This is a genomic window from Buchnera aphidicola (Melanaphis sacchari) (genome assembly GCF_003096055.1).
Lineage (GTDB): Bacteria > Pseudomonadota > Gammaproteobacteria > Enterobacterales > Enterobacteriaceae > Buchnera > Buchnera aphidicola_P.
The window spans coordinates 288,358-346,028 of sequence record NZ_CP029161.1; the positions used below are offsets into that span (position 1 = coordinate 288,358).

Sequence of the window (57,671 nt, forward strand, 5' to 3'; positions counted from 1 at the left end):
AGAATTATTAATCTTGGTTTGCATGTTATAGAAGAAAATCTCGATAAAAAAAATACAAAAAAAAATAAATCAAATAAAAAATTAAACGAAGAATCTTTTTCTAATGTGATGACTGAAGCTTTTAAAGCAGCACAAAATACTGAATGATTTTTTTAAAATATTTTATTAAATCTGTTAAATATAAAATGCGTTTATAATGTAAATTTATAATTATAGAGGATTTATGAAAAAATCAGAGTTATTCGAAAGAATTTCTGAAAAAAAAACTCATTTTTCAAAAAAAATAATAAAAGGCGCTATTAAAGAAATATTAAATCAAATGTCTATTTTATTATCACATGGTCATCGTATTGAAATTAGAGGATTTGGCTCTTTTTCCTTGCATTACCGATCTTCTCGAATAGGTAGAAATCCTAAAACTGGAAAAAAAATTACGTTAAATGCAAAATATGTGCCTTATTTTAAACCAGGGAAAAAATTGCGGAATCAAGCAAATATATTTAAGCAATAAATATTAAATTTTAAGTAGAAACTAAGTATTAATAACTTTTTTTATATAAAAACTTAGTTTCTATATATTAGAAAATTTTTAAGAAAATAAGAAAATCTATATGAAAAAAAAAGCAATCATAGCAAATTGGAAATTAAATAGTAATATAAAAAGTATTTCTCATTTTTTTACTAATTTCAAATTAAATGCACCTGTTAATTTAAATAAAAATATTATTGTAATTATTCCACCAGCAGTATATTTAGAGCGAGTATATAAATATATACATGATAAAAATATTTTTCTTGGAGCTCAAAATATGGATCTTAATGTTGAAGGATCATTTACAGGAGATATTTCTGTTGCAATGCTAAAAAATGTTGGTGTAAAATATGTTATTCTCGGTCATTCTGAAAGACGTTTATTGCATAATGAAAACGATTTAGTTATTTCGAAAAAAATTTGTTTAGCCAAAAAATTTAACTTAATACCTATTATATGCATAGGAGAGAACAAAGAAGAAAAAGCTCGTAATAAAACACAAGAAATAATTATAAAACAATTAAGTTATATATTTGAATATTTAGGAAAAAAAGTTTTTAGAAACACTATAATCGCATATGAACCCATATGGGCTATTGGTACCGGTATGTCTGCTGATCCAAATTACGTTCAATTAATACATGAATTTATTAAAAATTACATTCAAAAATATGATTCTCTGGCTTCTCATACTTTGATGGTTCAATATGGCGGTTCTGTTAATGCATTAAATGCAAAAAGTTTTTTAAACAAACCAGATATTGATGGTCTGTTAATTGGAAACGCATCTTTAGATGTTAAAGAATTTTTAAAAATTATTAATATGTGCAATACCAAATAAATTTAATTATTACTTGATAAATAAATTATATATCCACCCTCCTAAGTTAATTCCTATAATAGGAGCTATGGTGGGTACTAAAAAATATGGAAAATAACTATTTTCTTGTCCTAAAAAAGCTGATTTTCCCCATCCTACTAAACTTAAAAATATTCTTGGACCTAAATCTTGCGCTGGATTTAAAACGATATTATTTAAGGCTCCGAAAGACGCATTAATAATAGTTACTAAAATACCTATTAATATAGGATATAAAATATTATAAGATGTAAAAAAAAGATTTTTATTATTTAACTTCATTAATATAATAATAAAAATAACTGTAATAATTATTTCTGTTATAAAATCATGCATAAAATTATTATAATTTTTAGGATAAATGCAAAATATTGAAGCAATATCTAAACTTTTTTGGCTGCCCCTTATAATATTATTATTTTTTTCAAATGAAATTAATATATTGTTATATATATAATATATTAGCATTGTAAAAAAAAAAGAACCAGATATTTGTGACATAATATATGGTACTACTTTTTTTTTGCTAAATTGAGAGGACAACCAAAGAAAAATAGTAATAGCAGGATTAAAATGAGCGCCAGATGTTGAAAAACTAAAATAAATAGCTATGGATACTGATAATCCCCAGATAATACTAATTTCGTATTGACTAAAATGTATATTTGTTAGCTTTGATAAAGCAATACTCCCAATTCCAAAAAATATTATTAAACCTGTACCTAAAAACTCGTAAACACATTGTTTTAGTATATTTTTTTTATTATCAGGATTCATTATTTATACCTATCTCAATTTCATAAATTATTAGTATTTAATTTATATAATTAATGAAATTAAAAATTTAGAGCGCCGGGAAATACCGGCACTAATTTTAAAATTAGTATAGCTTTTTAGCCGTAATTAACCAATCCTTCTTAAAAATACGTTTCATATTTTTTAGTGCGTCTGTAATGTCGTTAAATACCATTTTTTCATTTTGTATTCCTACGCATTTTCCCTTGTATCCCTGAATTAGTAATTCTACTGAATATGCCCCCATTCGTGAAGCCAATATTCGATCATATACTACTGGAGCTCCTCCTCTTTGAATGTGCCCCAAAATAGTAGCTCTTGTTTCTCTATTAGTTTCTTTTTCAATATATTTGGCTAATTTTCCTACATCACAGATGTATTCTGTAATTGCAACTATTGCATGTTTCTTCCCTTTTTTAATACCTTTTTTTATTTCAAAAACTAGTTCCTCTTTTTTGTAATTGATTTCAGGTAACACAATAAACTCACAACCACCAGCAATTGCAGCAGCTAATGTTAAATCGCCGCAATATCGCCCCATGACTTCTACAATAGAAATACGTTGATGAGAAGAAGATGTATCTCGTAATCGATCAATAGCTTCAACGACTGTTTCTAATGCAGTAAAATAACCTATCGTATAATCAGTACCAGCAACATCATTATCAATTGTCCCAGGTATACTAATACATGGAATTCCCATTGTAGTTAATTTTTGCGCGCCAATATAGGATCCATCACCTCCAATGACTACTAAAGCATCGATATTTCTTTCTTGAAGGTTTTTAACTGCAGCCACACGTATTTCATTTTTATAAAAACCAGAAAATCTAGCAGATCCTAAAAATGTCCCTCCTTTATTTATCATATCTGAAACACTATATCTATCTAATTTTACCATACGGTTTTCATATAAACCTAAATATCCATCATAAATTCCAAATACTTCTAATTTTTCACTCAGAGCTGTTCTTACTACTCCTCTAATTGCGGCGTTCATTCCAGGAGCATCCCCACCACTAGTTAATACTCCAATTTTTTTAATCATAATAATCTCGTTATTTACTGTTATAAAAGTTTTTATTTTAAAATAAATATTATTAACAGATTTATCAAATAACTATCTCTACAGTGTATTATTTTTTATATAAAAATATCTTATATATAAATTTTTTATAAAAAATTTAAATATTAAAAAATATTTTTAATTTTTTTAGTTGAAAGTATAAATTTATTTTTTAAAAAATTTAATCTTTTTAAAGATAATTAAAATAGATATTTTTGATGTCTTTTGAGCTTCTATGAAAAGATATTTCAAAAAAATTATTTTAAATAATACCATTTATATGGTAAACATTTTTCATCAAATTCTATAATAATTGGAATTGCGGTTGGGATGTCTAATTCAATAATTTTTTTATTATCAATTTTATTTAAATATTGTATTAATGCGCGTAAAGAATTACCGTGCGCTACAATAATTATTTTTTTCATTTTTTTTAATTGAGGATAAATTATTTCGTTCCAGTAAGGTATTACTCTTTTTGCAGTTAATTCTAAGCTTTCGCCTAAGGGGATTTGGTTTTTTTTTAAACTTGAATAACGTTTATCATTTCCTGGAAATCTTTTATCTAACTCGTTAATCTGCGGTGGTATAGAATCAAAGCTTCTTCTCCATAACATTACTTTTTTAGATCCATACTTTATAACTGTTTCGTCTTTATTTAATCCTTCTAAAGCGCCATAATGTCTTTCATTTAAACGCCAAGATTTTTTTATTGGCAGCCAAACTTGATTTAGTTCTTCTAAAATATACTGCAAAGTATGTATTGCTCTTTTTAACATGGAAGTATGTGAATAGTCAAAAACAAAATTTTCTTTTTTTAGTATTTCTCCGGCTTTTTTAGCTTCTTTTTTTCCTTCTTGACTTAAATCTGCATCGTGCCATCCAGTAAATTTGTTTAATTTATTCCATTTACTTTGTCCATGTCTAATCAAAACTATTTTATTCTTTTTCATTATTTCCTCTGTAATTTATAAAAATATTCATATAAATAGATTATATAAAAAAATATTTTTTATTTTTTTTTCAGTATATCATTATTATTTTTTTAAAAGCATTTTTTATAAAACAGATATTTAATGTTTTTTAAAAAAATAACTTTAAAAAATTTTTAAATAAAAGTACAGTTATATTTTAAATATTGCATCTTTAAACTCAATAAAATACATTTTGTTCATTGCAAACTTTTAAACACTTATTAAAATACGATTAAAATCTTCTAATATGTTCTTAATCATTACTAAAAAACTAACTGATTCTTTTCCGTCTATCAAGCGATGATCATAAGATAGAGATAGATACATCATAGGCATAATTTTTACTTCTCCATCGATTGCCATTGGTCGATCTTTAATAGCATGCATAGCTAAAATAGCGGTTTGAGGTGGATTAATAATAGGTGTGGACATTAAAGAACCAAAAACACCTCCATTGGTAATGGTAAAATTTCCTCCAATTAATTCTTTTAATTGAATTTTATTTTCTGCACCTTTAATAGAAAATTCTTTTATTTTTTTTTCTATTTCCACCATACTCATATTATCAGCATTTCTCAAAACTGGAGTAATTAATCCTCTTGGTGTAGAAACAGCAATACTAATATCAAAATTTTTATAATAAATAATATCTTTTTGATCAATAGAAGCATTAATTTCAGGAAAATTTTTAAGCGCTTCTACCACTGCTTTTACAAAAAAAGACATAAAACCCAAACGAATTTTATATTTCTTTTCAAAAGATTTACTATATTTTTTTCGTAAAAACATTATTGATTGCATATTGACTTCATTAAAAGTAGTCAACATAGCTGTGTTATTTTTAGTTTCTAATAGTCTTTCAGAAATTTTTTGACGCAATTGAGTCATTTTTACTCTTTTTTGAATATTTTCATTATTTTGCTCTCGAAATTTATTTTTTTTATCATCTTTAATAATTTCTTTTTCATGAACTATAAAGTTTGATTTATCAAATTTAATTAAATTTTCATTAATATTTTTTAATCTTATTAATCGCCTCATAGAGGGAGTAAAATTATTTATATTTTTTTTAAAGTTAACATTTTTATTTTCTGAAAAAAAATCGCTTTTTTTATCACAAGGTAATGTAATGCCGTCTGCTTTCTTTTTAAAGGAAGACTTAATATCATTTGATATTTCTTTTTTAATATTTAATTTTACGAGATCGCCCAGTATTTCGTTGGATTTTACTGTCTCTCCTGAATTTTTAAAAATATTATTTAATATTCCATCGCATGGAGAGGAAATTTCCAGCATTACTTTATCTGTTTCAATGTCAACTATATTCTCATTATAATAAATTTTTTCTCCTATTTTTTTATGCCATACTGCAATTACCCCGTCATTAACGGATTCAGGTAAGTCTGGAACAAGAATATTGATTTTGTTCATTGTATAATCCTTTAATTTTTTTGTTTATAATTTTAATGCGTTATGTATTATTTCTTCTTGTTCTTTTTTGTGTTTTATAATATTTCCAACCGCAGGTGATGCAGCAGAAGGACGGCCAATATAAACTAATGACATATAAGATGGCAAAAAATCATGCAAGTAATTTTTTATATATGACCATGCACCTTGATTTTTTGGTTCCTCTTGACACCAAAATATTGTTTTTATATTACAATTAATTTTTAAAATTTCTCTTATTTCTTCTTTTGGAAAAGGATATAATTGCTCGATACGAATTAATTTAATATTATTAGAATTATTTTTAGAGCGATATTCTAAAAGATCATAATATATTTTTCCAGAACAAAAAATAATACGTTGTGTATTTTTTTGAATTTTTTTATTTTCATCTATTACTTTTTTAAAGTGTCCATTTATTATAGAATTTAAAGAAGAACTAGCCATGGAATTTCTTAAAAGAGATTTAGGGGTAACTATAATTAATGGTTTATTGATTTCGTTAAATATTTGTCTTCGTAACAAATGAAATATCTGTGAAGATGTAGTTGGAATACATACTTGCATATTATTTTGAGAACAAAGTTGAAGAAATCGTTCTATCCTACAAGAAGAATGTTCTGGACCTTGACCTTCATAACCATGTGGTAAAAGTATAATTAAATTAGATTTGTTATTCCACTTTTTTTCACCAGAACTAATAAATTGATCAATTACTACTTGCGCGCCATTAATAAAATCCCCAAATTGAGCCTCCCATATTGTCATAGTATTTGATGAAAATAAAGAATATCCATATTCAAATGCTAATGCTGCTTCTTCAGACAAAACAGAATCCCAAATTTCAAATTTTCCTTGTTTATTATGTATATTTTGTAAAGGAATATAAATTGATCCTGTTTTTTGATCATGAATAATAGCATGTCTATGAAAAAACGTTCCTCGGCTTACGTCTTCACCGGAAATACGACATGAAATTCCTTCACTTAATATTGTTGCATAAGCTAATGATTCTGCCGCACCCCAATCAAACAATTTTTCACCATGAGACATATTTAGTCTATCTTGATAAATTTTTTTAACACGATGATGCATTTGAATAGATGCAGGTATTGTATTAATTGATATTATTAAATTTTGAATATTAAAAAAATTTAGTTTTTTAATTTTTCTTTCTTTTTTTGTAAAAAAATCAGTATTTTGATCTTGAAATATAATATTTTTTTCTTTTGAAAACACATATGTTTCATTTTTTAATTTCATTAAATATTTTTCTTTTATTTCCTTAAATTTTTCTCTAGAAATTAAATTTTTAGAAATTAAAAAATCAGAATATATTTTGGTAATGGTAGGATGATTTTGAATTTTTTTGTACATAATAGGTTGTGTAACTGATGGATCGTCTACTTCATTATGACCACGACGCCTATAAGAAACTAAATCTATAAAAACGTCTTTTTTAAATTTTTTTTTAAATTCCAAAGCTAATTGCATAACAAATATAGCTGCTTCTACATCATCAGTATTAACATGAAATATAGGAGATTGAATCATTTTGGCAATATCAGTACAATATTTACTTGATCTGAGATATTTAGGGTTAGAAGTAGTAAATCCAACTTGATTATTAATGACTATATGAATAGTGCCTCCTATTTGATATCCACTTGTTTGAGACATATTTAGCGTTTCTTGAACAACGCCTTGTCCAATAATAGAAGCATCTCCATGAATGTTTAATGATAAAACTTTATTTTCTTTATTATTGACATTGTCAATTAATTTGCGTGATAATCCCGAAATTACTGGATTAATTATTTCTAGGTGTGACGGATTATATCCCAATGTAAAATATATTGTTTTTTCTTTATATTTTATTTTTGCAACCCCCCCCATATGATACTTTACATCTCCGCTATTTTTGTCAGATGAATTGTTACCATAAAATTCATTAAATAGTATTTTGAGATTTTTGTTTAGTACATTTACCAATACATTTAATCGTCCTCTATGTGCCATTCCTAAAATAATATCAGAAATTTGATTTTTTTTTGAATACCTTATTATTTCATGAAGCATAGTAATGAGTGTTTCTGAGCCTTCTAAAGAAAACCTTTTAGAACCAGAAAATTTTTTTCCTAAATATTGTTCTAAGATTTCTGCATAAGTAATTTCTTTTAAAAATTGAATTCTTTCTTTGGTGAGAAATTTATTTTCTTGAAATTTTTCTTCTATGTATTTTGTGATCCATTTTTTTTGTACTTCGTCATCAATGTACATATATTCAAAACCAATAGAACCACAATATTTTGCATTAAATGTATTATATATATCTGTAATTTTTTTTTGATAATCAAAAAAGTTTTGAATATTATTTAAAAATTTTTTATTTTTTTCATTTTCTTTGAGCTGGTAATGTGAAAGTTCTAAATCAGGATATTTTTTTATAGTATTTAATTTTAGAGGGTCGATTAAAGCTTTTTTATATCCCTTTTTTCTAAAAATATCAGTAATTTTATTAATTTTGTCATTTATATTTTTTTGATCATTAATGTCATTTAAACAGTTATTGCTCTCAAGCAAATTTTTTTTATTTTTAGATAAATATAAAAATTTTTCATGCCATGAGATATCAACAGATTTTGGATTTTTTAAAAAATTTTTATATATCTCTTGAATATAACTATAGTTATCTCCACGTAACCATGAAGAATTTAACCATTCTTTTAGGATATGTTTATTCATAATGTTTTTAAGCTTTATCAAATATTTAAAATGTAATTGTGTTATTTAGTATTATGCTGGGTTATAAATATCAAAAAAAATAACGTTTAAATTATATTTATTTTTTAACCATTCACCCAGTGATATAATTCCATCTTTTTCACTCGTATGATGACCAATAGAATAAAAATGTATATCAAATTCTTTGGCAATATGCATTGTTTCTTCTGAAATTTCACCAGTTAAAAAAGCATCAACCCCAAACATGCATGCTTGTTTAATAAAGCTTTGTCCCTTACCACTACACCAAGCTATTTTTTGAATATACGATGAAATATTATTACATAAATGTATAGGTTTTTTTTTAAATTTTTTTTCTATCAATTTTGATAATTCAAATCCAGTTATTTTTCTTTCAAATATGCCCCATGATACATATGGCAATATATTTCCTTTGATTAAAATATTAATTTTTTTAGCGATTTGTGCGTTATTTCCAAGTTTCGGATGTGCATCTAGGGGTAAATGCCAACTGTATAAATTAATATTATTGGAAAGTATAGTTTTCAAACGTTTTCTTTTTATGTTATGAATACGTTGTGATTCTTTTTCCCAAAAATAACCATGATGAACTATTATAGCATTTGCTTTTAATAAAACAGCTTTATCAAGCAATTCTTGACATGCAGTTACACCTGTAATAATTTTAGTAATTTTTTTTTCACCTTCTATTTGTAATCCATTGGGTGCAAAATCTTTATATTGATTACTCAATAGTTTTTCATTAATAATTTTTTCTAATAAAAAATTTTCCATTTTTAATCTTTTTTTGGTTGAATGTTTAATTTAGCCTGCATATATTTGAAAAATGTTTTTTTTCGAGTTGTTTCATAATTTACGATTGGTTTAGGATAATCTATTTTATAGTGGTTTAAATTTGCCCATTCATATGGATTATGGATATATTTATTTGGTATCATTGAAATTTCTGGAATATATTTTTTGATAAACAAACCTAGTTGATCAAATTTTTTTGATTGATGCAATGGATTTAAAATGCGTATATAAGGCACAGAATCAGTACCTATTGATGCAGACCATTGCCATCCTCCATTATTTAAAGCGAAATCACCATCAATTAACTGAGACATAAAATATTTTTCGCCCTCTCTCCAATTAATAAAGAGATTTTTTACTAAAAAATTAGCTACTATCATACGCAATCTATTATGCATCCAGCCAATTTTATTTAATTGCCGCATTCCAGCATCTACTATAGGAAATCCTGTTTTTCCATTTTTCCATGCTACGAAATGATTTTTATTATATTCCCAATTAATGTTTTTTTCCCATTTTGCTAATGCTTTAGATTGACAAAGAAATGGAAATCCAATTAATAAATGATAATAAAATTCTCGCCATATTATCTCATTTATCCATGAGGAATTTAATACAATTTTTAATGGAATATTTTTATATTTTTTTAAAAATATTTTTAAACAATATCTTATTGATATTACTCCTGAGGATAAATAAGGAGATAGCATACTAGTACTATTAAGATAAGGAAAATTTTTGTTGTGAGAATATTTTTCTTCTTTATTAATACAAAAATATTTTAATTTTTTAATAGCTTCATTCGTTCCGATAGGAAAAATATTACTATCAAAATAAATATTATTTTTTTTTAAAGGAAAATTTTTAAAAAAAATTTTTTTATTTAATTTTCTTGGTAAAGGTATAGGTAAACATTTAGGAATTTTTTTGGATAAATTATTTATTACTTTATTTTTAAAGAAAGAAAATATTTTATATGTTTGATTTTTTTGATTTTTAATGATTTTGTGTGAAATTAATAAATTATCGTCAAATCCATGTACTTTAATTCCCATCATAGACAATTTTCTTTTTATTAAATCATCCCGTCTTTTTTCATTTATTTCATATTGATAGTTATAAAATAAGCTATTAATCTTATTTTTTTGGAAAAAATATATTAAATATTCTATAGAACTTAAAAAATCAGTTGTTTTATAATAATGTAAGGCAATATTTAATTTAAATAACTCTTGTCTTAAATTTATTAAGTTTTGATGAACAAAAGAAATTTTTTTAATAGAAACTAAATGATTTTTCCATTGTTTCGGAGTGTCAATAAACAAAGCTACGACTTCATCTTCATAAGACAAGCAAGCATGATATAATGCCATATTATCACGTATACGAAGATCATTACGAAACCAAACTAAATTTTTTTTCATTATTTTTTTACATTTTTTACTTTAAATTTAATATTAATAATATTTGTATAATTGATATAATGCCAACAAAAAATTTTTTGATCCATTATTTTCTTAAGTTATCTTAGTAATGAAATTATTATATAAACAAAAATCAATTAAATCATAATTAATTTATTAAAAATAGGTTTATTTTGTAAATTCGATATTAAATGCAATTTGATTAAATATAAAATTTTTAATATTTATTTAAATAAAATTTTTAGATATATTTTTTAAAGAGGTTGATTTAAATGAAAAAAATAGGTATTTTTTATGGCAGCGATACTGGAAATACAGAAAAAATAGCAAAATTAATTCATACTTATATTGGAAAAAATAATTCTTGTTTGCAAGATATTAGCAATAGTACTAAAGAAGATATTGAAAATTTTAATTATTTAATATTAGGTATTCCTACTTGGTATTACGGTGAAGTACAATGTGATTGGGATGATTTTTTTCCTATTTTAAAAAAAATAAATTTTTTAAATAAAACCGTAGCACTATTCGGATGTGGGGATCAAGAAGATTACGGAGAATATTTTTGTGACGCATTAGGATATGTATATAAAATATTAAAAAAAAATAAAGCAAAAATTATTGGTGAATGGCCTACAAAAGAATACAATTTTGAATCGTCTAAGGCTTTGTTAAATGAAAATTATTTTGTAGGATTAGTTTTAGATGAAGATCGACAAGCCAATCTCACTAAAAAAAGAGTAAAAAAATGGCTAAAAAATATTTTAACTAAATTTAATACATTAAAATAACATGTTTTTAATAATATAGATTATTTTTTTAAAATTTTTGATAAAAATATGAATATAAAAAATTATTTCAATTTATTGAAACCTATTCCAAGAATAAAAAATCGTAAAAATATTAAATTAAATTACATTAATCTTCCATTTAAGGGAAAAGATATTTGGACTTTATATGAATTATCTTGGTTAAATATTTATGGAATACCTCAAGTTGCCGTTGGAAAAATGGAAATTGACGCTAATAGTACAAATATTATAGAATCTAAAAGTCTTAAGTTGTATCTTAATAGCTTCAATCAAGTCATTATTAATGATAATGATTTTTTGAATTTAATAATTTCTGATTTATCTAAATGTGTATGCGGAAAAGTTTCTTTAAAATTATTTAGCTTAGAAGAAATAAAAAATGAAGAGATAGTAAATTTTGATGGCTATTGTATAGATAATTTAAATATTAAAATAAATTCGTATTTTTATGATAAAAAATTATTATCGCCCCCTTTACAAGGGGATATAATTAATGAATCATTATATAGTAATTTATTTAAATCTAATTGTCCTATCACTCAACAACCCGATTGGGCTTCAATATATATTTCTTATACTGGACAAGCTATTAATCATAATGAATTATTATGTTATTTGATTTCTTTTCGTCTTTATAATGAATTTCATGAAGAATGTGTCGAAAGAATTTTTAATGATATTAATAATATTTGTACGCCAAAAAAATTAAGTGTTTATGCTCGATATACTCGAAGAGGTGGAATTGATATTAATCCATGGCGTAGTAATACAAATTTTACGCCATCTATTATTAGATTATCTAGACAATAAAAATTTTTAAATTTTCTTTAAATATAAAAGCAGTATTAAGTATGTTACCTAATACTGCTGTATAAAATATATTTTTTATGCTTTAAAAGTTATTTAATTTAAAGCTACTAATTTGACTAAATCAAGCACTTTTCTGGAATATCCTGTTTCATTATCATACCATGCAATTAATTTAGAAAAATTTTTATTTAAAGACAAACCAGCTTTAGCGTCAAATATAGAAGTTAATTGTATTCCATTAAAGTCTGTAGATACGACTTCGTCTTCAGTATATCCTATAATATTTTTCATCTTATTTTTAGAAGATTCTTTTATTATTTCGCATATATTTTCATATGTAGCTGATTTTTTATAGCGCACAGTTAAATCTACTACCGATACATTCGGGGTTGGTACCCTAAATGCTATGCCTGTTAATTTTCCATTTAAATGTGGTAAGACCCTTCCTACTGCAGCAGCTGCACCTGTAGAAGATGGAATAATATTTTGAAAAGCTCCACGGCCACCCCTCCAATCTTTATTAGAAGCTCCATCAACAATTTTTTGAGTAGCTGTGCTCGCATGTACAGTAGTCATTAATCCTTCAATAATATTTAATTCGTCATCTATAATTTTAGATAGCGGAGCTAAACAATTAGTAGTACAAGAAGCGTTAGATACAATTTTTTCCCCTTGATATTTATCAAAATTAGCGCCTTTAACAAACATCGGAATACTATCTTTAGAAGGTCCTGTGATAACAACTTTCTTTGCACCCGCTAAAATATGTTTATGTGCTTGTTCTTTTGTCAAAAAAAGACCAGTTGATTCAACAACGACATCAACAGACAACTTGTCCCACATTAAGTTTTCAGGATTTTTTATTGAAGTAATTCTAATATCTTTTCCGTTAACTATAAGGTTTTTATTACTTATTTTTATATCTCCTTTAAAAATTCCATGTGTAGAATCATATTTCAACATATAAGCTATATACTCAGAGTCAAGCAAATCATTTATTGCTACTATTTCAATGTCTTTATGTTCTTCGGCAAGTCGAAATAATACTCGTCCAATTCGACCAAATCCATTAATACCTACTTTAATAGTCATTATTTTTATCTCTTTAAAATTAAAAAAACTTTATTTATTAATAAAAATTTTATTTTTTAAAAAATTTAATATTTTATTGCTTTATTAATACTGTTTTAGTATTTTGCTAGGTTCTATTCTTGAAGCGTAATATGCTGGATAGTAATTCATGACAATACCTATAATTAAAGTGCTAATAAAAATAATAATTATATCTAATATATTTATTTCAAGTAGAAAAAAATTTTTAAAATAAATATTATTTAATAATAAATTATTTTTAAAGTGTTTTTCTAGAAAAGAAACAACTTTATTGAAGTTCATAATTAAAATAATACCAGCTAATAAACCTATAATATTTCCTATAATAATAGATCGTATTCCATAGAATAAAAAAATTCTTTGAATTAAAAATTTGTCCGCTCCAATACTTCTTAAAATTGCAATTTCTTTAGTTTTTTTAGCTATTGATATTAAAGAAATAGAAATAATACTAAAACATGAAATTATGATTAATAAAATTAATGTTATATAAATAATTGATTTAATTTTTTTAATATTATGGTAAATATTTTTATAACTTCCAATCCAAGTATACAAAAATAAAGGAACTTTTATTTTTTTAGCTGCATTAAAAATAATTTTTTCTGCTTTTAATGGATTAGACATATATATTTCAATTGCTTTAACTTCATTACTAAAGTGAAATGTTTTTTGAAAAAAAATCCACGGTATCAAAATCATGTCAGAATTTGATATTCCGTTGGATTGAAATATAGCTTTAATTTTAAAAGAAAATTTTTGCATACTATATTTTTGAATATCAGATATTTTTTCTAAAATAATTAAATCAACTAAATCGCCTTCATGTATTGATAAATTATTTGATATTTCCGAAGAAATAATAATTTCGTTTTTATTATAAAAATCAAAATTATATAATTTTTTAGTAAAGTAAAAATATTTTTTTAAGTATTTTGAATGTTTAAAACTTTTAATATGAATTAATTTAATTTGATTATTTTTTAATAAAATACCATTCATTAATAAATAAGGTTCAGAATAAATAATATCAGGCAAGGTATTTAATTTTTTTTCAATATATTTCCAATTTAATGGTGAATTATTTGCTGAAACAATGATTCCATGAGGTATAGAAGATAAAACATTTTTATTAATTAATTTCTGAAACCCATTTAAAGCGCTAAAGCTTATAATTAATGCAAATATGCTAATAGAAATACCTGCTTTTGATAAAAAAGAGATTAATAATGTCATTCTATTATTAGAATTCTGAATGCATAAACGTTTTGCAATGAAAAATGGTAAAAAATTCATTTAATTTTTTCATTAAATAATTGACTATTTTTTATTTGAAATAAAATAGAAGATTGTTTTATATAACAAGAATTATGAGTGACGATTACAAAAGAAGTTTTTAAAGTACTATTTAGCTCAAATATTATATCAAAAATAACATCAGTATTATATTGATCTAAATTACTAGTAGGTTCATCAGCGATAATTAGAGTAGGTTGATGAACTAAAGCTCTAGCTATGGCAACTCGTTGTCTTTCTCCGCCTGATAATTCAGATGGATACTTATTTATTTTTTTTTCTAGATTTACTTTTTTTAATATTTCAAATACTATTTCTTTAGATTCTTTAATGCTTTTATTATTAATAAGTAATGGCATTGCGACATTTTCAAAAACATTAAAATCTAAGAGCAAATGGTGAAATTGATAAATAAAACCTATTTTTGACCTCCTTAATCTTGCCATTTCATTAGATGATATAGAATTTAATGAAATTCCGTTAAATAATACTTCACCAAAATTTGGACAATCTAATCCACTTATAATATGCAATAGAGTGCTTTTACCAGATCCAGATTTTCCTGTAATAATTGCTATATCGCCTTGATTTATTTTAAAAGATATATTTTTTAATATATATACTATTTTCCCCTGACTATAAAAAAACTTAGTTAAATTAATTCCTTGTAAAATAATATTATTCATCAGATAAAACTTTATAAGTTGTACGTTTAATAATATAGCAAGTTGGATATATTATCGATATAATGCTAAAAAAAATAAAGACTATATTAATTAAAAAAATTTGATGCAATTGAATGTTTATTGGTATTTTAACATTGCTAAAAAATAAGTGAATTATAAAATCTAAAATTTTTTTTTGCATAATCAATATAACGCTCATTGTTGTTCCAATGATGCTTCCAATGATTGATGTACTTAATGCTAATATAATAAATATTAATGCAATTTTTTTGTTAGATAATCCTTGAGATTGGAAAATAGCAATAATATTTTTTTTGTCTATTACATTAATAGTAAAAATAATTATTACATTGCATATCACTATTAATAAAATTAAAATCAAAAAAAATAACATCATATAATTTTCAACTTTCATCATTTTAAAAAATTCACCTTTTTCTGTTTTCCAATCTAATAATATTAGATCATTTTTTAAATTTTTTATTTTACTTGAAGAAAATGGATCTTTTAGCCATATTCTCCAACCAGTAACTAAATTTTTAGAATAATGTAAAAAATTTAAAGCATGATTTTTATTGATTAATATTTGATAATAATCAATTTCGTTATTTGTTGAAAATATACCAGTTATTTTAAATGTTTTTGTTTTAAAGGATTTTTCAAACAGTTCTTTTTTATGCGTAGGTAAATATATTAAAGAAATTGTATCATTTATATTTACATGTAAGTTTTTAGCTAATTCTTTTCCTATAATTATATTTTTTTTTTCAAGAAAAAGTGTAGGTAGAACATTTTTAATGTTATAATTATTCAAGAATTCACAATTGTTACTATCAATACCAATCATATCTGCAATATTTATTATATTTTTATTTTTAATAATCACTTTACTATTAATAAAATCAGAAAATTTTTCAATATTTTCTGATTGTAATATATTTTTAGGAAAATTTAATTTATTAATTTTTTGATTTTTATTGGTAATGATTAAATGCGGAATAAAAGATAAAAAATTTTTTTTAAAAGAATATTGACAGCCATTTATTACAGATACTGTCATTATCATTGAAAATATTCCTAGACTAATACTAGAAATAGAAAAAATGGTAATAATTTTTTTAAAAATTGGTAAATGAGAGTTCCATAGGTAACGTAAACCAATAAATATATATATGGGTTTATACATGTATAATTTCTTTTAGTTAACATTTTATTAAATATTATTAAGATAATTATTACCTTCAAGGTTAATATAATTAACTTATAAAATAGTTTTAAGATATATATAAAATTTATATAAGTTATTATACTTCATCTTATATGCTAAAGATATTTTTAGATCAATATATTGATTTTATTTTATATGTAAAAATTTGAATAAGTAAGATATATAACAAAATAACTAAAAAATTTATTTCTAAATTTAGAATATTTTTAAATGCAAATATTTTACTTCATAATAAAATTATTTCTTCTAACATTATTATGTTATATAATTTATTTAATTAAAAAAATGAGTTTTATTTGTTGCAATTTAAATTCTTTTCAGCAGATATTATTTATATAAAATAATTTATGTAATTTTTAATATAAATAATAATTTTTTTAAAATAAGTAAAATTATCTCAACAAGTTAAAAAAATATTTTTTTTAAATTCATTTTTAGAAAAAATAATTGATATAAAAATTTTTATATAAAAAAATAAACTTAGCTTTAAAAAAATATTTTTTTATTGTCAGCATACAAAAAACTATAAAAATAACAAATATAATTTATCAAAAAATTTCAATTCTCTTAATAATTCACATAAAATATTTTAATAAAAATTTTTAAAATTTTTTTAAAATATTATTTATTTAAAATAAAAAATATTAATTCAACATCTATAAGGATAATATGTACATTAAAATGAAAAAATTATCTTTTTAAAAAATGTTTATCTAATATAAATAAAATATTTTTTTATATTCTCAAAAAATTTTATTTTTAAAAAAAATTTTTATTTTCAGAAAAACATTAAAATTTTTACAAAATAAATCAAAATTTTAATTACTTTTAAAATATGGGAAATTTAAATAAAGATCTAATAGATAAAAAACAATTTTTTATTTATTTCAGAAAAAATATTTATCAAAATAAATCAAAAAAATAATAAAATTTTAATGCAAAAAAAATTTTTTCAAAAAAACGACCTTAATACATTAAGTATTAATGATCCGATTGTTCATATTGAACATGGTATTGGAAGATACCAAGGGTTAACTACTATAAAAACTTCTAGTATAGAATCAGAATATCTAATAATTTTATATGCAGAGGAAAATAAATTATATGTTCCTATTTCACATTTGCATTTGATTTCACCTTATTTTAGTGTAAATAAAGAAAATATTATACTTCATAAATTGGGGAGTGATAAGTGGAACAAAGAAAAAAAGAAAATCAGTACTAAATTATATGATCATGCAGTAATTTTATTAGAAATTTACGCAAATAGATTATCTCAACGCGGGTTTGCATTTAAAAAAAACGAAGAACAATACAGAAAATTTTGCAAAAGATTTCCATTTAAAATTACCTTAGATCAAGAAAAAGTAATAAATTCCGTATTGAATGATATGCAAAAATCAATTCCCATGGATCGATTGATTTGCGGAGATGTAGGATTTGGAAAAACAGAAGTAGCAATAAGAGCTTCTTTTATATGTGTCTCTAATAAAAAACAAGTAATAGTTTTAGTTCCAACAACTTTATTAGCTCAGCAACATTTTGAAAATTTTAAAAAACGTTTTTTTAATTTATCTATTCAAATTGGTATATTATCTAGATTTCAAAACGAAAAAGAACAAAATAATATTTTAAAAAACACCCAAAATGGAACTATTGATATTTTAATTGGAACGCATAAAATTTTATTAAAAAATATAATATGGAATGATCTTGGTTTGTTAATTATTGATGAAGAACATCGATTTGGAGTTCATCACAAAGAAGAAATTAAAAAGTTATATTCTAATATTGATATACTAACTTTAACAGCAACTCCTATACCAAGAACTTTGAATATGGCTTTGACAGGAATTAAAGATCTTTCTATTATAGCTGAACCTCCTCATGAAAGATTACAAATAAAGACATTTGTTGCAGAATATAATCCTAATTTAATAAAAAAAGCTATATTACGAGAAATAGCTCGAGGGGGGCAAGTATATTACATATATAATAAAGTTCAAAATATTAGTAAAGTAGCTTTAAAATTATCAAATTTAATTCCTGAAGCTATTATTAGAATTGGTCATGGAGAGATGAAAAACATTGAATTAAAAAAAATTATGCATGATTTTTATAATCAAAAATTTAATATTTTAGTATGTACTACTATTATTGAAAGTGGTATTGACATAGCTACAGCTAATACAATTATTATTGAAAATTCAAATCATTTTGGATTATCTCAATTACATCAATTACGCGGAAGGGTAGGTAGATCTTGTTATCAAGGATATGCATTTTTTCTTGTAAATAGTTTTAAAAATATTACTTCTGATGCGCAAAAGAGATTACACGCTATTTCTTCAATAAATGATTTTGGCGCAGGTTTTTCTTTATCAAATGAAGATTTAGACATTAGAGGTGTAGGAGAATTATTAGGAAAAGAACAAAGCGGTCATATAAATACTATTGGTTTTTCTTTATATATAAAATTATTAAATAAAACTATCAAATTTTTAAAGAATAAAAAAAAACCGCTTTCATTAGAAGAGCTAGAAAAAAAATCAGATATTGAGTGCTATATACCTGCTTTATTGCCTTCTAATTATATTCATAATATTAACCAAAGATTATATTTTTATAAAAAATTATCAAGCGCTAAAAAAGAAAGAGAAATAGATAAAATAAAATTTCAATTAATTAAAAAATTCGGAAAATTGCCATATTTTGCAAAAAATTTAATTTATATTACTAAAATTAGATTAATAACAGAAAAAATTGGCATTTTAAAAATTAAGTCTAATAAAAACATTGGAATTATAGAGTTTGACAAAAATGCTTATTTTAATACAAAAAATTTATTAAAAAAGTTTCAAAAAGAACCTCATTTATGGAAAATGGAAAATACGATCAAACTAAAATTTTTTCATCGGTTTCAAAATGATGATTTACGACTTAAATGGATTATAAATTTTTTAAATGATCTAAAAAAAGACATCACATGAAATTATTACTTTATATTATGCGCTGATTAAATTTTTTTTTAAAAAAATATTAATTGAGTGTTTAAAAAATAAATAATATAAATTAATGCATAATTTATTATATTTAATAGATATTTTGTACATTTATAATATTTTATACGGAGATTATATGAAACAAATCGTTTATATTTCAAATCCTGAAAGTCAAAATATAGAAACGTGGAATTTATACGAAAATGGAAAAATGGAATTAATAGATAAAATTAATACCAATGGTCAAGTTCAACCTATAAAAATTATAAAAAATTCTTTTTTATACGCTGGTATTCGCCCTAATAATAGAATTATTACATACTTTATAAAAAACAATGGTTTCTTAGTAAAGAAAGGTGAAAGTACTCTTCCCGCAAGTCCTAATTATATTTCTTTTGATAGTAAAAAAAAATTTTTGTTTTGTAGTTCATATCATGGAAATTGTATGAGTGTTAGTTCTTTAAACAAAGACAATATTCCCCAAGATCCTATGCAGGTTATTTATAACATTCAAGGTTGTCATGCAGCTCAATTCAATGACAAATATAACGTTTTATTCATTACTTCTTTGAAAAAAGATCGTATTTATTTATATTATCTAACAGATCATGGGATCTTAAAAAGCACAGAACAAAAATTTGCTTCTTCTTTAAATAAATCAGGACCAAGGCATATCATTTTTCATCCAAAAAAAGATTTTTCTTATACTATTAACGAACTAAATGGCACTATTGATGTTTGGAACATATACACTAAAAATAATATTTTTAAAGTAAAAAATATACAAAATTCTAAAATATTAGGTAATTTAATTTTAAAAAAATATTGGTCGTCTGACATTCATTTAACATCATGTGGTAAATTTTTATATGTTTCTGATAGATTTTTTAATAGTATTTCATTATTTCACGTAAATAAAATAAACAATACAATTATTTTTTATAAAATGTATAAAACAGAAGAACAACCACGCGCTTTTTATATTGATAAAAATGACAATTATTTGATCAGCGCCGGTCAAAAATCAAACTTTTTTAGTATATATAATATTTGTAAAAAAACTGGAGAGTTAAAATATCTTAATAGATATTCTACTAGTAAGGGGCCTCTATGGATAACTTCATGTATAATTTAATTTTATATATAAAAATTTAAGTGTTTTTAAATAATTCATCTTTGTTTAAAGCATCTTTGATTGCGTTAGTAAGTTTTTTTAATGCATCATTGTTAATGATATAAGGAGGTACAATATAAATAATTTTTCTAAAGGGTCTTATCCAAACACCTTTTTTAACAAAAAATTTTTGTATCAATTTCATATTAACGTAATGAAAACATTCAACGACACCAATGGCTCCTAGAACACGAACATCTATTACTCTCGGATGTTTTATTAATGGTAGTAATTCAATACGTAGTTGCTTTTCAATATTAGAAATTTGTTGTTGCCATATGTTTTTTTCTAAGATTTTTATGTTAGCATTTGCTACTGCACATGCTAATGGATTACCCATGTAGGTAGGGCCGTGCATAAAACAATTAGCTTTACTTTTACTAATCGTATCTGCAATTTTTCGTGTGGTCAAAGTAGCAGCCAACGTAATCATTCCTCCAGTCATGGCTTTTCCTAAACATAATATATCAGGTATAACATTAGCGTGTTGAAAAGCAAAAAGCTTTCCAGTTCTTCCAAAACCTGTTGCAATTTCGTCAAAAACTAATGGAATGCAATAATATTTACATAGTTTTTTTATTTCCTTTAAAAATTTAGGATGGTAAAATTTCATCCCCCCAACGCCTTGTACAATAGGCTCTAATATAACTCCAGCGATTTTAAAAGAATGTTTTTCTATTATCTTTTTAAAAGATATACTATCAGTAGGGTCCCAGCTATCATAAAAAGAAGAAACAGGTGCTTTAGCGAAGAAATTTTTTGGTAAGAAATGATTATATATTTTATGTATAGAATTTTCAGGATCTGAAATAGACATTGCAGAAAAGGTATCACCATGATATCCATTACGGATTGTTAAAAATTTTGTTCGCGTTTGACCTAAAGATTCCCAATATTGAATTAACATTTTTATTGCAACTTCAATAGCTATTGATCCAGAATCAGAAAGAAAAACGCAATCTAATTTTTCTGGAGTTAATTTGACTAACTTTCTACACAATGCAATTGCTGCTGGATGAGTAATACCTCCAAACATAACATGGGACATTTTCCGAATTTGTTTTATTAAAGATTTATTTAATATAGGATGATTATAACCATGTATAGTAGACCACCATGAAGACATACCGTCTACTATTTTTTTTCCATTTTGAAGTTTTAAATGAACACCTTTGGCCGAGATCACCGAATAACAAGGAAGAGGTTTGATTATAGATGAATAAGGATGCCAAATATGCTTATAATCAAACAATATATCAGATTGATTCATTTATTATTTATATATAAAAATATTGAATAGCCTATTATAAACGTTTAATTAAAAAAATCATATTTTTTTGGAGGTCAATATGAAAAAATTATGGACTTTGAAAAACACTAAAAAACTTTTTAACAAACCTTTTTTTGATCTTATGTTTGAAGCTCAGAAAAAACATCGTGAAAATTTTAATCCAAATAAAATGCAAATCAGTACTTTACTGTCAATTAAAACTGGATCTTGTCCGGAAGATTGTAAATATTGCCCACAAAGTGCAAGGTATAAAACAAGCGTAAAAAAAGAACCTTTATTAGAAATAAAACAAATTTTAAAAGCTGCAAAACAAGCTAAAAATTCAGGTTCAAATCGATTTTGCATGGGTGCTGCATGGAAAAATCCTAAAGAAAAAGACATGCCATATTTAGAAAAAATTATTTATGAAGTAAAAAAAATGGGGATGGAAACGTGCATGACTTTAGGTACTTTAAATAATTCTCAAGCGAAAAGATTATCTGATGCAGGGCTAGATTTTTATAATCATAATTTAGATACATCTGCTAATTTTTACAAAAGTATTATTACAACTAGAACATATGAAGAGCGTTTAAATACATTAAAAATCGTTCGCGATTCTGGTATGAAAGTATGTTCTGGGGGGATTATAGGATTAGGAGAAAATACCCAAGATCGAATGGAGTTATTAATAGAATTATCTAACTTGCCTACTCCTCCTGAAAGCGTTCCTATAAATATGCTGGTAAAAACACCAGGTACACCTTTAGAAAATGCTCCAGATATAGATGAATTTGATTTTATTCGTGTTATTGCAGCGACTCGAATTATGATCCCTAAAGCGTACATTAGATTATCTGCAGGTCGAGAAAATATGAATGAACAAATGCAAGCAATGTGTTTTATGGCTGGAGCTAATTCTATTTTTTATGGATGCAAATTACTGACTTCAAGTAATCCAAAAAAAGAAAATGATTTAAAACTTTTTAAAAAATTAAATTTATATTCTAATAATAAAGAAAATAAGTTTTTTAAAAACAATCAAAAAAATTTTTATTTAAAATCTAAAAAAATAAATAAAGAAAAATACTATAACGCTGCTATTTAAAACAAATAAAAAATATTTTTTTTGATTCGAGTAACCAACCATTATATTCTAGTATTAATAAAAATATAAAATACATAGAATAAATTGGTTTGAGTTACTTAATTTTTTATTCTTTAAAATTTTTAAAAATTAAACTTTTATTAATAGTAAGTATATTATGATAAAAAAATTTTTTGTTACTGGAACTGATACTAATATCGGAAAAACAATTGTAAGTAGTATTTTATTAAAAAAAGCTAGCGAATTAGGTTATAAAACAGCTGGTTATAAACCTGTTTCTTCGGGAATGATAAAAAAAGAAAACGGTAGTTTTTTTAATCAAGACGTATTAATTTTAAGAAAAAATAGTTCTACTTTATTAAGTGATATAGAAATTAATCCAATTTCTTTTATTGAAAATGCGCCACCTCATATATTAAGTATGTTACAAGAAAAAAAAATAGAAAAAAAATATTTATCTCTTTTTTTAAAAAAAATTACTGAAAAATCTAATTGGATTTTAATCGAGGGTGCTGGCGGATGGTATACGCCTTTATCTCAAAAATATACCTTTTCAGATTGGGTAAAAGAAGAAAAGTTAAAAGTTGTTTTAGTTGTTGCAATAAAATTAGGATGTATTAATCATGCAATTTTGACTGAAAAAGCAATTTTTTCAGAAAACTTAATTTGCTCAGGATGGATCGCAAATAATATAAATCCAAATAATAAATACACTTTGTTTTACATTCAAACTTTATTAAATTATATTAAATCACCATTGTTAGGAATCGTCCCTTATTTAAATAATGTAAAAGAAATAGATTTTTCAAAAATAAAAATAAAATTACCAATATAAATTAGAAAAAAATTATTATTTATTTGTAAACAGGATAATCATTACATAATTCTAATACTTCATTTTTTATTTTAAAAATATTTTTTTTGTTTTCAATATCATTTAAAATTTTAATAATCCAATTAGATATTTGAGATACTTCTTTTTCTTTAAAACCTCTTCTTGTAACAGCCGCTGTTCCAATACGTATTCCAGAAGTTATAAATGGACTTCTCGGATCGTTAGGAACAGTATTTTTGTTAACAACAATATTCGCTTTTCCTAAAATATAGTCAGCTTCTTTTCCTGTTATTTTTTTATTTATTAAATTTATTACAAATAAATGATTAAACGTATTTCCAGATACAATCTGATAATTATTTTCTAAAAATATTGAAACCATTTTTTTTGCATTAATAATAACTTGCTTTTGATATTCCTTAAAACTCGGATGTAAAGCTTCTTTAAAAGCAATAGCTTTGGCTGCAATAATATGCATAAGCGGACCGCCTTGACTTCCTGGAAAAACAGATAAATTTAATTTTTGATAAAATTTATCACTACCATTTTTAGCAATAATTAATCCTCCTCGAGGACCAGCTAAAGTCTTGTGAGTGGTAGTTGTAACAACATGCGCATAATTAATTGGACTCGGATAAAGATTCGTTGCTACTAAACCAGCTATATGCGCTATATCTACCATAAAATATGCACCTACTTCATCTGCAATATTCCTCATTTTAGACCAATCACAAATACCTGAATATGCTGAAAATCCACCAATAATCATTTTAGGTTTGTATTTTTTAGCTAAATAGAGTATTTCATTATAATCAATTTGCTCATTTTGATCGACCCCATATGAAACAACATTATAAATTTTACCCGAAAAATTTACTGAAGATCCGTGTGTTAAATGCCCTCCATGAGATAATTTCATACCTAATATTGTATCTCCGGGTTTTAATAAGGCATTATAAACAGCGAAATTTGCTTGTGAACCTGAATGTGGTTGAACATTAGCATAATCTGCATTAAATATTTTTTTTGCTCGATTAATTGCTATTTTTTCTATAATATCTACATATTGACAACCTCCATAATAACGTTTTTCAGGATATCCTTCTGCATATTTATTAGTTAACTCTGATCCCTGAACATGCATAACATAAGGGCTAGCATAATTTTCTGATGCAATTAGTTCTATATGGTTTTCCTGTCTTTTTTGTTCTTTATATATAGCAATTGAAACGGCCTCATCATATTTAAATAAATCTATTTTTGTATTAATCATATATTTTCCAAAATTTATTTTTAGATAGGAAATACTTTAAAAAATGAACTTTATACATTTTTAAAAAATGTTTTAATTTTTAACATTAATTCTCTTTCTGAAATATAATCTTCTGTTTTATTTTTGAGATCTTTTATTAAAATACATTTTTTTTCTATTTCATTTGATCCGATTAAAATTACTATTCGAGCTAAAAAGCTAACAGCATTTTTAATTTTTTTTGAAAGATTGCAATTAGAGAAATCGACAAATATTTTTAACTTGGGATATACATTTCTAATTTTTTCTGATAAATTTACAGAATAATTTTTATTTAAATCTCCTATGAAAATAATATATATATTAACATTTTCGATTTTGTCAGAAAAGATATTTAAAGATTTTATTAATAAAGCTAATCTTTCTATTCCTATGGCAAATCCTATAGCTGATGTTTTATTTTCTCCTAATTTTTCAACTAAGGTATCATATCTCCCCCCTGCACAAATAGTATTTTGTGATTTATTTTCATTAGTTTTCCATTCAAATACAGTATCATTATAATAATCTAATCCTCGTACTAACTTTTGATTATATATATATTTAATATCATGTAATTCTATCATTTTTAATAATTTATTAAAATTACTTCTTGAGATGTCATTAATATAATTTTTTAGTAATGGAGCTTTTTTTAATATTTTTTTTAAATGTATATCTTTAGTATCTAAAAGTCGAAATGGATTAGTATATAAACGTTCTTTTGACTCTTGGTTTAATAAATATTCGTATTTTTTAAGAAATAAAACTAATTCTTTTTCATATTTAACACGATCGTTTAAACTACCAATGGTATTAATTTCTAATTTTACATAATTTTCAATACCTAGTTTCTTCCATAAACGGAAAGTTAATAAAAGAATTTCTAAATCAATATCTAACTTGTCGCATCCGAATACTTCACCGCCTAGTTGATAAAATTGTCGATATCTACCACTTTGCGGTCTTTCATATCTAAACATAGGACCTAAATACCAAAATCGTTTATTTTTTATACATGATATACCTTTTTGAATAATTGCTCTAACACATCCCACTGTTCCTTCAGGGCGCAAACTTAAACTATTTCCCTTTTTATCGCTAAAAGAATACATTTCTTTTTTAAGAATATCAGTAACGTCACCAATAGTTCTTTTAAATATACTAGTCGGCTCTAAAATAGGTAATCTAATTTCTTGATAACAATAGCTATTTAATACTTCTTTTAAAGTTTTTTCTATTTTTTTCCAAATAGTTAATTCTTCAGGAAAATAATCATGCATTCCTCGGATTGAATTAATTTTTTTTTTCACTTTTTTCTCTTATTATAAAATATTTTTAACTTAATTATTAGCAATTAAGCATCATTACTTAACTTCTCTAGCAATGCTACTTTCTTTCGAATTTGAATTTCTAATTCATCAACTATATCTTTATTATCAATTTTATTTTTTTGACGAACTCCATCTTTATATAACGCGCTTTTTTTTGAATTACCTGCAATTCCCAGAGATGCTATTTTAGCTTCACCAATTCCATTGACAATACAACCAATAATTGAAACATCCATAGATATAGAGATATCTTCTAGTTTTTTTTCTAATCTCTTTACAACGTCAATTACATCAAACTCTTGTCTAGAACAAGTGGGGCAAGCAATAAAATTAATACCTCTTTTTCTAATTCCTAAAGTTTTTAAAATATCATAACCAACTTTTACTTCTTCCACAGGATCTGCTGCGAGAGAAATCCGTAAAGTATCTCCAATACCCTCTGATAGTAACGTCGCAATACCAATAGAAGATTTTACTGTTCCATTTCTTATGCCACCAGCTTCCGTTATTCCAATATGTATTGGTTGTGTGATTTTTTTTGATAAAATTTGATTAGCCTTAATTGTTGAAAAAACATCAGATGTCTTGATACTTACTTTAAATTGAGAAAAATTTAAAGTATCTAAAAACTCGACATGTCTAATAGCTGATTCAACTAAAGCATCTGGAGTAGGGAATTTGTATTTTTTGAGAATATCACGTTCTAGCGATCCAGAATTAACACCAATACGAATGGGTATATTTTTATCTTTTGCATGATTTATTATTTCAGAAATTCTTTTTTTATTTCCAATATTACCTGGATTAATTCTTAAACAATCAGCTCCATTTTTTATTGATTTAATAGCTAATCTATAATCAAAATGTATATCTGCTATTAATGGTACATCTACTGATTTTTTAATTACGCTAAATGCTGCAACTGCTTCTAATGTCGGAATAGATACACGCACAATATCTGCACCTACTCGTTTTAATGAGATAATTTGTTCTATAGTTTTATTTATGTCTTCTGTATGTGTATTAGTCATAGATTGAATGCTGATAGGAGCATTGTTTCCAATCGCTATATTTCCAATATAAATACGATTAGATTTTCTTCTATTAATATTTTTATATCGATTCATATTTTTTTACGTACAATTTATTTATTAAATTTTTTATATTTATATATAATTATCAATATTTTTATTGATTACATTTCCTGTTAACTGACCGCAAGCAGCATTAATATCTTGACCTCTATTTTTCCTAATAGTTGTATTAAATCCTTTCTTTCTTAGAATACTTGCAAAAATATTAATTCTATTAAGAGTACTGCATATAAAATTAGCACCTTTAAAAAAATTCCATGGAATAAGATTAATTTTGCTTGGTATTTTTTTTAAAAGATGAGCTAATTCGAAAGCATTGTGATTCGAATCATTAATATTTTTAAGCATTACATATTCTACAGTTACTCCACCTCTATTTGCGCTTGAACATTTTAAATATTTAGATACTGCCTTCAAAAAAGATTCAATTTTATATTTTTTATTAATTGGCATAATTTTATCTCTAATAAAATTATTTGGAGCATGTAAAGAAATGGCTAAATTGATATCAATTACTTTTCTTAATTTTTCTAATGCAGGAACCACTCCAGAAGTTGAAAGCGTAACACGACGTTTTGACAATGAAAATCCATGTTTATCTAAAATAATTTTTATAGAAGAAATAACGTTTTTTATGTTAAATAAAGGTTCTCCCATACCCATAAATACTACGTTAGTAATACATTTTTTTCTCTTTTCTTTTAATATTTTGTTTGCTTGCCAAATTTGAGAAATAATTTCAGAAACTGTTAAATTTCTATTAAAACCTTGCTGACCAGTAGCACAAAATTTACAGTTTAAAAAACACCCTATTTGCGAAGAAATGCATAATGTGGAACGTTTTTTTTCTGGTATGTAAACAGTTTCTATTTTTTGATTATTAATTGATGTAATCCATTTTATTGTTCCGTCAGATGAAATTTTTTCTTCAGAAAAATTTGTTGCATAAATATAAGCTTTTTCATGTAATTTTTTTCTAGTTTCTTTTTTTAAATTTGACATTAAATTAAAATCATTATAATAAAAATTATAAATCCATTTCATAATTTGCTTAGTAGTAAAATTTTTTCCGCCAATAGATAAAACAAAAGATTGCATTGCTTTGTAATCTAAATCTAACAAATTGACTTTTTCAGTTTCAGATTTAGAAAAAAAGTTTTTTTTTTCATTATAGATCCTTTAAATTAATTAAATATTAATATATTAAATGGTATGCATAAACTATTATAGTTTTAACTAACATGAAAACAAATGAAAAAAAATATATTTTTTTAAAAAAATTTTTTAAGAATTAAAATATTAAAGATATATAAATCATGATAAAATTAACTAATCTTTTTATTAAAAATAATCTTAAAAACAGATTAATAACTAATAAAATGTTTTAAAAATTTAGGAGTACTATATGCATCCTATGTTAAATATTGCTATTCGTGCAGTTCGAAAAGGGGGTAATGTTATCATTCAAAATTATGATACACAAAAATTTATCAAAGAAGACATTACTAGAAAAAAAAATTTTATTGAAAACGTAAGCTATAAAACGTATAAATCAATTAGTGAAATTATTTATAAAGCATATCCAAATCACACTATTTTAAATAATATCGATCCTCTAAGAAATGAAAAAAATATTTCATGGATTGTTCATGAACTAGATGGAAAAAACAATTTTATCAAAAATTTTCCGCATTTTTGTGTATCTATTACAGTATTAATTAAAAACAATCCGGAAATATCAGTAATATATGATCCGTTAAGAAACGATCTATTTACATCTGTTAAAGGGCAAGGATCTCAATTGAATGGTTATCGAATACGTTGCTCGGATGTTAGTTCATTAAATTGTGCTACAATTGCTTTTAATTTAACTTCAAAATATTACAATAATCAATTTTTATCTTATCTTAAATTATATAAAAAATTACTTCAATCTGGCATTGATTTAAGATGTACGGGATCTAGTATGCTAGACATAGCATATGTATCTTCTGGTAGAATAGATTGCTTATTTAACTTTAATTTGAAACCTATTAATTTTTTAATAGGCAAACTGCAGGCACAAGAATCAGGATGTTTAATTAACGACCTTACAGAAAACAATAAATTTTCTCATCATAATTACACCAATTTAATTGGTAGTTCAAAATGTATTCGTTTAATTACTGAAAAAATAAGAGAAAATTATTTTTAAATATTTAGTTATTCTTAAAGAAAATATTTATAAATCATTTAAAAAAACTATTTATTATATAATATCTGATTAATTTTTAAATAAAATTTTTCTTGAAAAGAATATTAATTTTATTAAAAAAATACTATATGTTTGTGACTATCAATTCAAAAAATTTAAATTAAATATTTTAACTTTAGAAAAAAATACTCAAATTTAAATAATTTTTTTATTAGAAATTATCTATTTAATCATAATATAAAAAATTTATTTTTTAAAAAAAGTTAGCTCAAAATAGATTATTTAAAATGCCATGTATTGTAATTTTTACATGGTATACTAGATAAAAATAAATTTTAAATATAGATTTAAAATTTTATATTTTTGTAATTTATCGTATATCATTTTTATATTGAATTTAATTATTAGATAATCTTTGATAAAAAAATAATATTTTTTAACTTTATAACAAAAGAAAAAATATTTGTCATTTTATAAACATTTTTTAATAATTTGCATTCTAAACAGTTTGAAGTTCTATGAATTAAATTTAATTGAATTAACTATAATGTTAAAACTTTTTAATATATTAAAAATAAATAATCAATTCTAAAATAGAATTTATTTATATAGATCTAATTAATTTTATTAAAATTACTTAACTAAATTTAGAAAGATAATTTTTAATACATTCCTTAAAATAAGATAATACTACCATGCTTTCTAAATTTTAATTGATGAATAAATATAAAACAAATTTTTACTAAAATTTTTTTAAAATAGAAAGTATTTTTTATTAATTCGGACGTAATTTGAAAAATTTTTATTTTTATAAGAATTAATTATTTTTCTCTTAAATAAAAATTTTTTTAAATTTGTTTTATAAAAAATTATAAAATTATTTTTTAAGTTATAATTTAATTTTATAATTTATATCGAAATATAGAAGTATATTTTTATTTCATATTAGAAATGTATTCAATTTTTTTATTTTAAATAGGTTATATGATACTTCAATATAAATATTGTTAAATTTAGGACTTTTATTTAAAACAATTTTTTTAAAATTAATTGTATTCTTTTAAAAATATAATCAGTTAAATTAAACAATCTTTTTTTATTGTAAATAAATTTTATACTTAATAAATTATATTCATTTATTTTAGACATTAAAATATCATCACTTGTATTAATTTCATCTACTAATTTTTTTTCAAAAGCTATTTTTCCCAACCAATGTTCTCCATTAGAAATTTCATTAATATTTACAATAGGTCGCATTTCTTTAATAAACTGTTTAAAAAGGTTATGTGTTGCATTTAATTCTTGACGAAATTTATGACGCATTAAATCAGTATTATTTCCAAACATAGTTAAAGTTCTTTTATAATCACCTGCAGTATGTAGTTCCATATCAATATTATTTTTTTTTAATAATCTATAAAAATTAGGCAACTGAGCAACAACTCCTATTGAACCTACTATAGAAAATGGAGCTGAAACTATGCGATTGGCTACACATGCCATCATATATCCACCACTAGCTGCAATTTTATCGATGCAAATAATTAAATGTATATCGTGTTTACGTAATCTCTGCAATTGAGATGCTGCTAAACCATATCCGTGAACCACACCTCCAGAACTTTCTAAGCGTAATAGAACTTCATCATTTTTATTAGCGGTCATAATAATCAGAGATATTTCTTTTCTTAATCCAGTTACTTTAGTAGCATTTATATCGCCCTTAAAATCTAATATAAATAGAGTTTTTTTTGATTTTTTAAGGAACTGATTTGCATTAAATTTTTTTCTAAAATTTTTAAGAAATTCTTTATTTTTTTTTGTTTTTTTTTGTAACCAAATTTTTTTTTCAAATTTATTCATTTTTAATAAAAAAATGCTATCTTTTGCTTGATTATAGTAATTCTCTAATAAAGTTATTTTAAATTTTTTTTGATCTTTTGATCTTTTTTTTATCCTATTGTAAAACAATAAAATTGCAATAACAAAAACAAAGAAAGTAGCAGTTTTTAATAAAAATAATCCATAATTTAAAATTAAATTCACACAATTAACCTTTTAAAAAATTAAAATATTTTAAAATAAATAAATATTTATTTATTTTTAATGCTTACTAAATTGTATAGTTTCTTTAAACAAGATTGATTTAACTTTACCCATTGACCTTCCTTTAAATTATTAGGTAAAATAATATTACCATATCTCACTCTAATTAATCGATTCACTTCACATTGAACTGCTTTACACATTAATCTAATTTCTCTATTTTTCCCCTCACATAAAATAATTTTGAACCATTTATTTTTTCCGATATTTTTAGTATATAAAGGTTTAATTGATTTAAAAAAAGAATAACCACATTTTATTTTTATCCCCCTTTGCAGAATATTTATTTTTTTTTCATTCATTTCCCCAAAAATGCGAACGTGATATTCACGTTCAATTTGATTTTTTGGGTGCATCAATTCATTAGCTAAACTTCCATCATTGGTAAATAATAATAATCCCTTTGTATTAATATCTAGCCTTCCTATACTAATCCATCGATTTAATGTTAAAATAGGAAGCTTATCAAATACAGTGGCTCTTTTTTTAAAATCATTTTTTGTGCAAATTTCTCCGATGGGTTTATTATAGATAATTACTTTTTTTTTAATTTTTGTTTTTTTAAAAACTACTTTTTTATCATTTAAAAAAATTTCTTTAATGTTTTTTTTATCTAAAAGTTGTCCAATTTTTATTTTTTTTTTATTTATAAATATATTTCCATTTTTAATCATGCTTTCGATAAAACGACGCGATCCATAACCTAAACCAGATAATATTTTTTGTATTTTTTCAGTCATTTTAAATATCTTATAATATTTTTAAAAAAACTTTTAGGAATTAAAGTTAATAATATTCCTAAAAAAAGTAGTAAAATATAGAATAGTTCGTTTAACGAAATAGTTTTTTTGTATGCATATTTATCTAATATTCCCGCAACAAAGGGGAAAATTAAAAATACAGTGGAAGCATAAAACGAACTTACTCTTTTTTGTAGATAGAAATAAGATAAGATACCACAAATCCCTGAAAAATCTCCAAGATAAAAAATAGCTAAAATTGATTTTTTAGAAAAAAGGTTAATAGATGGCGATTCAATAAACCAAGACACACAAGATAATAATATTCCTGAAATTAAAGATGGCAAAGCGTTAAATGTAATAACAGATACGTTAAAACATTTTTTTTGACATTCAACGTAAATTATAGCATGAATAAATAGCGCTAAAAGTAAAGATAAAATTCCTTTCCAATGAATAAAATGTTTTAACTGTAAATCTGTTAATAAAACATAAAATAATATAACTAAAGATATATAAATTCCAATTTTTTGAATAAAATATATTTTTTTTTTAAAAAAATACGCGATAACAGTAAAACCACTACAGGCATAGTAGCAAAGATAATTGAAGAAATAGATGATTTTACATAACTGCCTCCATAAAGCATTAATGTAAATGGTATCGAAAAATAAAAAATAGATATAATAACTTGAAAAAATCTTTGACCACGAGGAAATAAAAGCGGAGTTTTAGTAAAATATGCAAGTACAATTAATACAGGAGAAGCTACTAAAAATCTTATTCCAGTAGCAAATAATGGGGGTATAGTTTCTACTGCAATTTTCATTGCTATCCAAGTAGTACCCCATGTAATAGACACTAAACAAAAAAGAAAAATTGTTATAATTTTATTCATTATTTAAATTCCTATGAAAAAAACAAGTAATGTAGAACATACTATAATTGTAATATTTATGTCTGATTTTTATAAGACTTTTTTTATAAAAGAAATAATAAAAATTAATTTTTTACATAAGACAAATTTTTAAAATTTAAATTGAATTATTTATATCAATATATTATTGTAAAATTATGAAAATATTAATTTACATTTTTAATGTAAAGGTAATCAATGCGAAATATTTTAAATAAAATTTATAATTCAAATTTTTTAACTCAAAAAGAAAGTTATCAATTATTTACATTAATCATCTCTGGAAAAATTAATAAAATACAATTATCATCTATTTTAACAGCTATTCAAATGCGTGGAGAATCAATCGAAGAAATTATAGGTGCAATAGATGCATTTTTAAAAAAAATGAAATTTTTCCCTAAGCCAAATTATTTTTTTTCTGATATAGTTGGGACCGGAGGAGATATTAACAATACTATCAATGTCTCTACCGCTAGTGCTTTTGTAGCTTCTTCCTGTGGATTTAAAATTATCAAACATTGCAACAAAGGTGTTTCTAGCAAATCAGGATCTTCTAATCTTCTTAAGAAATTAAAAATTAATTTACACGCATCTATAGAAAAATCCTTAAAAACTTTAAAAAAATTAAATATTTGTTTTTTATTTGCTCCTGAGTATCATTCAGGTTTTAAATATGTCGCCTCAGTACGTAATGTTTTAAAAATAAAAACTATTTTTAACGTATTGGGACCTTTTTTAAATCCATCCAATCCACCATTTACCTTAATCGGTGTTTACAAAAAGAAGTTAATTGATCCCTTTATTAATATTTTAAAAAAATTAAATTATCAACGCGCTATTGTTGTTCACGGTGATAACACAGATGAAGTAACGTTACAAGGCATCACCTATGTATCTGAATTGGTAAATAAAAAAATTTACTCATATGAATTAGAGCCTCATGATTTCGGTATAAAAAAACATCCTCAAATCAAATATTTAGAATCTACATTAGAAGAAAATTTTCACATTATACAAAAAACAATGCAAGGAAAAGGAAATAGACTACATGAAGAATTAATTGCAGTTAATGTTGCAATGTTATTAAAAAATTTTGGATGCGAAGATATAAAAGAAAATACAGAAATGGCATTAGATAAAATTCGCAGTGGAGATGTTTATCAACATATAATGAACGTATCTGCTATGTTAAAAGAAGAATAAATATGCAAGAAACAATATTAAACAAAATTATAAAAGATAAAATTGATTGGATTAAAGAAAGAAAAAAAAAACAACCATTAAATAATTTCTATAATCAAATTAATACAAAAACACGTAGTTTTTACAATTCTTTAAAAAATACACGACCCTTTTTTATACTTGAATGTAAAAAGAAATCTCCCTCTCTCGGAATTTTAAGAAAGAAATTTAATTTAGTTAAAATAGCTAACATATACAAAAAATATGCTTCCTCAGTTTCCGTTCTTACTGATGAAAAATATTTTCATGGGAACTTAAAATTTATAAATATTATCAGGCAATGTGTTGCACAACCAATTTTATGTAAAGATTTTTTTATTGATTCGTATCAAATATATTTAGCTAGATATTATAATGCAGATGCTATTTTGTTAATGCTTTCTATTTTAAACGATACTCAATACATAGAATTATCCAAAATTGCTCAAAAATTAAATATGGGTATTCTAACAGAAATTAATAATTTTTCAGAATTAAAACGAGCAATTCACTTAAAAGCTTCTATAATTGGTATTAATAATCGAAATTTACATGATTTATCTATTGATTTAAATCGAACCCGTACGTTAGCACCACTTATTAAAAAAAAAATTATTATTAGTGAATCTGGTATACAAAAAAATTACCAAGTAAAAGAGTTAAGTAAAATAGTAGATGGTTTTTTAGTTGGGTCAAGTTTAATGTCTCAAAAAAATTTAGATTTAGCTGTTAAATCCTTAATTGTAGGAGAAAATAAAATATGCGGATTAACGCGTATTATCGATAGTAAAGTTGCAGAAAAATGCAACGCAGTATATGGGGGGTTAATTTTTGTAAATAATTCACCGCGTAAAATCGATCAAAAAACTGCAAAAAAAATTATTTTTCAAAATCATTTAAAATATGTAGGAGTATTTCAAAACGAAAGTATTAACATAATTGTTAATATAGCTGAACAATTATCTCTATACGCTGTTCAGTTACATGGTTTTGAGAATCAAAATTATATTAATAGTTTAAGAAAAAAATTACCTCATAATATTAAAATTTGGAAAGTATTTTCTATTAAATCAAAATTACCTATTCTTGATTGGAATCATGTTGATAAATACATATTTGATTCTAATTTTGGAGGAAGTGGTTTAACTTTTAACTGGTCTCTTTTAAAAAATAAAATTTTAGATAATGTAATTATAGCTGGAGGTATAAATACAAAAAACTACATTATTGCTTCTCAATTTTATTGCGCAGGATTAGATTTGAATTCCGGTATTGAAAAATTTCCAGGCATTAAAGATCATAAAAAAATGGAATATATTTTTCAAAATTTAATGATTAAATAATTTTTTAATAATTTTAGGAAATTACTTATATATGACTTTACTTAATCCCTACTTTGGCCAATTTGGAGGAATGTACGTTCCTCAAATATTAATGCCAGCTTTATATGAATTAGAAAAAAACTTTATAACTGCAAAGAAAGATAAAAATTTTCAAAGAAAATTTTTAAATTTATTAAAAAATTATGCAGGAAGACCAACTCCATTAACTTTGTGTCAAAATTTAACAAAAAAAACAAAAACACGTATTTATCTAAAAAGAGAAGATTTACTACATGGTGGTGCGCATAAAACTAATCAAGTTTTAGGTCAAGCACTTTTAGCAATTCAGATGAAAAAAAAAGAAATTATTGCTGAAACAGGTGCGGGCCAACATGGTATAGCTGTAGCTATTGTATGTGCATTATTCAATTTAAAATGTAGAATTTACATGGGCTACAAAGACATTCAAAGACAAAATCCTAATGTATTTCGTATGAAATTAATGGGTGCAAAAATTATACCTGTAAAAAATGGATCGGGAACTTTAAAAGATGCATGTAATGAAGCTTTGCGTGATTGGTCAGAAAATTATAAAACATCTTATTATATGATAGGAACAGCTGCAGGACCTCATCCTTATCCTACTATTGTTAAAGAATTTCAAAAAATGATCGGTGAAGAAACAAAACAGCAAATTTTAAAACAAGAAGGAAAACTACCAAATGCAATTATTGCATGCGTTGGAGGAGGATCAAACGCAATTGGTATTTTTTCTGAATTTATAGATGAAAAAGTTAGTTTAATTGGAGTAGAACCAGCTGGTCATGGTATAAATACCGGAAAACATGGCGCGCCATTAAGTTATGGTAGAAGTGGTATTTATTTCGGAATGAAATCTTATTTAATGCAAAGCAAAGAAGGTCAAATTAAAGAATCTTGGTCTATTTCAGCTGGTTTAGATTTTCCATCAGTTGGACCCGAGCATGCATGGTTAAAAAGTATTAATCGAGCTGAATATGTTTCTATTACTGATTTAGAAGCAGTGGAAGCATTTCAAATTTTATGCAAAAAAGAAGGTATCATTCCTGCCTTAGAATCTTCTCACGCATTAGCTCATGCATTAAAATTAATGTCTCTTGATCCAAATAAAAAACAAATATTAATTGTTAATCTTTCTGGTCGTGGTGATAAAGATATATTTACAGTTCGCGAATTTTTAAAACGAGGAGAATTAAATGAACCGTTATAAAAGAATGTTTAAAGAATTATACTTAAAAAAAGAAGGTTGCTTTGTTCCCTTTGTTGTTATAGGAGATCCATCTTTAGAGAAATCAATAGAAATTATTGAAACATTAATAGATAATGGAGCAGATGCTTTAGAGTTAGGCATTCCATTTTCTGATCCATTAGCTGATGGTCCGGTTATTCAAAAGGCAAATATAAGATCTCTTAAAAATAAAATTAATATTAAAAAATGTTTTAAAATAATTAAAAATGTACGTAAAAAATACTCTAAATTACCTATAGGAATTTTAATTTACTCCAATCTTGTGCATAATGAAGGTATTGGTAATTTTTATTCAGAATGTTGTGAATATGGTTTAGATTCTGTATTAATAGTAGATGTTCCAGTAGAAGAGTACAATATATTTTACAAAAATGCTAATCAAAATAACATTGATTCTATTTTTATATGTCCTCCTGATGCAAACAATGATTTTTTAAAAAAATTATCTCTATATGCAAAAGGATATATATATTTATTATCTCGTCCTGGTGTTACTGGAATAGAAAATAAAAAAACTTTTTTATCAAGAACATTTATAGATAACGTTAAAAAATATACTTCAATTCCTTTATTACAAGGTTTTGGAATTGAAAATTCTATACAAATAAAAAAATCGCTTTTATCTGGTACTAATGGTGTTATCTGCGGTTCAGCAATAGTAAAAATAATTGAAAAAAACTTATATCATGAAAAAAAAATGATAAACGAAATTAAAAAATTTATTTTAAATTCAAAGGAATCTACTAAATATTTATAATATTAACAAGTAAATCTGATATATGAAACTATTTTATTAAAAACATATTTACTAAAAATAATATGTATAATCTTTAAATACTTGCTAATAATTTCTAGGGAATATACATATGTCTATTACAATGCGCAATTTACGAGATGATACATATCATTTTGTACGAAGAGAAATAAAAACTATTTTTGGAATATCTGTTATTACTACTTTTATTAGTATTCTAATAAATATGTTAATTAAACCTGATATAAACATTATTTCTATAATAGAAAATAAGCAAATTGTGAATTCTCATGCAATTTTTGATATAATTAATAACATGAGTATATATGAAAAAAAACAATTATTAAAATATTCAATATTTAAAATACTAGAATTTTTAATAAGTAAAACTTTTTTATTAGGAACTGTTATTACATTTATTATGCATTTGTCTAGCAAAGAAAAAAAAATTACGTCTTCTCTTTCAATTCTATTTCGATTTTTGCCAAGTTTATTTATATTAAATTTTTTTATTACTTTCATCACTCAATTAGGATTTATGTTATTCATTCTTCCAGGTATTTTTTTATCAATACTACTTGCAATTTCCCCCATTATTTTATCATTCAATAAAAAAAATGGAATTATAGATTCTATACGTCTTAGTGCTTCAATTTCATTGAAGCATATACATATAATAGGTACAAGCGTTTTATTGTGGATGTTAATAAAATTTGTTTTTACTACATTACTTTCCAATATAAATTTAATAAACAAAAATTTTATTTTTTTTATACTAAATATTAACTTAAATATATTATTTTCAATTTTGACAATATATTTATTCCGTTTTTATATGCTGTTTTGCGATATTAGAGATTAAATATTTTTTAGGATTTTTATATGAAAAAAATACTAAATTTATTTCCAATACTAACGTTCTTTGCATCCTATAAATTTTATGATATTTTTACAGCATCAAAATTTTTAATTATCATATCTTTTTTAGTTTTTGCATTATATTGGTTAATATATAAAAAAGTAGATAAAATAAGTTTTTTGAACTTTATTACTGTTTCTATTTTTGGATCTTTAACGATATTTTTTCATGATACTCAATTTATTAAATGGAAAATTACTATTGTTTATATACTATTTTCTATAGTACTTTTAATTAGTCAATTTTTTACTAAAAAATCAATTATACAAAGATTTTTAGAAAAAAAGATAAAAATTAATAATATATATTGGAATAAAATTAATTTTTTTTGGGCATTGTTTTTTTTATTTTGTAGTATTTTAAATATTTATATAGCTTTTTGGCTTCCAGAAAAAACATGGGTGAATTTTAAAGTTTTTGGAATTTTAATTTTAATGTTTTTTGCTCTTATTGCTACAAGCATTTATATAAATTTCAAAGTAATAAAAAAAAATAAGTTTTTATAATATTTAAATAATAATAGGGCGAATATTTTAATAATGCCAAAAAAAAATAAACTACCACAAGGAACCATAGTTCTACAAACACTTGCAATGCCTTCAGATACTAATGCTAATGGAGATATATTTGGTGGTTGGATTATTTCTCAAATGGATATCGGAGGTGCTATATTAGCTAAAGAAATATCTGGCGGAAAAGTTGTTACAGTGCAAGTGAATAATATTACTTTTTTTAAACCTATTTCTGTTGGCGATATTGTAATTTGCTATGCACACTGTTTAAAAGTCGGAAACAGTTCAATTACTATTAACATAGAAATTTGGATTAAAAAAATTTCCTCTAAACCATTAGGCCGTTACTATTGTGTTGCAAAAGCAATATTTATTTATGTAGCGATTGATAATACAGGAAATCCTCGTCAATTATTACCTATGAGTATCATTTAAAATAAAAATTTTCATAAAATATTTAAAGTCAACACTTTAAAAATATTTCAATAATTTATTATTATTTTTAAGGTGTTGAAAGAAATGCTGAATAATATATATATTTAAAAGAATATATAAATAAATTATATTTTTATAAATATCTTTAATATAAGAATTAATATTCGTTCAAAATATAATTATTTTAAATCTTATTATTAAAATATATTAATTAAAAATATTTAATAAAAATATAAAACTTTAAAAGTATGAATAGGATTTTAAATAAATGGATATTTTTTATAATTTAATTAAATCGTTAATTATTTTAATATATTGGTTATTAATTGCTAATATTACTTATCGAATTTTAATTAAACGTCGCAGCATACCTTCTTCTATGTCTTGGTTGTTAACTATTTATATCATTCCTTTTATTGGAATTGTTATATGGTTTTTTTTCGGAGAATTTTATTTAGAAAAAAGACAAAAAAAAATAGCGAATAAAATTTGGTCCATATCAAATAAATACCTTAATCAACTTAAATCTTATAAATATATTTTCCAAATAAAAAACAGCGAAGTAGCAACCTCTTTATTTCAATTATGCAAACATCGGCAAGGAATATCAGGAATTAAAAACAATAACATTACACTACTTACTAATACTCAAAAAATTATAAAAATTTTAATACGTGATATTTATCTAGCTCGAAAAAATATTGAAATGGTATTTTATATCTGGAAACCTGGGGGGGTAGCAGATGATGTTGCTTCTGCTCTAATACATTCTGCAAAAAGAGGTGTTCATTGTCGATTAATGCTTGATTCTGCTGGGAGTATTGAATTTTTTAGAAGTCCTTGGGTAAAAATTATGAAAAGATCAGGAATTGAAGTTGTAGAAGCATTAAAAGTAAATTTCTTTCGAATATTTACGAGACGTATAGATCTTAGACAACATAGAAAAATTATTATAATAGATAATTATATCTCTTATTCTGGAAGTATGAATCTAGTAGATCCATTTTTATTTAAAAAATCTTCCGGCATAGGTCAATGGATTGATTTAATGACAAGAATAGAAGGTCCCATAGCTACAACAATAGGTATTATTTATTCTTGTGATTGGGAAATTGAAACAGGTTATAAAATTTTGCCTAAATTGCCTAATAAAGAAATGTTTAAAAAAAAGTTAAATCATAATTCTAGCATTCAAGTAATTGCATCTGGTCCAGGTTTTCCTAAAAATATGATTCACCAAGCATTATTAACAGCAATTTACTCCGCACGAAAAGAGTTAACTATGACTACCCCCTATTTAGTTCCTAGCGATGACTTATTACATGCTATTTGCACCGCAGCTCAAAGAGGTGTAAAAGTGAGTATTATTATACCTTTATATCATGATTCTATTTTAGTTAAATGGGCGAGTAGAGTTTTTTTTAGCGAATTATTAGAAGCAGGAGTGAAAATATATCAATTTAAAAAAGGTTTATTACACAGTAAAAGTATATTAATTGACCAACAACTCAGTTTAATCGGAACAGTAAACTTAGATATGAGAAGTTTATGGTTAAATTTTGAAATTACTTTAGTAATTGATGACAGCAAGTTCAGTCATAATTTAGAAATAACACAAAAAGAATATATTAATAATTCTCAACTATTAGACAAAAATATTTGGTCAATGAGAGCATATTGGACTAGAATTCTTGAAAAAATATTTTATTTTTTAAGTCCATTATTATAATATAAAAATATAATTAAATTTTATATAAAATTAAATAGTTTTCTAAAAATTTAAGTCAACAAAAAAAACATTAAAAATTTTTATAAATTATTTTTTTTGATTTTTAATAAATTTTGGGGGTCATTAAAAAACCCCTTTAACAATATAAAAAATATTTTTTTAAAAAAATTTTATAATGTATAAAATTTAATTTTATTTCTAATAAAAATTATTTAAATAATAAATGACCCATTTTTTTTGCTTTGGTATTTAAATAGTGAGCATTTTTTGAATTTTTTTTTGTAATTAACGGTATTCTTTCTACAACATTAATTCCAGAAGCGATTAACATATTTACCTTAAACGGGTTATTTGTTAATAATTTAATTCTTTTTATGTTTAAAATTTTAAAAATATCACTACATAATGAAAAATCTCTTTCATCTGCAGAAAAACCAAGTTTCTGATTAGCTTCAACAGTATCTAGCCCTTTATCTTGAAGTGAATATGCTTTAATTTTATTAAGAAGACCAATATTTCTACCTTCTTGACGATGATATATAAGAACGCCGCTACCTTCCTTAACAATTTTTTTCATTGCCATTTTTAATTGTATACCGCAATCACATCTTAAACTAAAAAAAGAGTCTCCTGTTAAACATTCTGAATGAACTCTAGACAAAATAGGAGTATTTTTTTTAATATCACCATGTACAAGAGCAATATGATTTTTTCCATTTCTCTTTTCTTCAAATCCAAATATTAAAAAATCACCCCATACAGTTGGTAATATAGCTTTTTCTATTTGCATTACTTTCATAAATTCTCCAATTTTTTATTACTAGGTATTAAATAGTATTTTAAAATATGCTATTTCATAGATTCTATTATAAAATTTAATTTTTTAATGGGATTTTTTGAAGTTGTTATAGAGCGACCTACAACAATATAATCTATTTTATATTCTTTAGCTTTTTTAGGGGTTATAACGTGATTTTGATCAAATGTATTATCAGAATAGCATCGAATTCCTGGAGTAATTATTTTATAAGAATTTCCATATAATAGTTTTATTTTCTTAGCTTCTCTACCAGGGCATACAACTCCATCTAATCCACAATCGTTAGATAATTTTGAAAGCGTTAGTACATACTTTTCTAATGACATATGAATACCAATTTCTTTTAAATTTTTTTCTTTTAGGCTTGTAAGTGAAGTAACTGCAATTAATAATGGAGTATTTTTTTTAAATGATTTTAAGGCTTTTTTTGCAGAAATTAACATTTCTTTTCCTCCAGAAGCATGAACACTTAACATCCATACTCCTAAGTCAGCTGCTGCTTTTATTGCATGAAAAACTGTATTTGGAATATCATGAAATTTTAAGTCTAAAAATATATTAAATCCAAGTTGATGTAATTCGCGAACAAATTTACATCCTAACGTTGTAAACATTTCTTTTCCCACTTTTAAATAGAAAGTAGATGGATCAAGAAGATTAACTAATTTCATAGCAGATTTTTTATTGCAAAAATCTAATGCAATAATAATTTTAGGAGTATTATAAAAACTAGAATTTAACACTATTTAACCTCTATTAAAAATAATATTTTTTTAATGATATATGAGTAATTTTAATTGTATAATATTAAAATATTATAATGCTATTATTTCTTAATAGAAAAATTTGTTTGAGATACAGCATGATATGATGATCGCACAAAAGGACCGCAAAATGCATTAGAAAAACCAATAGATAGAGCTTCTTTTTTAATGCTTTCAAATTCTGCAGGTGATATATAGTTTTCTACTGGAAGATGATTTTTACTAGGTTGAAGATATTGACCTACTGTTAGTAGTGTAACACCGCTCTCATAAAGATCCTTCATAACTTGTACAATTTCTTTATCTTTTTCACCTAAACCCAACATTAATCCGGATTTAGTAGGAATATAAGTATATTTTTTTTTAAATGACTCTAATAAAAAAAGTGATTTTTGATAATTTGCTCCTGGCCTTATTCTTTTATAAAGACGAGGAACGCTTTCTATATTATGATTAAAAACATCAGGTAACTTTTTTTTAAATATCTCTAAAATTAATTTAACTCTACCTCTAAAATCAGGAACTAATACCTCTATTTTTATATTATTTTTATTTTTAATTGACGTTATGCAATCAACAAAATGCTGTGCTCCACCGTCGTATAAATCATCTCGTACTACTGAAGTAATGACTACATAATTAATACCCATATCAAATATAGTTTTAGCTAAATTTTCAGGTTCTTTTATATCAACGTCTTTTGGTTTTCCATGAGATACTGCGCAAAAAGGACAATTTCGCGTACATATAGCTCCAAGAATCATAAATGTTGCAGTTCCGTAATTAAAACATTCGGGTAAATTTGGACAACGTGCTTCTTCACAAACAGAATATAAGTTATTTTTTCGTAAAGCATTTTTTATTTTACTAATACGAGATGTATTAGTAAGCATATTTATTTTAATCCAGTCAGGTTTTTTTAATTTTTTTACTTTTTGATTAATATTTATAGTTGGAATAATTTTAATCTTTTTATTTGTTTTGAGCACAAAATATTTTTTATTCATAAAACTTTTTATCTCAATTTAATATGTTAAAATTCATTTAAAAAATATTTTTAAAAAAAATTTTAAATTCTATTTTGCAACTTTTTATTAATTATTTGCACATTTAATAATTTAGATAGCTTTTTAATTAAAATTAAACGTATTTCTGATATAGTAACATAAGGATTAAAATTTTTTATTTGTGTCATTCTCATATTGATATCTCCGCATGGAGAAATATAAGTAAACGGAGTTAAATTCATATTAATATTTAAGGATAAACCATGTAAAGTACATCCCTTGCTAATTCGCAACCCTATAGAGCATACTTTTTTTTTATTTATATATATTCCAGGAATTCTTAAACTAGGATATGAATCTATAGAGAAATAATTCAAAGTATCTATAATTAAAGTTTGTATAATATTTATAAATTGACGAATATTAATTTTTCTACGTTTTAAATCAATTAAAAAATATATTATCTGTTGCCCCGGACCATGATATGTAATTTGACCACCTCTGTCAGTCAATACTAAAGGAATATTATGCAAATATTTTTTTCTTTCTAATACAACAGAATTACTTTTTTTTACTAAACCTTGTGTAAAAATAGGATAATGCTCTACAAACCAAATTTCATCAAATGTATTAAAATTTCGTGACTGAGTGAAAATATGCATTTGATTAACAACTTCAAACCAATCTCTGAGTCCTAAATTTTTAAAAAAAATAAATTTCTTTTTCAATAAATCAAGTCCAATATAAAAGATTAATGTGATAAATCAATTAATATAGATTTTATTCCGATATTTAGAAATTCTATTCCAAGAGACATGAGTAATAATCCCATAATACGTGTAATAATGTTAATTCCTGTTTTTCCTAATATGTCAACAACAGACGGCGCAGCACGAAAACAAATCCAGCATACTAATGAAAACAAAAAAATAGATATACTACATCCTAATAAATTAATCCAATTTGAATAGTATGTACTCCATACAATGGTAGAACTAATTGCTCCTGGTCCAGCAATTAATGGCATAGCTAAAGGAACTACACTAATATTTTCTTTTTTTTCATCTTTATTTTTTGTAAAAACACCACTAATCATAGAAAATGCAACACTAATAATTAATACCCCACCGGCGATTCGAAATGAATTAATAGATATTCCAAAAATATTTAAAATATTTTTACCTACAAATAATGATATAATTAATATTAGGGATGCAGAAATATTAGCTATTAAATTAGTTCTATTACGTTCTAAAATAGATTGATTATTTGTCATAGCTGTAAAAATAGGTATCATCCCAATGGGATTGACAAGAGCGCATAAACTTACAAAAAATTTTATATATATAGAAAAATCAAAGGTTAAAATATGCATGTTATACTCTTAATTTATATTGAATTTTTTATAACTTTATTTAAAATACAATAATTTTAATATATTAAATTTTTAAATATTTTTTAAAATATTTAAACTTTTTAACTAATAATTAGGTTTCGCAATAATACTACGTGTTTGTAATCGAATTTCTGACAAAACAACTTCAATTACATCAGATACTTTATAATGCAATACTCCCTTGATAAATACCTTACCTATTTCTTGATTGAAAATCAATTCTTCACGAACAGGATGTACGAATAAGGAAGGAATAAAAACATTAGCACCGTTTTCTATTAATTTTGCTCTTATACCACTTCTCGCGATATCAATAATTTCTGCATTAAATTTTTTATTTTTATGTTCTTTTTTTTGTAAAAACAAAGTATAAAGCCAATCTGAAATATCTCTTTCAGCTATTCTATTACGTCGCTTTTGATCACTAATTTTTAACTTCATTTCTTCAGTCGGTTTAATAATTTCCTTATTTTTTTGTATGATAGCTTTTAATAAACGATGATTAATCATATCGCTATATTTTCTAATTGGAGATGTCCAAGTAGCATATTCTTGCAAACCTAATGCAAAATGAGGTCCTGGTTTAATACTAAAATCACCAAAAGATTGATATTTTCGAATACGATTATTTATATATTCATTAGATAAAGAATCTAAGGCACGTCTAAGATGGCAAAATCCCTTGAGGGTAGTGATTTCCTGAGCACTAAATTTTAAATTAAAATTGTCTAAAAAAGAAGATACATTCTCAGCATTTATAGCATCAAATCCAGAGTGTACATTATATATTCCAAATCCAATATTTTTTGATAAAAAATTAGCCGCGGATATATTAGCAATTATCATACACTCTTCAACAATTTTGTGAGCAATACGTCTTTTTTCAATTATAATATCTTTTATATTATTATTTTCAGAAAATTGAAATCTATATTCTACACTTTCTTTGAATAAAATAGCATTTAGTTGACGCCATTTAATTCTTAATAAACACAAACGATGTAAAAGAGATATTTGATTTTCGATAGAATTTTTCGGAGGCGTCCATGTACTTTTTTTTTCAATCCAATCTGATACATCTTCGTAAGATAATTTTGATTTAGATTTAATCCATGCTAAAAAAAAATTAATAGTATTAGAAAGAATATTTCCATCTTTTGAAATATTCACAGAGCATGCTAAAACTGGGCGCTTTTTTTTAGGATTTAAAGAACATATGTTTTCTGACAAAATACGAGGTAACATAGGAATGTTAAAACCTGGTAAATAATTTGTAAAACCTCTTTGAGAGGCAATGATATCTAATTTACTACCTTTTTCAATGTAAGACGTAGGGTCTGCAATTGCTATTGTTAAACAAAAATTTTTATTAGCTTCTTCTTTGATAAAAAGAGCATCATCAATGTCTTTTGTATTAACATTGTCAATAGTAATGAAATCAATATGAGTTAAATCTTGTCTATAGGATGTATCTTTTAGAAAGATATCTTTTTTTTCTATTAATGGTTCTTCTTTGGCAAGATTATGACGTGATAAAGTAACTAACCACGGTATTAATGGATCGTTTGATTTTACTATTTCTTCAATTAATTCAGCATAAAATATTTTATTTCCTTTTAATTTATGTTGAACTAGTTTAGCTATAGCCCAATCTCCTGTTTGAAAAATTTTAACACATTTTTTATTAGGATTACATATTATAAAATCTTTTAAAAAAGGGTAATCAGGTAAAATAAATAATTTATTATCTTTCTTTTCAATTTGTCCTACAAATTTATTTAAAAAAGGTTCAATTAATTTTTCAGGTTCAGCAATTTCACGATCTTTTTCAACTTTTAATACAGCTAATATTTTATCGCCATGCATGACTTTTTTCATGTTTTTAGGAGGTATAAAATAGCTTTTCTGAGCATCAACTTCTAAAAAACCAAATCCTCTTTCCGTACTTTTTACAATACCTTCAACTCGTGGAATTTTAGCATTTAAATGTTTTTTTAATTGTGCAAGTAATGGATTATTTTGAAACATAATAATATAACCTAAGGATTATAATAGAAAATAAATAATTTATAATTTAAATATTTTTAATATATAACTTATTTATAGAATATCATAGATAAATTTTATTAAAAATTTTTCAAAAATTTCAAAATAAGTATATATTTATAATTTTTATTTTAAAATACATTTGATTTTAAAAAAAAATATTTTAATGAAATACTTTTTTTAAAGTGTTTAAAACATAGTATTTACCCCTTTTATATTCACGCCATGATCAACATAAATAATTGAACCCGTAATTCCAATTGATAAATTAGAGCACAAAAAAGAAGCAACATTGCCTACTTCTTTGCTCGTAATGTGACTATTAGTGCAAGAAGAAAATTTATGATAGATTTTTGTTCTACAAAAATCTTTGATCTGACGTGAAGAAATAGTTTTAATAGGTCCAGGTGAAATAGCGTTGACTCTAATATTCTTTTTTCCTAAAATACTAGCCATATAACGTACGTTTGATTCTAACGATGCTTTTGCCAAACCCATGATATTGTAGTTTGTAATTGCTTTTTGAGCTCCTAAATAAGACAGAGTTACTAAAGAAGAAAAATTATTCAGCATTTTTTGCGATTCTCTTGCCATGCTTAAAAAGCTATATGAACTAATTTCATGACATTTAATAAACGATTCTCTCGTACTACTTTTAATAAAATCTTCTTGCATTTGTTTTTTAGGACAAAATGCAATAGAATGAACAAATCCATCAAACTTTTTCCATATTTTTTTTAATTTTAAAAAAAAATTTTTGATATTCTTATCACAAGAAACATCACATAAAAATATTGGATTATTATTTATTGATTTAATTAATTTTTGTACTCTATTGGCAATTTTTTTATTTTGACAAACATAAATTAGTTCAGCATTGTGCTCATACATAGATTTTGCTATGCCTAACGCAATAGATCTTTCATTTAAAATTCCAGTTATTAAAATTTTTTTACCTTCCAATAATTTCATTTAAAAGTCCAATATATATTCAAATATATATGTATTTGAGAGTATTTTAAGAAAATATTTTAAATTAAATTATAAACTTTTATTACTTTATCTAAATAATGTGAAGCTTGCTTCGATGGATGCTTTTTTATATTTTCATAAAAAGTTCTTACTGTCATACTATTGATTATTTTTATTGCTTTTGTTTGATTTTTTGAAAATATTTTTAATAATGCAGATGCCCCGTTAACATATGAAACAATAATTGCATATCTCATTATTTCTTCGTTTTTTATTCCTATTAAATTTTTTTTTTTAATAAGTTAATATAAGAAGCACCGATATTAATGTTTATCTTCGGATTATATAATTCTCTGATAGAAGGTTGACCCTTTTTCCCTATTAACCTATATATATCTAACCCAGCTGCAGAAGGTTTAATTTGCATTAATCCAATAGCATTGGAATCACTTTTAGCATATTGATTTCCAGAAGATTCAACATAAACAATTGATTTAATTAATTTTTCATCAATATTATATTTAATAGATGCTTGTTTAATTAAAGCAGACCAATTTTGTATTTTTTTTTGTATATATTCTTTATTTAAAGAATACTGTTTTATTGATTTTTCTTTGTAGACAAAGGAATCATTGCATCCCATTGATAATATAATAGAAAGTAATAATACTTTTAAATTCATAAAATATCCTTTTAATAAAAATAAATGCATAAAAGTTTATTAAATAATTTCGTCAACTATTTTACTAGAAGCTCCGATATAATTACATGGAGTAATCAATTTTAAACGAATTTTTTCCTTCTTAGGAATATTCAATGTTTCAATAAATTGATGTATATCATTTTGAGCAATAATTTTCCCGCGAGTCATTTCTTTTAATTTTTCGTATGCATTTTTAATACTATAACGACGCATAACAGTTTGAATAGCTTCAGATAAAATTGACCAATTTTTATTTAAGTTATTTTCTAATTCACTAGTATTAATGATTAATTTTTTGCTTCCTAATAACATTGATTTATAAGCAATTACGGAATAAGACATAGCAACGCCAATGTTACGTAAAACTGTAGAATCACTCAAATCTCTTTGCCATCTGGAAATAGGCAGTTTGTTAATCATGTGATGCATGAGAGCATTTGACAACCCTAAATTTCCTTCAGAATTTTCAAAATTAATTGGATTAATTTTATGAGGCATGATGGAAGAACCTATTTCATTATCTATTTTTTTTTGCTTAAAATAATTTAAAGAAATATATCCCCAAACATCACGATTAAAATCAATTAATATAGTGTTAAAAAGAGATATGCACGAAAAAAATTCAGCGATATAGTCGTGTGGTTCTATTTGAGTAGTATATGGATTCCAAGAAATTCCGAGCGAAGTTACAAATTCATTACTTACTATATGCCAATTAATTTTTGGATATGCTGCTAAATGCGCATTATAATTTCCAGTAGTTCCATTCATTTTACCCAATATTTCTATTGCTTTTAATTTCAAACATTGACGTTGCAAACGATAATAAAAGTTAGCCATCTCTTTTCCCATGGTAGATGGAGTAGCCGCTTGTCCATGGGTCATAGATAGTAAAGAAACATTTTTGTATTTAAAAGAAAAATCTTTTAAAAATTTTATTATTTTTGACCATAAAGGCAAAATAATTTTATCACGAGCATCTTTAATCATTAAAGCATATGCTAAATTATTAATATCTTCTGAAGTGCATGCAAAATGAATAAATTCTGTAATATTCGATAATTGTTTTAATTGAGTACATTTATCTTTTAAAAAATATTCTAAAGCTTTAACATCATGCTTAATTTTTATTTCTATTTCTTTAATATAAAGAGCGTCTTTTTCATTAAATTCCTTGAAAATGCTATCTAATAATGTAATATCTATTGCTTTGATTTTTCGAATATTTAACTTTTTGTGCATACTAATTATTTTTTTTAGCCAATGAATTTCTATATAAAGTCGATATTTTAAAAAACTAAATTCACTAAATATATTTCTCAAACATTTAGTAAAATTAAAATATCGACCATCAATCGGAGAAATAGTCATTAATGAGTGAAGATGCATAAATTTATATTCCTTAATTTTTAAAAAACATTTTTTATCTATTAAAAAACAAATATTTGCGATATATGAATTGCATATCCATATATTCCATTCTTCTGGAAAGTAGATTTTTAACATCTTAATTATTTAAAATTATTATAAAGGAATTCTAGATTTAATTATTCCCCCGCCGATACATCGATCAAGTATATAAAATACTACTGATTGTCCTGGAGTAACAGCAATAACAGGTGAACTAAATAAAATTTTTATATATAGATTGTTTATATATTTTATTTCACAAGGAATATCTTTTTGGCGATATCTAGTTTTAATTTTACAAAATAAGGGAAAGTTTAAATTCTCTTCATTAATCCAATTCACTTTATACGCTATTAAACCTATAGACATCAAATATCTATTATGTAAACCTTGAGCAACAACTAATGTATTTTTTTTAATATTTTTTTCTACTACGTACCATGGAAGATTATAAAATTTGTTTATACCTCCAATACCCAAACCTTTACGCTGACCTAATGTATAAGAGAATAATCCGCTATGCTTACCTAAAACCTTCCCGCAAGTAGTAACAATATTTCCTTCTTTCTTTTTGATATATCGACTAAGAAAATTCTTTATCTTTTTTGCTCCAATAAAACAAATTCCAATAGAATCTTTCTTATTAGCTACTTTCAAATCTATTTTTTGAGCAATCTCTCTTACTTGCTTTTTTTTGAGAGAGCCAATCGGAAACAAAATTTTTTTTAATTGATTTTCTTTTAAACTATATAAAAAATAACTTTGGTCTTTATTTAAATCACACCCCTTAAAAAGATAATTTTTTTTATTTTTTTTAATAATTCTAGCATAATGACCAGTAGCAATATAATTAGCTTTAAGTTCTTGAATGGCATAGTTTAAAAAAACTTTAAATTTTATTTCTTTATTACATAGTATATCGGGATTAGGTGTATTTCCCTTTTTATGTTCATTTAAAAAATCTTTAAATACATTGTCCCAATATTCTTGTGAAAAATTTATTTTATGAAAATATATGTTTAATTTTTTACAAACTTCTTGAGCATCAAATAAATCTTGAGCAGCATGACAGTATCCATCTTTATCATCTTCTTCCCAATTTTTCATGAATAAACCTTCTACTAGGTAGTTTTGTTGTTTTAACAACCAAGCAGAAACTGATGAATCAACTCCTCCAGACATAGCTATAATTACTTTTTTCTTTATTATCATAAAATGTTAACTTTCATTACTTTTTTAAAAACAAGGTTAAAAAAATATTTTTAAGAAAAAAAGACTTATTTATTTTTTATAAAAAATAAATTTAATTTTTTAAAAATATTATAATTAAATAAATTTTTAGATATATTATATATTAAAATATAAATAAGAAATATACTTAAATATTTATACTTTTAAAATATTTTTAACTAATTTTGAAAAAAATGGTGCAAAGAAAGAATAATGAAAAATATAAGAAATTTCTCTATCATCGCTCATATTGATCATGGAAAATCAACTTTATCTGATCGATTGATTCAAAAATGTGGAGGATTGTCTGAACGAGAAATGTCAAATCAAGTACTAGATTCAATGGATTTAGAAAGAGAAAGAGGAATTACAATTAAAGCTCAAAGTGTAATGATTAATTATAAAAATAAAAAAAACCATGTTTTTCATTTAAATTTTATTGATACTCCAGGCCACGTAAATTTTTGTTATGAAGTATCTCGATCGTTGTCTGCATGTGAAGGTGCATTATTAGTAATTGATTCTAGTCAGGGTGTAGAGGCGCAGACATTAGCAAATTGTTACATCGCACTAGAAATGAAACTTAAAATTATACCTGTATTAAATAAAATAGATCTTCCTAATGCAGATATAGAAAGAGTAAAAAAAGAAATCGAAGACATTATAGGAATTTCATCAAATAATTCAGTGATATGTTCCGCTAAAACTGGAGAGGGAATAGAAAATTTACTTGAACGTATTGTTGCAGATATCCCGCATCCTACAGGAAATGGAAAAAATTCATTACAAGCATTGATTATAGATTCTTGGTTTGATAATTATTTAGGTGTTGTATCTTTAATAAGAGTAAAAAATGGATTTATATCAAAAAATGATAAAATTCAAGTAATGAGTACAAAAAAAACTTATCATGTCGATCAATTAGGTATTTTCACACCTAAAAAAATAAACAAAAAAGTATTAATGTGCGGAGAAGTAGGTTGGATTGTTTGTGGTATTAAAAATATTTCTGCAGCTCCAGTGGGAGATACTTTAACAAATTTTAAGAATCCAGCAAAAAAAATGCTTACTGGTTTTAAGAAAATAAAGCCTCAAATTTATGCTGGTTTATTTCCAACAACATCAGAGCAATATGAAACATTTAGAGATGCTCTTGGAAAACTCAGTCTAAACGATTCTTCTCTATTTTATGAACCAGAAAATTCTCATGCCCTTGGGTTTGGTTTTCGATGTGGATTTTTAGGTTTATTGCATATGGAAATTGTTCAAGCGCGATTAGAACGAGAATATTCTTTAGACTTAATTTCGACACCTCCTACTGTTATTTATCAAATAAAATTAATAAATGGAAAAAAAATTTATCTAGACGCACCCTCAAATTTTCCAGAAATAAATAAAATTAAAGAGATAAAAGAACCAATTGGTGAATGTAATATTCTATTACCTCCTAGATTTCTCGGTGTAATTATGAAGTTATGTATAAAAAAAAGAGGAATTCAAATTAATATGGTTTATCATACACATCAAGTATCTTTGAAGTATCACATTCCAATGAGCGAAATAGTTTTAAATTTTTTTGATGAATTAAAATCAATTTCCAGTGGATATGCTTCACTAGAATATAATTTTAAACACTTTCAAACAGTTAAAATGGTTCGAATAGATATATTAATTAATTCAGAAAAAGTAGATGCATTAACAATGCTTGAATATTATAAAAATGCGCGAAATCGCGCTCGAGAAATAGTTTATAAAATGAAAGAATTAATACCTCGACATCAATTTGATATTAATATTCAAGCTACTGTTAATAATACTATTATAGCTAGATCTACAATTAAACAGTTAAGAAAAAATGTATTAGCTAAATGTTATGGAGGAGATATTAGTAGAAAGAAAAAATTACTAAAAAAACAAAAAGAGGGAAAAAAAAGAATGAAAAAAATAGGAAATGTTAATATGCCTAAATCTGTATTTTTTAAAATTTTGAATATTAAAAATATTTAACATAAAGCATAGGAAAAAAAATGTATAATGTATTAAATTATTCTTTATTTATTAGTACACTTTTAAGTGGAATTGTATGGTTTTTTTTTAAAATTAATTTTATTAAAAATTATTTTTATAATAAAAAAAAAAAATTAATATTGATTTTTCAAAAGTAAAAAAAAATAAAACATGTTTTTATAAATCCATATCATCTTTTTTCCCAATGTTATTGACTATTTTTATAATACGTTCTTTTATTTACGAACCATTTCAAATCCCTTCTGGATCTATGATGCCCACATTATTAATAGGAGATTTTATTTTAGTTGAAAAATTTTCATATGGCATTAAAGAACCAATTACACAAAAAATATTAATGCATACAAATTCTCCTAAACGAGGTGATATTGTAGTATTTAGACATCCAAAAAATAACATGTATTATATCAAACGCATAATAGGACTACCTGGAGATAAAGTAACTTATAATATAGACGAAAAAAATATAAAAGTTTGCATTAACTATATTAAAGAAAAAAATTGCCAAAAAAAAATATTTATTCAGCATTCAAGAAAAAAATTAAGTAATTTTTTTCAAAAAATTTATTTTTTTTATACACCAGAACAAAAAAAAATATATAATTCTATTTTTTTCAAAATAGCTAAAGAAGATATTCATGGTTTAAAGCATGATATATTATTATTAGATAAAAAAATTAATAATTTAAATAATTATTATAAACAAAAAAATATGCCAAAGCTAACTTGGTTGGTTCCTTTAGGTGAATATTTTATGATGGGTGATAATCGTGACAATAGTTCAGATAGTCGATACTGGGGTTTTGTACCTGAAAAAAATTTATTAGGAAAGGCTACAAAAATATGGATGAGTTTTGAAAAAGAAGAAAATAAATGGCCAACAAATATTCGTTTTAATAGAATTGGAAATATATATTAAAAAACTAATAATTAATACGACAGAATATAGTTAGTATTATTCGCTACTTTGAAATATATTTTCAATATATCGATATTTTACTATTTTCCTGTTATATAAGAAATCAATTAAAATATCATTGAAATTGGTATAACATGAATCATACTGTGACAAAAAAAATACAACAAGTATTAGGATATACTTTTACTCATAAAGATTTATTAAAACAAGCATTAACACATCGTAGCGCAAGTAGCAAACATAATGAAAGATTAGAATTTTTAGGAGATTCCATTTTAAGTTTTGTTATTGCTAATGCTTTGTACCAACATTTTCCATATATTAACGAAGGTGATATGAGTCGAATGAGAGCAACTTTAGTAAGAGGAAATACTTTAGCTGAAATAGCACACGAATTTCATTTGGGAGAATATCTTCAATTAGGACAAGGTGAATTAAAAAGCGGAGGTTTTCGAAGAGAATCAATTTTAGCTAATACTGTAGAAGCTCTTATCGGTAGTATTTATTTAGATAGTAATATTGAAACAACAGAAAAATTAATATTAAAATGGTATAAAAAACGTTTAAAAAAAATTAGTCCTGGAGATACTCAAAAAGATCCTAAAACAAGATTGCAAGAATATTTACAATCTAAACATTTATCATTACCTACATACTTTATAGTAGGAATATACGGAGAAGCTCATAATCAGTTATTTACGATTCATTGCGAAATAGATATAATTTCAAAATATTTAATTGGCACAGGAACAAGTAGAAGAAAAGCAGAACAAGATGCAGCTAAAAAAGCATTAATTCAATTGGGTGTCGAGTGAAAAAAAATCAAGAGTATTGTGGATATATAACAATTATCGGAAAACCTAATGTAGGTAAATCTACTTTAATAAATAATATAATTAAAGAAGAAATCTCTATTACTTCAAAAAAAAAGAATACGACGCAAAAAAATATTTTTGGCATTAAAACTAAAAAATTATATCAATATATTTATGTAGATACTCCAGGTATTAATACAAAAAAAAATAGAAAAATAAAAAAATTAGATCATCAATATAAAGTATTAAAAAATTCAGTATTAGTTATATTAATAACAGATCGCTTAATTTGGAAGGAAAATGATGAATTAATTTTAAATTACATCAAGTTAATGAATATACCTATTATTTTCGTTATTAACAAAATTGATAAAATTTCTAATAAAAATTTTTTATTACCTTATATTAATTTTATTAAAAAAAAAATTAATCCCTTAGAAATTGTTCCAATATGTGCAAAACAAGAAAGAGATCTAATTTTATTAGAAAAAATAATTAAAAATTATTTACCAAAAAAAGATCATATTTTTCCATCAAACTATACAACAACTAATTCTTTATCATTTTCATTATCTGAGATTATCCGTAAAAAAATAATACTTTTTTTACGAGAAGATTTACCTTTAGTGATAAAAGTAAGAATTGAATCTATTAAAAGCAATAATAACATATTACATATTAAATCAATAATTTATGTTGATAATACAAGACAAAAAAAAATTATTATTGGTAAAAAAGGAGAAATAATTAAAAAAATTAGTATTTCTTCTAGATTTAATATAGAATATTTTTTAAATAAGAAAATATATCTTTTTATATGGATTAAAAATAAAAAAAAATATACTTAGATTGTATATAAATATTAATTTTTTTAAAATTAGTTAAAATATTTTAAATTTTTTAACTAATTTTAAAAATCGATTAATTTATCATTTTTCTTAAAAAGGAAAAAATAATTTTCAATGTCAATTATAGGTATAGGAATAGATATTATAGAGATTAAACGTATTAAAAAAATAGTTAATTATTTTGGAAATAAATTTGCTAAAAGAATTTTATCTTTAAAAGAGTGGAAAGAATATATTTCTTATCATAATAATTATGATAACATAAAATTTTTAGCTAAGAGATTTTCAGCTAAAGAAGCTGCTTCTAAAGCTTTAGGAACAGGAATAAATTGTGGAATATATTTAAATGAATTAGAAATATACAATAATAATTTAGGAAAACCAGAATTACGTTTTTTAAATAATTCTTTAAAAAAAATAAAAAAATTTCAGTGTAAAAATATTCATCTTAGTATATCTGATCAAAAATACTATGCTTGCGCTTTAGTTGTTTTAGAAAATTAAATTTACATCCTCTTGTATTTAAAAAAATTTTTTAAAAGTTTAGAACATTCATTTTGCATGATGTTCTTTTTAATTATTAACTTATAATTATATTTTAAGTTCAATAAAATTTTTTCAAAAGAATCTATTTTATTTGAATTATGACAATTTGCTCCAAAAACTAATTTTTTAATTCTACTATGTATGATAGCTCCGCAACACATCATACATGGTTGCAAAGTTACATATAAAGTAGCGTTATTTAAACGATAATTTTTTAAATTTTTTCCAGCTTTTCGTAAAGCTATAATTTCTGCATGAGCAGTAGGATCATTAGTAGAAATTGAACTATTCCAACCTATTCCAATAATACGC

At 23.9% G+C, this 57,671-nt stretch carries 52 protein-coding genes and 2 pseudogenes (2 of these 54 only partly in view); 23 read left to right on the forward strand and 31 right to left on the reverse strand.

Annotated elements, in window-relative coordinates; genetic code table 11:
- The 3 genes from rpsA to tpiA all read left to right on the forward strand — a co-directional run.
- Positions 1–147, forward strand: partial view of a 30S ribosomal protein S1 gene (gene rpsA / locus DD681_RS01490; protein ID WP_158341252.1) — the 3' end only. It extends 1,536 nt beyond the left edge of the window; the window shows 147 of its 1,683 coding nt (coding positions 1,537–1,683); its start codon lies off the left edge, out of view; its stop codon occupies positions 145–147.
- Between the two features lie 76 nt (positions 148–223).
- Complete coding sequence (locus tag DD681_RS01495) at positions 224–511, forward strand: integration host factor subunit beta (protein WP_158341253.1); 288 nt, start codon at positions 224–226, stop codon at positions 509–511.
- A 100-nt stretch (positions 512–611) separates the two neighbouring features.
- The gene (tpiA, locus tag DD681_RS01500) at positions 612–1,373 is read left to right on the forward strand and encodes a triose-phosphate isomerase (protein WP_158341254.1); all 762 of its coding nucleotides are present in this window, start codon (positions 612–614) and stop codon (positions 1,371–1,373) included.
- A gap of 9 nt (positions 1,374–1,382) precedes the next feature.
- Here the strand turns inward: tpiA and DD681_RS01505 are convergent, their stop codons facing one another.
- The 7 genes from DD681_RS01505 to phrB all read right to left on the reverse strand — a co-directional run bounded on the left by DD681_RS01505 (position 1,383) and on the right by phrB (position 10,660).
- Positions 1,383–2,168: an MIP/aquaporin family protein gene (locus DD681_RS01505; protein WP_158341255.1), complete on the reverse strand. Its 786-nt coding sequence runs from the start codon at positions 2,166–2,168 to the stop codon at positions 1,383–1,385.
- Positions 2,169–2,271: 103 nt separating this feature from the next.
- Positions 2,272–3,234 carry a 6-phosphofructokinase gene (gene pfkA / locus DD681_RS01510; RefSeq protein WP_158341256.1) on the reverse strand — a complete coding sequence of 321 codons (963 nt, stop codon included), beginning with the start codon at positions 3,232–3,234 and terminating at the stop codon, positions 2,272–2,274.
- Between the two features lie 275 nt (positions 3,235–3,509).
- Positions 3,510–4,205 carry a 2,3-diphosphoglycerate-dependent phosphoglycerate mutase gene (gpmA, locus tag DD681_RS01515; protein WP_158341257.1) on the reverse strand — a complete coding sequence of 232 codons (696 nt, stop codon included), beginning with the start codon at positions 4,203–4,205 and terminating at the stop codon, positions 3,510–3,512.
- Between the two features lie 231 nt (positions 4,206–4,436).
- On the reverse strand, positions 4,437–5,657 hold the full coding sequence (gene sucB / locus DD681_RS01520) for a dihydrolipoyllysine-residue succinyltransferase (protein ID WP_158341258.1): 1,221 nt from the start codon (positions 5,655–5,657) through the stop codon (positions 4,437–4,439).
- 24 nt (positions 5,658–5,681) lie between these two features.
- A complete protein-coding gene (locus DD681_RS01525; protein WP_158341259.1) occupies positions 5,682–8,420 on the reverse strand; it encodes a 2-oxoglutarate dehydrogenase E1 component in 2,739 nt (912 codons plus the stop codon).
- 51 nt (positions 8,421–8,471) lie between these two features.
- The gene (locus tag DD681_RS01530) at positions 8,472–9,215 is read right to left on the reverse strand and encodes a Nif3-like dinuclear metal center hexameric protein (protein ID WP_158341260.1); all 744 of its coding nucleotides are present in this window, start codon (positions 9,213–9,215) and stop codon (positions 8,472–8,474) included.
- A gap of 2 nt (positions 9,216–9,217) precedes the next feature.
- A complete protein-coding gene (gene phrB / locus DD681_RS01535; protein ID WP_158341261.1) occupies positions 9,218–10,660 on the reverse strand; it encodes a deoxyribodipyrimidine photo-lyase in 1,443 nt (480 codons plus the stop codon).
- A 272-nt stretch (positions 10,661–10,932) separates the two neighbouring features.
- Between phrB and fldA the strand changes: the two genes are divergently transcribed.
- Both fldA and queF read left to right on the forward strand, forming a co-directional pair.
- Positions 10,933–11,451 carry a flavodoxin FldA gene (gene fldA / locus DD681_RS01540; protein ID WP_158341262.1) on the forward strand — a complete coding sequence of 173 codons (519 nt, stop codon included), beginning with the start codon at positions 10,933–10,935 and terminating at the stop codon, positions 11,449–11,451.
- Between the two features lie 48 nt (positions 11,452–11,499).
- Positions 11,500–12,282 carry an NADPH-dependent 7-cyano-7-deazaguanine reductase QueF gene (gene queF / locus DD681_RS01545; RefSeq protein ID WP_158341263.1) on the forward strand — a complete coding sequence of 261 codons (783 nt, stop codon included), beginning with the start codon at positions 11,500–11,502 and terminating at the stop codon, positions 12,280–12,282.
- A 93-nt stretch (positions 12,283–12,375) separates the two neighbouring features.
- Here queF and gap read toward each other — a convergent pair whose 3' ends face one another.
- The 4 genes from gap to DD681_RS01565 all read right to left on the reverse strand — a co-directional run bounded on the left by gap (position 12,376) and on the right by DD681_RS01565 (position 16,563).
- Complete coding sequence (gap, locus tag DD681_RS01550; protein WP_158341264.1) at positions 12,376–13,374, reverse strand: type I glyceraldehyde-3-phosphate dehydrogenase; 999 nt, start codon at positions 13,372–13,374, stop codon at positions 12,376–12,378.
- Between the two features lie 84 nt (positions 13,375–13,458).
- Positions 13,459–14,691: an FtsX-like permease family protein gene (locus DD681_RS01555; RefSeq protein ID WP_158341265.1), complete on the reverse strand. Its 1,233-nt coding sequence runs from the start codon at positions 14,689–14,691 to the stop codon at positions 13,459–13,461.
- Positions 14,688–15,377 (reverse strand): lipoprotein-releasing ABC transporter ATP-binding protein LolD, encoded by a 690-nt coding sequence (gene lolD / locus DD681_RS01560; RefSeq protein WP_158341266.1) that lies wholly within the window; start codon positions 15,375–15,377, stop codon positions 14,688–14,690. Before lolD ends, DD681_RS01555 begins: the two co-directional genes overlap by 4 nt.
- Positions 15,370–16,563, reverse strand: coding sequence for an FtsX-like permease family protein (locus DD681_RS01565; RefSeq protein ID WP_158341267.1), 1,194 nt, complete (start codon positions 16,561–16,563; stop codon positions 15,370–15,372). Before DD681_RS01565 ends, lolD begins: the two co-directional genes overlap by 8 nt.
- Before the next feature lie 950 nt (positions 16,564–17,513).
- Here DD681_RS01565 and mfd point away from each other — a divergent pair.
- Both mfd and pgl read left to right on the forward strand, forming a co-directional pair.
- Complete coding sequence (gene mfd / locus DD681_RS01570) at positions 17,514–19,595, forward strand: transcription-repair coupling factor (RefSeq protein WP_410002859.1); 2,082 nt, start codon at positions 17,514–17,516, stop codon at positions 19,593–19,595.
- A gap of 148 nt (positions 19,596–19,743) precedes the next feature.
- Positions 19,744–20,742, forward strand: a complete 999-nt coding sequence (gene pgl, locus DD681_RS01575; protein WP_158341269.1) for a 6-phosphogluconolactonase — start codon at positions 19,744–19,746, stop codon at positions 20,740–20,742.
- Positions 20,743–20,758: 16 nt separating this feature from the next.
- Here the strand turns inward: pgl and bioA are convergent, their stop codons facing one another.
- Entirely contained in the window at positions 20,759–22,051 is a 1,293-nt protein-coding gene (bioA, locus tag DD681_RS01580; protein WP_158341270.1) for an adenosylmethionine--8-amino-7-oxononanoate transaminase, read from the reverse strand.
- A 79-nt stretch (positions 22,052–22,130) separates the two neighbouring features.
- On the opposite strand from bioA, the gene bioB reads away from it, so the two are divergent.
- On the forward strand, positions 22,131–23,159 hold the full coding sequence (bioB, locus tag DD681_RS01585; protein ID WP_158341271.1) for a biotin synthase BioB: 1,029 nt from the start codon (positions 22,131–22,133) through the stop codon (positions 23,157–23,159).
- A gap of 157 nt (positions 23,160–23,316) precedes the next feature.
- Positions 23,317–23,994 (forward strand): dethiobiotin synthase, encoded by a 678-nt coding sequence (gene bioD / locus DD681_RS01590; RefSeq protein ID WP_158341272.1) that lies wholly within the window; start codon positions 23,317–23,319, stop codon positions 23,992–23,994.
- 19 nt (positions 23,995–24,013) lie between these two features.
- On the opposite strand, the gene glyA is transcribed toward bioD, so the two are convergent.
- From glyA to rlmN, 4 genes are read right to left on the reverse strand one after another with little or no spacing between them, the layout of a single operon-like run.
- Positions 24,014–25,267, reverse strand: coding sequence for a serine hydroxymethyltransferase (gene glyA / locus DD681_RS01595; protein ID WP_158341273.1), 1,254 nt, complete (start codon positions 25,265–25,267; stop codon positions 24,014–24,016).
- A 50-nt stretch (positions 25,268–25,317) separates the two neighbouring features.
- On the reverse strand, positions 25,318–26,598 hold the full coding sequence (gene hisS, locus DD681_RS01600) for a histidine--tRNA ligase (RefSeq protein ID WP_158341274.1): 1,281 nt from the start codon (positions 26,596–26,598) through the stop codon (positions 25,318–25,320).
- Positions 26,599–26,642: 44 nt separating this feature from the next.
- Positions 26,643–27,746, reverse strand: coding sequence for a flavodoxin-dependent (E)-4-hydroxy-3-methylbut-2-enyl-diphosphate synthase (gene ispG / locus DD681_RS01605; RefSeq protein ID WP_158341275.1), 1,104 nt, complete (start codon positions 27,744–27,746; stop codon positions 26,643–26,645).
- Positions 27,747–27,785: 39 nt separating this feature from the next.
- Complete coding sequence (gene rlmN / locus DD681_RS01610; RefSeq protein WP_261788363.1) at positions 27,786–28,889, reverse strand: 23S rRNA (adenine(2503)-C(2))-methyltransferase RlmN; 1,104 nt, start codon at positions 28,887–28,889, stop codon at positions 27,786–27,788.
- 229 nt (positions 28,890–29,118) lie between these two features.
- Between rlmN and DD681_RS01615 the strand changes: the two genes are divergently transcribed.
- Entirely contained in the window at positions 29,119–29,907 is a 789-nt protein-coding gene (locus DD681_RS01615; RefSeq protein ID WP_158341277.1) for an inositol monophosphatase family protein, read from the forward strand.
- A gap of 1,026 nt (positions 29,908–30,933) precedes the next feature.
- Here DD681_RS01615 and sohB read toward each other — a convergent pair.
- The 3 genes and pseudogenes from sohB to DD681_RS01630 all read right to left on the reverse strand — a co-directional run bounded on the left by sohB (position 30,934) and on the right by DD681_RS01630 (position 33,654).
- Positions 30,934–31,956 carry a protease SohB gene (gene sohB / locus DD681_RS01620; protein ID WP_158341278.1) on the reverse strand — a complete coding sequence of 341 codons (1,023 nt, stop codon included), beginning with the start codon at positions 31,954–31,956 and terminating at the stop codon, positions 30,934–30,936.
- Positions 31,957–32,003: 47 nt separating this feature from the next.
- The gene (locus tag DD681_RS01625) at positions 32,004–32,756 is read right to left on the reverse strand and encodes a pseudouridine synthase (protein WP_158341279.1); all 753 of its coding nucleotides are present in this window, start codon (positions 32,754–32,756) and stop codon (positions 32,004–32,006) included.
- Positions 32,753–33,654 (reverse strand): annotated as a pseudogene (locus DD681_RS01630) (DMT family transporter). The gene DD681_RS01625 and the pseudogene DD681_RS01630 overlap by 4 nt, the downstream one beginning before the upstream one ends.
- A gap of 216 nt (positions 33,655–33,870) precedes the next feature.
- On the opposite strand from DD681_RS01630, the gene trpD reads away from it, so the two are divergent.
- The 8 genes from trpD (at position 33,871) to cls (ending at position 41,855) form a co-directional block, all read left to right on the forward strand.
- Positions 33,871–34,878: an anthranilate phosphoribosyltransferase gene (trpD, locus tag DD681_RS01635; RefSeq protein WP_158341280.1), complete on the forward strand. Its 1,008-nt coding sequence runs from the start codon at positions 33,871–33,873 to the stop codon at positions 34,876–34,878.
- A 2-nt stretch (positions 34,879–34,880) separates the two neighbouring features.
- Entirely contained in the window at positions 34,881–36,239 is a 1,359-nt protein-coding gene (trpCF, locus tag DD681_RS01640; RefSeq protein WP_158341281.1) for a bifunctional indole-3-glycerol-phosphate synthase TrpC/phosphoribosylanthranilate isomerase TrpF, read from the forward strand.
- A gap of 31 nt (positions 36,240–36,270) precedes the next feature.
- Complete coding sequence (gene trpB / locus DD681_RS01645) at positions 36,271–37,467, forward strand: tryptophan synthase subunit beta (RefSeq protein ID WP_158341282.1); 1,197 nt, start codon at positions 36,271–36,273, stop codon at positions 37,465–37,467.
- Positions 37,454–38,263 carry a tryptophan synthase subunit alpha gene (gene trpA / locus DD681_RS01650; RefSeq protein ID WP_158341283.1) on the forward strand — a complete coding sequence of 270 codons (810 nt, stop codon included), beginning with the start codon at positions 37,454–37,456 and terminating at the stop codon, positions 38,261–38,263. Before trpB ends, trpA begins: the two co-directional genes overlap by 14 nt.
- Positions 38,264–38,372: 109 nt before the next feature.
- Positions 38,373–39,122, forward strand: coding sequence for a YciC family protein (locus DD681_RS01655; RefSeq protein WP_158341284.1), 750 nt, complete (start codon positions 38,373–38,375; stop codon positions 39,120–39,122).
- A 20-nt stretch (positions 39,123–39,142) separates the two neighbouring features.
- On the forward strand, positions 39,143–39,685 hold the full coding sequence (locus tag DD681_RS01660; protein WP_158341285.1) for a septation protein A: 543 nt from the start codon (positions 39,143–39,145) through the stop codon (positions 39,683–39,685).
- 33 nt (positions 39,686–39,718) lie between these two features.
- Positions 39,719–40,126: an acyl-CoA thioester hydrolase YciA gene (gene yciA / locus DD681_RS01665; protein ID WP_158341286.1), complete on the forward strand. Its 408-nt coding sequence runs from the start codon at positions 39,719–39,721 to the stop codon at positions 40,124–40,126.
- Between the two features lie 268 nt (positions 40,127–40,394).
- Positions 40,395–41,855: a cardiolipin synthase gene (gene cls, locus DD681_RS01670; protein WP_158341287.1), complete on the forward strand. Its 1,461-nt coding sequence runs from the start codon at positions 40,395–40,397 to the stop codon at positions 41,853–41,855.
- 208 nt (positions 41,856–42,063) lie between these two features.
- Here the strand turns inward: cls and ribA are convergent, their stop codons facing one another.
- From ribA to mnmA, 11 genes are all read right to left on the reverse strand, one after another.
- Complete coding sequence (gene ribA, locus DD681_RS01675) at positions 42,064–42,654, reverse strand: GTP cyclohydrolase II (protein ID WP_158341288.1); 591 nt, start codon at positions 42,652–42,654, stop codon at positions 42,064–42,066.
- A gap of 50 nt (positions 42,655–42,704) precedes the next feature.
- Positions 42,705–43,418 carry an orotidine-5'-phosphate decarboxylase gene (gene pyrF, locus DD681_RS01680; RefSeq protein ID WP_158341289.1) on the reverse strand — a complete coding sequence of 238 codons (714 nt, stop codon included), beginning with the start codon at positions 43,416–43,418 and terminating at the stop codon, positions 42,705–42,707.
- A gap of 83 nt (positions 43,419–43,501) precedes the next feature.
- The gene (gene lipA, locus DD681_RS01685) at positions 43,502–44,446 is read right to left on the reverse strand and encodes a lipoyl synthase (RefSeq protein ID WP_158341290.1); all 945 of its coding nucleotides are present in this window, start codon (positions 44,444–44,446) and stop codon (positions 43,502–43,504) included.
- Positions 44,447–44,508: 62 nt separating this feature from the next.
- Complete coding sequence (gene lipB, locus DD681_RS01690) at positions 44,509–45,174, reverse strand: lipoyl(octanoyl) transferase LipB (RefSeq protein WP_158341291.1); 666 nt, start codon at positions 45,172–45,174, stop codon at positions 44,509–44,511.
- Positions 45,175–45,197: 23 nt separating this feature from the next.
- A complete protein-coding gene (locus DD681_RS01695; protein WP_158341292.1) occupies positions 45,198–45,821 on the reverse strand; it encodes a YchE family NAAT transporter in 624 nt (207 codons plus the stop codon).
- A gap of 105 nt (positions 45,822–45,926) precedes the next feature.
- A complete protein-coding gene (gene rnb, locus DD681_RS01700; RefSeq protein WP_158341293.1) occupies positions 45,927–47,870 on the reverse strand; it encodes an exoribonuclease II in 1,944 nt (647 codons plus the stop codon).
- 207 nt (positions 47,871–48,077) lie between these two features.
- On the reverse strand, positions 48,078–48,860 hold the full coding sequence (locus DD681_RS01705; RefSeq protein ID WP_158341294.1) for an enoyl-ACP reductase: 783 nt from the start codon (positions 48,858–48,860) through the stop codon (positions 48,078–48,080).
- A gap of 59 nt (positions 48,861–48,919) precedes the next feature.
- A complete protein-coding gene (locus DD681_RS03125) occupies positions 48,920–49,117 on the reverse strand; it encodes a hypothetical protein (RefSeq protein WP_261788343.1) in 198 nt (65 codons plus the stop codon).
- A gap of 23 nt (positions 49,118–49,140) precedes the next feature.
- A complete protein-coding gene (locus DD681_RS03130; RefSeq protein ID WP_261788344.1) occupies positions 49,141–49,542 on the reverse strand; it encodes a transglycosylase SLT domain-containing protein in 402 nt (133 codons plus the stop codon).
- Positions 49,543–49,581: 39 nt separating this feature from the next.
- Complete coding sequence (gene purB, locus DD681_RS01715) at positions 49,582–50,952, reverse strand: adenylosuccinate lyase (RefSeq protein WP_158341541.1); 1,371 nt, start codon at positions 50,950–50,952, stop codon at positions 49,582–49,584.
- Positions 50,953–51,087: 135 nt separating this feature from the next.
- Entirely contained in the window at positions 51,088–52,185 is a 1,098-nt protein-coding gene (gene mnmA, locus DD681_RS01720) for a tRNA 2-thiouridine(34) synthase MnmA (protein ID WP_158341295.1), read from the reverse strand.
- A gap of 231 nt (positions 52,186–52,416) precedes the next feature.
- Here mnmA and lepA point away from each other — a divergent pair, with 231 nt between their 5' ends.
- From lepA to acpS, 5 genes and pseudogenes are all read left to right on the forward strand, one after another.
- Positions 52,417–54,210: a translation elongation factor 4 gene (lepA, locus tag DD681_RS01725; protein ID WP_158341296.1), complete on the forward strand. Its 1,794-nt coding sequence runs from the start codon at positions 52,417–52,419 to the stop codon at positions 54,208–54,210.
- Between the two features lie 20 nt (positions 54,211–54,230).
- Positions 54,231–55,150 (forward strand): annotated as a pseudogene (lepB, locus tag DD681_RS01730) (signal peptidase I).
- Between the two features lie 134 nt (positions 55,151–55,284).
- Positions 55,285–55,965, forward strand: a complete 681-nt coding sequence (gene rnc / locus DD681_RS01735; RefSeq protein ID WP_158341297.1) for a ribonuclease III — start codon at positions 55,285–55,287, stop codon at positions 55,963–55,965.
- Positions 55,962–56,813, forward strand: a complete 852-nt coding sequence (gene era, locus DD681_RS01740) for a GTPase Era (RefSeq protein WP_158341298.1) — start codon at positions 55,962–55,964, stop codon at positions 56,811–56,813. Before rnc ends, era begins: the two co-directional genes overlap by 4 nt.
- Positions 56,814–56,927: 114 nt before the next feature.
- A complete protein-coding gene (gene acpS, locus DD681_RS01745) occupies positions 56,928–57,317 on the forward strand; it encodes a holo-ACP synthase (protein ID WP_158341299.1) in 390 nt (129 codons plus the stop codon).
- Positions 57,318–57,319: 2 nt separating this feature from the next.
- Here acpS and tadA read toward each other — a convergent pair whose 3' ends face one another.
- Positions 57,320–57,671: the 3' portion of a tRNA adenosine(34) deaminase TadA gene (tadA, locus tag DD681_RS01750; RefSeq protein ID WP_158341300.1), read on the reverse strand. Its footprint extends 122 nt past the window's final position; 352 of the gene's 474 nt are visible here — the last part of the coding sequence; its start codon lies off the right edge, out of view; the stop codon is at positions 57,320–57,322.

Excerpts from the sequence above, each read along its gene's own strand:
- DD681_RS01495 (WP_158341253.1), top strand. The coding sequence starts at position 224 with ATGAAAAAATCAGAGTTATTCGAAAGAATTTCTGAAAAAAAAACTCAT.
- tpiA (WP_158341254.1), top strand. The coding sequence starts at position 612 with ATGAAAAAAAAAGCAATCATAGCAAATTGGAAATTAAATAGTAATATA.
- DD681_RS01505 (WP_158341255.1), bottom strand. The coding sequence starts at position 2,168 with ATGAATCCTGATAATAAAAAAAATATACTAAAACAATGTGTTTACGAG.
- pfkA (WP_158341256.1), bottom strand. The coding sequence starts at position 3,234 with ATGATTAAAAAAATTGGAGTATTAACTAGTGGTGGGGATGCTCCTGGA.
- gpmA (WP_158341257.1), bottom strand. The coding sequence starts at position 4,205 with ATGAAAAAGAATAAAATAGTTTTGATTAGACATGGACAAAGTAAATGG.
- sucB (WP_158341258.1), bottom strand. The coding sequence starts at position 5,657 with ATGAACAAAATCAATATTCTTGTTCCAGACTTACCTGAATCCGTTAAT.
- DD681_RS01525 (WP_158341259.1), bottom strand. The coding sequence starts at position 8,420 with ATGAATAAACATATCCTAAAAGAATGGTTAAATTCTTCATGGTTACGT.
- DD681_RS01530 (WP_158341260.1), bottom strand. The coding sequence starts at position 9,215 with ATGGAAAATTTTTTATTAGAAAAAATTATTAATGAAAAACTATTGAGT.
- phrB (WP_158341261.1), bottom strand. The coding sequence starts at position 10,660 with ATGAAAAAAAATTTAGTTTGGTTTCGTAATGATCTTCGTATACGTGAT.
- fldA (WP_158341262.1), top strand. The coding sequence starts at position 10,933 with ATGAAAAAAATAGGTATTTTTTATGGCAGCGATACTGGAAATACAGAA.
- queF (WP_158341263.1), top strand. The coding sequence starts at position 11,500 with ATGAATATAAAAAATTATTTCAATTTATTGAAACCTATTCCAAGAATA.
- gap (WP_158341264.1), bottom strand. The coding sequence starts at position 13,374 with ATGACTATTAAAGTAGGTATTAATGGATTTGGTCGAATTGGACGAGTA.
- DD681_RS01555 (WP_158341265.1), bottom strand. The coding sequence starts at position 14,691 with ATGAATTTTTTACCATTTTTCATTGCAAAACGTTTATGCATTCAGAAT.
- lolD (WP_158341266.1), bottom strand. The coding sequence starts at position 15,377 with ATGAATAATATTATTTTACAAGGAATTAATTTAACTAAGTTTTTTTAT.
- DD681_RS01565 (WP_158341267.1), bottom strand. The coding sequence starts at position 16,563 with ATGTATAAACCCATATATATATTTATTGGTTTACGTTACCTATGGAAC.
- pgl (WP_158341269.1), top strand. The coding sequence starts at position 19,744 with ATGAAACAAATCGTTTATATTTCAAATCCTGAAAGTCAAAATATAGAA.
- bioA (WP_158341270.1), bottom strand. The coding sequence starts at position 22,051 with ATGAATCAATCTGATATATTGTTTGATTATAAGCATATTTGGCATCCT.
- bioB (WP_158341271.1), top strand. The coding sequence starts at position 22,131 with ATGAAAAAATTATGGACTTTGAAAAACACTAAAAAACTTTTTAACAAA.
- bioD (WP_158341272.1), top strand. The coding sequence starts at position 23,317 with ATGATAAAAAAATTTTTTGTTACTGGAACTGATACTAATATCGGAAAA.
- glyA (WP_158341273.1), bottom strand. The coding sequence starts at position 25,267 with ATGATTAATACAAAAATAGATTTATTTAAATATGATGAGGCCGTTTCA.
- ispG (WP_158341275.1), bottom strand. The coding sequence starts at position 27,746 with ATGAATCGATATAAAAATATTAATAGAAGAAAATCTAATCGTATTTAT.
- DD681_RS01615 (WP_158341277.1), top strand. The coding sequence starts at position 29,119 with ATGCATCCTATGTTAAATATTGCTATTCGTGCAGTTCGAAAAGGGGGT.
- DD681_RS01625 (WP_158341279.1), bottom strand. The coding sequence starts at position 32,756 with ATGACTGAAAAAATACAAAAAATATTATCTGGTTTAGGTTATGGATCG.
- trpD (WP_158341280.1), top strand. The coding sequence starts at position 33,871 with ATGCGAAATATTTTAAATAAAATTTATAATTCAAATTTTTTAACTCAA.
- trpCF (WP_158341281.1), top strand. The coding sequence starts at position 34,881 with ATGCAAGAAACAATATTAAACAAAATTATAAAAGATAAAATTGATTGG.
- trpB (WP_158341282.1), top strand. The coding sequence starts at position 36,271 with ATGACTTTACTTAATCCCTACTTTGGCCAATTTGGAGGAATGTACGTT.
- trpA (WP_158341283.1), top strand. The coding sequence starts at position 37,454 with ATGAACCGTTATAAAAGAATGTTTAAAGAATTATACTTAAAAAAAGAA.
- DD681_RS01655 (WP_158341284.1), top strand. The coding sequence starts at position 38,373 with ATGTCTATTACAATGCGCAATTTACGAGATGATACATATCATTTTGTA.
- DD681_RS01660 (WP_158341285.1), top strand. The coding sequence starts at position 39,143 with ATGAAAAAAATACTAAATTTATTTCCAATACTAACGTTCTTTGCATCC.
- yciA (WP_158341286.1), top strand. The coding sequence starts at position 39,719 with ATGCCAAAAAAAAATAAACTACCACAAGGAACCATAGTTCTACAAACA.
- cls (WP_158341287.1), top strand. The coding sequence starts at position 40,395 with ATGGATATTTTTTATAATTTAATTAAATCGTTAATTATTTTAATATAT.
- ribA (WP_158341288.1), bottom strand. The coding sequence starts at position 42,654 with ATGAAAGTAATGCAAATAGAAAAAGCTATATTACCAACTGTATGGGGT.
- lipA (WP_158341290.1), bottom strand. The coding sequence starts at position 44,446 with ATGAATAAAAAATATTTTGTGCTCAAAACAAATAAAAAGATTAAAATT.
- DD681_RS01695 (WP_158341292.1), bottom strand. The coding sequence starts at position 45,821 with ATGCATATTTTAACCTTTGATTTTTCTATATATATAAAATTTTTTGTA.
- rnb (WP_158341293.1), bottom strand. The coding sequence starts at position 47,870 with ATGTTTCAAAATAATCCATTACTTGCACAATTAAAAAAACATTTAAAT.
- DD681_RS01705 (WP_158341294.1), bottom strand. The coding sequence starts at position 48,860 with ATGAAATTATTGGAAGGTAAAAAAATTTTAATAACTGGAATTTTAAAT.
- DD681_RS03125 (WP_261788343.1), bottom strand. The coding sequence starts at position 49,117 with ATGAGATATGCAATTATTGTTTCATATGTTAACGGGGCATCTGCATTA.
- DD681_RS03130 (WP_261788344.1), bottom strand. The coding sequence starts at position 49,542 with ATGAATTTAAAAGTATTATTACTTTCTATTATATTATCAATGGGATGC.
- purB (WP_158341541.1), bottom strand. The coding sequence starts at position 50,952 with ATGCATCTTCACTCATTAATGACTATTTCTCCGATTGATGGTCGATAT.
- mnmA (WP_158341295.1), bottom strand. The coding sequence starts at position 52,185 with ATGATAATAAAGAAAAAAGTAATTATAGCTATGTCTGGAGGAGTTGAT.
- lepA (WP_158341296.1), top strand. The coding sequence starts at position 52,417 with ATGAAAAATATAAGAAATTTCTCTATCATCGCTCATATTGATCATGGA.
- rnc (WP_158341297.1), top strand. The coding sequence starts at position 55,285 with ATGAATCATACTGTGACAAAAAAAATACAACAAGTATTAGGATATACT.
- acpS (WP_158341299.1), top strand. The coding sequence starts at position 56,928 with ATGTCAATTATAGGTATAGGAATAGATATTATAGAGATTAAACGTATT.